Below are 57,671 nucleotides of genomic sequence, written 5' to 3' on the forward strand. Positions count from 1 at the left end.
ACCAACTTGCCGAAATTCTCGCCGTTGAACAGCTTCATCAACGTCTCTGGGAACGTCTCCAGCCCCTCCACGATATCTTCTTTGCTCTTGAGTTTGCCTTGGGCCATCCAGCCGGCCATTTCCTGCCCGGCAGCGGCGAAGCCTGCGGCGTGGTCCATCACTACGAACCCTTCCATGCGCGCGCGATTGACCAGCAGTGACAAGTAGTTGGCCGGACCTTTCACGGCTTCCTTGTTGTTGTACTGGCTGATGGCGCCACAGATGACCACGCGGGCCTTCAGTGCCAGGCGGCTGAGGACGGCGTCGAGAATATCGCCGCCGACGTTATCGAAATACACGTCCACGCCCTTGGGGCACTCGCGCTTGAGGGCAGCGGGCACGTCTTCGCTTTTGTAGTCGATGGCGGCGTCGAAGCCCAATTCATCTATCAGGAACTTGCACTTGTCGGCGCCGCCGGCAATGCCCACCACGCGGCAACCCTTGAGCTTGGCGATCTGCCCGGCAATGCTGCCCACGGCGCCCGCCGCGCCGGAGATCACCACGGTTTCGCCGGCCTTGGGCGCACCCGTTTCCAGCAGCGCAAAGTAGGCGGTCATGCCGGTCATGCCCAGCGCGGACAGATAGCGCGGCAAAGGCGCCAGTTTCGGATCAACCTTGTAGAAGCCACGTGGCTCGCCCAGGAAATAATCCTGCACGCCAAGGGCGCCGTTGACGTAGTCGCCGACAGAGAATTTCGGGTTGTTTGACGCAATCACCTCTCCCACACCCAGTGCGCGCATTACCTCACCGATGCCGACAGGCGGAATGTAGGACTTGCCTTCATTCATCCAGCCGCGCATGGCTGGGTCGAGGGACAGGTATTCGTTGCGCACCAGCACCTGGCCCTCCTGGGGCGTGCCCACCGGGACTTCCTGATAAGTGAAGGTGTCCCGGGTGGCTGCGCCGACCGGGCGCTTGGCGAGCAGGAACTGGCGGTTGGTCTGGGCGGTCATGGCAGCGACTCTTCTGGAAATGAACCTGAAGTGATAGACCTTCAACGGGTAGGGAGCAAGGTTCACCGAGAGCGCGAATGCCGGTCGATAGGTGGTGTTGATAGTTGACCTATGTCTCTTATCACTGCGATCCATGCAGCGCCAACCGGCGGTTTGATAGTGCTGACGCGTCCAAGGCGACGTTGGCTAGACTCGACCCACGGCTATTTTCTCCCACAGGACATCTTCTATGAGCATGACGTTTTCCGGCCAGGTCGCCCTGGTGACCGGCGCCGCTGCCGGTATTGGCCGCGCCACCGCGTTGGCGTTCGCCGCCGAAGGCTTGAAGGTCGTGGTTGCCGACTTGGACGCGGTGGGCGGCGAAGGCACCGTCGCCCTGATCCACCAGGCGGGTGGCGAAGCGCTGTTTGTGCGTTGCAACGTCACGCTGGAGGCGCAAGTGCAGCAATTGATGGCCCAGACCATCGCCGCCTATGGTCGCCTGGACTATGCATTTAATAACGCCGGGATCGAGATCGAAAAGGGCAAGCTGGCCGATGGCAGCCTGGATGAGTTCGACGCAATCATGGGCGTTAACGTCAAAGGCGTGTGGTTGTGCATGAAGCACCAGTTGCCGCTGTTGTTGGCCCAGGGCGGCGGCGCCATTGTCAACACCGCCTCGGTCGCGGGCCTGGGGGCTGCGCCGAAGATGAGCATTTATGCGGCCTCCAAACATGCGGTGATCGGCCTGACCAAATCGGCGGCCATCGAGTATGCGAAGAAGAAAATCCGCGTCAACGCAGTCTGCCCGGCGGTGATCGATACCGATATGTTCCGGCGCGCCTATGAGGCCGACCCACGCAAGGCTGAATTTGCCGCCGCCATGCACCCGGTCGGGCGCATCGGCAAGGTCGAGGAAATCGCCAGCGCGGTCCTATACCTGTGCAGTGATGGCGCCGCATTTACCACAGGCCAAGCTTTGGCGGTGGACGGTGGTGCGACCGCTATCTAGGACCTCACGCCGCCCTTCATTCGAAAAGGTTTGGGGGGGTGTGGGGCGTTTCCATAGCTGGCACCGTGCCCTGTCAGAATGTGTATCAATAGGTAAATAATTCAATAAAATCAATACTTTAATAAGACTTGGCGCGCGGTCGAAATGCGCTTCTGTGCTTAACTGTTCTGGGTTGAATATCAGTCAGTTGAAGTGAGTGGCGCATGGATTTAGGGATCGATCGACAAGCCCTTGTACCGGTGGTGCAGCAAATTATCAGCGCTGTGGCGCAATGGATTCGCATGAGTGGGGTGAGCCCCGGCACACGCTTACCGTCCGTTCGACAGGTGGCCCTCGATAACCTGCTCAGCCAATCCAGCGTGATCGAGGCGTTCGAGCGGATGGTCGCCCAGGGATTGCTGGTTTCCAAGCACGGTTCGGGTTTCAGCGTGGCCCAGCCGTCAACGTTGTATGAGGGCCAGTGGTATGAAGGCGCGGAGCGGGAGTGGGGCGCCTTCGTCGATAGTCCGCTGGGCGAGTTGAAGCTGGGCTGCGGTTGGTTGCCCGATGCCTGGCGTGAAAGCGATGACATCAGTTACGCGATTCGTGAAGTCACTCGAACCGACACCGCCGGCCTGTTCAATTACAGCACGCCATTGGGGTTGCCGGCGCTGCGCGAGCAAGTGTTCAAGCGTCTGAGTCGAATCCACATTGCCGCCCACCAGGACCGTATCCTCATCACAGCGGGCGCGAGCCATGCCCAGGACCTGCTGATACGCACGTTGCTCAAGGCCGGCGACTGCGTGGTGGTCGAAACACCCGGGTACGGCAACCTCTATTGGCAATTAGGCTTCCACGGCGTGCAATTGCTGCAAGTGCCGCGAACGCCTGGTGGCCCTGACATTCCGGCGCTGGAAGCGCTGCTGCAGCAGCATCGGCCCAAGTGCCTATTCGTCAACAGCCTGTATCACAATCCCACCGGCTCCAGCTTGAGTCGTACCGTGGGCGAGCGTTTGCTGGCGCTGGCGCAGCGCGACAACTTCCTGATCATCGAAGAGGATGTCCTCGGCGACCTGCAGCACCCCAGTTGTACGCGCCTTTCGGCGTTACCCCATGATGATCGGGTGATCTACGTCGCCAGCTTTTCCAAGACCTTGAGCAGTGCCTTGCGCGTGGGTTACCTGAGTGCCAGCGCCGCGATCATCGCGCAGTTGGCCAGCCTCAAGACCCTGACCGGTTTTGGCACCTCACGCTTCGCCGAATCGGTGGTGGCCACGCTGCTGGCTAATGGCACTTATCGCAAATGGGTACAGCGCTTGCGCAAGCGGCTGAATACGCAAATGACGGCTACGCTGCAGGTGCTGGAGGACGAGGAGTGGGAGGTGTTCGCCGCACCTGCTGGCGGCATGTTTTTGTGGGCGCGACCAAGGGCAGGCGATCCATCGCGGTTGCAGGCATGTGCCCGCAGGCTCGGGGTTTTGTTGTCGTCGGGAGCGCTATTCAGTCCAACCAGCGAGCCCAGTGAGTGGTTGCGCATCAACGTGGCCTATGCCGATGATCAACGGGCCTTGGCGTTGTTCCGCGCCATGGGGCCCGCCAGATCGACCTCGACCATTCTGAAAACGACGGGCGTGTAGCTTTTTGCCATTATTGTGGCGCCAACGACTTGTGTTCAGTGCCTTGTGGTTGCGAATCTCGCCTGTGTAAACCGGGCTTGATGGCAACCGCCATTGCAAGAGGATTCAAGTGCAATGATTTCGGCCGTGCAACGACAATTCGCCAACCTCGGTATGGCGAAAAAACTGGGCTTGGGTTTCACCCTGGTATTGCTGCTGACGGCCTTGGTCGCGGCGATCGGTGTGTGGTCCCTGCAAACCGTTGGCCAGCGTTTCGAAGGGCTCAAGGCCATGTCGTCGCTTAACAGCGGCTTGCTCAAGGTGCGCCTGATCGAGCAGGACTACGCGTTGCATGCCGACCCCAAGGCCGTTGACGCCCTGCACGAAAGCGTCGATGCCCTGGCGGCTCTCGCGACCAGTCTCAAGTCCCAGTCGGCGGCCAACGTGCCGGTGATGACCGATGTCGAACAGGCCTTGGAGGCCTACCGCAAGGCGTTCGATGAGTTTGTCGAATTGACCCAGACCAAAGACCTGGCGTTGGAAATGGCCAGTTGGTCGGTGTCCAGTGTGGCCAATAACCTCGACGTGTTGCAGGCCGGGCTGGCGGACGACGGTGCCTATGGCTTGAAGGAAAGCCAGGGCAAGGAAGGCGCTGAGTTTATCGAGCAGGCGGGGCAGGTCAGCCAGGTGTCGCGCCTGATGCTGCAAGCAATGAATGAAGCCCATGTGCGGCTCGACCAGAGCCGCAAGGCCGATCAAGACGACGCAGAGCAGGGCAAGATCGAGCAGGCTGACCAGGCTCTTGCCCAGGTCGAGCAACTGAAGACCTCAGTCAAGGACTCCGGCTACCAGACCGTGCTCAATGAAGTTTCCGGGCATATCGCCGCGTTCAGTGAAAAACTCGGCGAGTACACCGGGCTGCTGGCCCAGGAAAAGGTGGTCTACAAGCAGCTGCATGATAGGGCGGAACAGGTCGTCAGCCGGGTCAACCAGGCCTACGACGCCGAAGACCAGTCGATGCAGGCGCAGTTGAAGAAAAGCGCAATGCTGATCATCGGCTCTTCGGCCTTGGCGTTGTTGGTGGGTTTGATTGCGGCCTGGGTGATCACCCGCTTGATCGTCGCGCCGCTGCGCAGCGTGATTGCCGTGGCCCAGCAGATTGCCGCCGGCGATTTGAGCGGGCGCATGGAGGTCAGCCGTCGTGATGAAATCGGCCAGTTGATGCAGGCGATGCAACAGATGGGTAATGGCCTGAGCCAAATGGTCAGAGGCCTGCAAGCCGGTATCGAGCAACTGGCCAGTTCGGCGCATTCATTGTCCAGTGTCACCGAGCAGACCAACGTCGAGGTCAGCAGCCAGAAAGAAGAAACCGAACAGGTCGCCACGGCGATGAACCAGATGACTGCCACCGTGCACGACGTGGCTCGCAACGCCGAAGAGGCCGCGCAAGCCGCACAGACGGCAGATGATAAAGTCGACAGCGGCCAACAGGTGGTGCGCCAGAGTTTGCAGCGCATTGAATTGCTGGCCACATCCAGCACCTCTGCCAGCGCCAGCATCGAGAGCCTGAGCGCTGAAATTCAAAATATCGGCACCGTGTTGAGTGTGATCAAAAGCGTGGCCGAACAGACCAACCTGCTGGCCCTTAACGCCGCCATCGAAGCCGCCCGCGCCGGCGAGCAGGGCCGAGGTTTTGCGGTGGTCGCCGATGAAGTACGGGCCTTGGCCAAGCGTACCCAGCAATCCACCGAGGAGATCGAACGACTGGTCAGCACCTTGCGCAGCGCTGCGCAATCATCTGTGCAGCAGATCCAGCAAAGCGGGGAGTTGGTGAAGCTGGCGGTAAGCGATGCCCTGGAAACCGAAAGTGCCTTGGGCAGCATCGCAGTGGCAGTGTCGCTGATCCAGCAGATGAACCAGCAGATTGCCGCGGCGGCCGAGGAGCAAAGTTCGGTGGCCGAAGAGATCAATCGCAGCGTCACCAGCATCCGCGCCAGTGCCGATCAGTCGGCGCTGAGCATGCAAGGCAACGCCGCGTCGAGCATTCAACTGGCGCAGTTAGGCGCGGAACTCAAGGGCATGGTGGGGCACTTCCGCCTGTGATCGCCGCGCGTTGGCAACGACCACAGGGGAGGGTGGTCAGGCGTTGTTGGCGAGGAAGGTCAGCAGGGCTTCGTTGACGAAGTCCGGGTTTTCCCTGGCGCTGATATGGCCGGCTTCGGGAATCAGGATCAGGCTGCAACCGATCAGGCCCGCCATCTCCTTGGACTCGGCGGGAGGGCGCGGTTTGTCCTGCTCGCCGCACATCAGCAACGTGGTGTCGGCGTCCAGTCGCGGCAGTTGCTTCAGTACGTTTTCGCGACTGAAGATCAATCGACCCAAGGGCACGATGCTCTGCAACAGACGTTCTTTCGAGTAACCCTGCAGTTGCCGGCGGAAATCCTGGTACAGCGCTGATTCGCGGTCGATACCCGGACGGAAGAAGATCGGCGCGACCACATCCAGCAACGGCTCGGGGATGGCACCGGCGTCTTCAATCATCTTGAACAGCGAGAAGTAATACTGGCGCGTGGCCTCGGGCTCGGCGCCCAGGTAGGTGTCCATCAGCACCAAGCTGTTGATCCGCTCGGGCGCCAGCAGTGCCAGGCGTGCGCCCCACATCCCGCCGACCGAGAGCCCCACCAGGTTGATCGCTGGGATATCCAGCTGGTCGAGCAGGGCCAGGGCTTGGCGCGCGAGGTCGTCCAGGGAATGGGTTTGCGCGGGCAATGCACCGGATTCACCATGGCCCCACAGCTCGGGCACGATCACACGGTATTGTTGCGACAGCGCTTCGATCTGCGGCGCCCACATGTCGGCGTCCCACAGGTAGCTTGAGCCCAGCAGTACGACCGGGCCGGTGCCCTGGTCCAAGTAGTGCAGCGGTTGTCCATCAATGACGGCGACAGGCATAACAGGCCTCTGACTTCACGGAGTAAGGGGCACTTTTTTACGCTAGTCGGGGGCGGGGGGATAGATGCAAAGTGATGGCATCTTGTGAAGCGGTAGGTTGTTTGTACAGACCTGGTCTTGTAGTGAGCGGGCTTGCCCCGCACTGGGCTGCGTAGCAGCCCCAATAAAAACCCCTCGTTCTGGCAGACAGATCGGGGGGTTAGGTTTTAGGGCCGCTGCGCAGCCCAGCGCGGAGCAAGCCCGCTCACCACAGGCCCGCCCAACTACCGCGCAATCAGTCGTAGATGACTTTCTTCTTCCACTCGGCGTCGGCATCCACCACTTTGAGGCCTTCGGTCAGTTCGTTGACCTCGTCTTCGGCGGGCTTGCTGTTGGTCAGCACCGTGGAGTTGGCGCGGGCAAGCTGGGCTTCCAGTTGTTGCAGCTGTGCGCTGTAGATCACTGGCTCCGGCTGTTTACGCAGGTATTGCACGCCACGCTCGAACGCCAGGCGTGCCTGGCCCGGCTGGCCTTGTTGCAAGGCGTGCTGGCCGAGGTTGTTGAAGAACTCGATGTGCAGCAACACCAGGATATGGCGGATTTCCCGGATCCAGTGCTTGGCCTCGTTGGCCGGCAGGAAACCGTCCTGGGCGGCGCGTGTGACCTGGCCGTGCAGGGCTTCGAGCAGGAAGCGCACATCCTTTGCCTTGGCTTCGGTCTGGATCGGCGCGGGCGGATTGTTCACCGGGATCGATTCGCCTTGGGCCACCAGCGTATTCAGCTCGGCGATGCGAGCCTTGAGCGGTGCGCTGCCTTTGTTGAGGTTCAACAGGCGCTGGTTGACGTTGAGTTCCAGGCGGGTCATCAACAGTTTGAGCGCCGGGGTCATCAACTGGCCGGGGAAGGTCTCGGTGATTTCACCGCAGCGACGCAGGCGATCGTTAAGCTCGATCTCGGTGCGCTTCTTTTCCAGCTTGTTGTTTTCCACCACGTGGTTCATGTAGCCAATGGCGATCAGTATTACGATCCCGGCTATTACCAGCAGGGTGATCATGAGTGGTGTCACCGGTGTGACCTCTTTATAGGGTTTACAGTGGAGTGTAGTGACTGGGCCATCCGGCGGATAGGACTGATCGACCAGTTGCCCGGGTAGTTTGCTTCTATATATAGATAGGCGCTCCCTGCATGGATGCACATTGCCATCATTTGCTGGAGCGAACTATAGCGTCTTGTCGGGCGCCAGAATATAGGCGTCAAAGCCCGGACACGCACAATTCGCCTTCAGGCCCTGAAAGCAGGTCGAAGTCATTGATTTTAATAAATTTATCCTTGGGGGTTGACGACCTTTCAATCCATCCATAGAATGCGCGCCACTTAACGCGTAAAGCACACAGCGAAACGCAGCTAAGTAGTGAATGTTGTACGTGTGTCCCCTTCGTCTAGTGGCCTAGGACACCGCCCTTTCACGGCGGTAACAGGGGTTCGAGTCCCCTAGGGGACGCCAATATGCGGGAATAGCTCAGTTGGTAGAGCACGACCTTGCCAAGGTCGGGGTCGCGAGTTCGAGTCTCGTTTCCCGCTCCAAGTTTAAGCAGTGTGGCTCTCGGGCGGCACTGAGTGAAACCAGGGCATGATCTTCGGATCTAACCTCTGGACACTGAAATACACACCATGTGTTTCAGTTGTGTGTCCCCTTCGTCTAGTGGCCTAGGACACCGCCCTTTCACGGCGGTAACAGGGGTTCGAGTCCCCTAGGGGACGCCATTTGCGGGAATAGCTCAGTTGGTAGAGCACGACCTTGCCAAGGTCGGGGTCGCGAGTTCGAGTCTCGTTTCCCGCTCCAATTTAAGCAGTGTGGCCTTCGGGCGGCACTGAGTGAAACCAGGGCATGATCTTCGGATCTAACCTCTGGACACTGAAACACACACCATGTGCTTCAGTTGTGTGTCCCCTTCGTCTAGTGGCCTAGGACACCGCCCTTTCACGGCGGTAACAGGGGTTCGAGTCCCCTAGGGGACGCCATTTGCGGGAATAGCTCAGTTGGTAGAGCACGACCTTGCCAAGGTCGGGGTCGCGAGTTCGAGTCTCGTTTCCCGCTCCAAATATCGATCTACAGAGTTCCATGGAAGTCTGTAGGTTATTGAAAATAGACGCTTAGGCGTCTTTTTTCGTTCCAGTGCGATCAGCCGAGAACCATCGGTATCTCGACGTTTTCAGTCCAGAAATGAGTCCATGAAATCCGAATGGTCGCGATAGCGTTTGTCGCTGGAGAGGAGCGTTTGCGGGTACGGGCATCTTTCCCTGAATCCTATTCAGGAACTCGTACTATGGCACCTTCCACGCGCAGCGGTTCGCCAGTTCAAGGCGACCGGCAAACACTAAACCCTCGGTGATATGGGTCGACAGCTCGGCATTTCCCCCACGCATATATAGCGTCCCACGGACACTTGATCCTCCTAGACTGGTTTTTTCACCGCCCCGTCTCAAGGAGAAGCCGATGTCCGAGAACAATCCACTTTTGCAGCGGTATGACTTACCACCATTCTCTGCCATACGAGCAGAGCATTTGATACCGGCTGTCCAGGCGATCATTGCTGAAAGTCGTGTCATGACCACAGAGATCATTGCCAGTCAGAAATCCTTCCCAACATGGGACGATCTCGTGCTCGCCGTAGATGAGTTGGAAGCACGCCTGGACGGCACCCTCACTATCCTCCAGCTACTGGGTTCCACCCGCATAGCGCCAGTCTGGCAGGAAGCAATTACGCGCTGTCAGGAGCTGGCAGAGCAGTACAAGAGTGAGCAGGCACAGAACAGCGAGCTGTATCAGCTGTATCGGCGGCTCGCCGATAGCCCGATTGCTGCGCTGTTCAATGAAGAGCGTAAACGTGCACTGCATAAAATCTTGCGCAAGTACCACTTGGCCGGCCTTGATCTGTCGTCCGAGCAGCAGTTGCAACTGACAAGCCTGAACATGGAAATCAGCAAGTTTCAGTTCGAGTTTCTGGCACGGCTGGAGGATTCGAACACGGCATGGAGCAAGCACATCGAAGACAGATCGTTGTTGATCGGTTTGCCGAACGCTGTGCTGGCACGCATGGAGGTCGCGGCTCAAGCAGCAGGTTTGACGGGTTGGTTGCTGACCCTTTCAACTCAATCCTATCGCGACATTGTGAACTATGCGGACAACCGGGACCTGCGTCGGGAAATGATGGCTGCTTACTACAGCCGTGCTTCTGGCACAGGTCCTGATGACCTGATTACCAACAACGAACGGGTGTTGACGGTACTGCTTGATGATCGCCATAAAAAAGCGCAGCTCTTGGGTTATTCCAACTTTGCCCAACTGGCGGTGGCGGATCAGATGGCGGACACGACCGAGCAGGTCGTCGACTTTTTACATCACCAGATCGAGTTGTCGCGAAGCCTGTTTGCCCAAGATGCGGAGCAGGTTGAGAGCTTCGCTGCACAGCATGGAATTACGGATGTGAAGCCTTGGGACATTCATTATTTCGCTGAAAAAATTCGCCAGGACGTGGCAGGCATTTCCCAAGAGGCATTTCGCAACTACTTCCCCTTGGAGACGGTGTTGCAACGATTGTGCGCCTTCACAAAAACGCTGTTCGGTGTTGATCTGATCGAACACGCGGCTGCCGATACCTGGCATGAGGATGTGCGGGTATTTGAACTCAGAGAGTATGCGGAGCCGATCGGATATTTGTTCATTAACCCCTATCGCCGACAAGAAGCAGCGGGATTTGGTGATGCTTCAGGTTTACGTAACCGGCGGATCACCGCCGAAGGCAGGCCACGAAGCCCCTTGGTGGTGCTGAACAGCCGGTTGCAGCCCCCCACCGAGACCCAACCCTGCTTGCTTGATCATTTGCAACTAAGGGTCTTGTTGCACGAGTTTGGCCATTGTCTGCAGCACTGTTAACCGCCGCACCGTATCGGGCGATATCAGGCATCGGTCAATTGAGCCATGACTCTTCGGAGTTCGTCAGCCAGGTTCTGGAACAGTTTTGCTTCAAACAGTCGTTCCTGATTTGGCTATCAGGGCATTTCCAGACTGGACAACCCCTGCCTGACGATATCGCCTATAGGGTGAAGCGATTTGTCCATACTCAAACCAGTTGGGAAACGGCCTCTCTCTTGCTCGCCGGGCTCGTCGACTTCGAGTTGCACCGGACTTACGGCGACGGTCGAACACCTCATGATGTCTTCACCAGTGTCAATGCAGAAGTCGGGCTCTTGCAGTGGCCTGGTGATACCCGTCCAGTCAACAGTTTCGAACCGTTGGGGAGTGACTATGGGGCCAGAACTTATTCCTACAAGTGGTCGGGTGTACTCGCCAGGCAGGCGTTTGAACGTTTTGAGCGCGAGGGGCTGTTCAACCCTACTACCGGCAAGGCATTCCGTGATGCGTTCATCACCCAGGGTGATACCCGACCACTGATGACGTCACTTGAGCTTTTTCTCGGTCGCTCATAGAACGAGTCCAGTCTGTCCCATCAATTGGACGTGTCGAGTCAATTTGGCATTTACCACTGCTGCCATTCTCCGAGACCTATTATGTTATATCGGCATTTCATCCCCTTTTTATTACTTGCTTTGTATTGTGTTACCGGTCAAATCCATGCCAGAGATTTGACTGAAGGAATGACTGATCAAACCTCATCCGTGGCATTGCTTAACCACGACCAGCGTTACTCGCTATGGTCTGGCATCGGTCATTTGAAAAACGCCATCGGCCAAACCTGCAATGCGATATTACTGGATACCCGAAACCGTCAGGATAATGCCGTCGGCCCAGCCTATGTGCTGACCAGTGGGCACTGCGTGTTCTTTAGCTACGGCACGGCATATATCAACCAAACCATTGAAGCGAGTATCACCTTCAGATACTTCCACGATACACCTGCACAGCACCGGACTTTCCGGGTTAAAACTGCCCATTGGAGCAGCATGGTCGGCACCGATTTGGCGGTTCTTGAACTTGATACGCCGCTGACCACACTCATCTCAGAGGGAATCATGCCACTCAAGCTCGCGACTCATCGCCATTCAGGCGAGCGTGAAGTGATCAATGTGGGATCCCCGATTGGGTTTCGACAGAACGGGCTGCGCATGAGCGTCTGCAAAGAAACGGGGGTAGACAGTTTTGTCGAACATCCTGGCGTATTTCCTGGTGCGATAAAAAACCGTTGTCGAGATCTTCAGTCCGGAAGTTCCGGAAGCCCGATGTTGGATCGCAGTACCAATGAAGTGACAGGCATTGTCAGCAAAGTAGCAGCGGTCATTAAAAACGACGTCCTTAACAACTGCCAAAACAACTCGGCGTGCGAAGCGGCCAAGTTCAACTACAGCTATCCAGCCAATGACCTGCATCATTGTTTTGTTGATGGTCAATTCTTGAACAATACGGTGGATTGTCAGCTGAAAGCCGTCGAGATCATCATTGAAGAACCGTGGAAACTGAATCCTTATGTGCATAAGCAGCAGGACGTGCTTGGACGAAACGTCCGGCCCACCTGGAATATCAGATTCTCGCTCCAAAATGCTTACTATCGATTCAAGGCAGTACATGACGTTAAGGAATGTAGGTTTCCCAACGATTATCACAGCGCGATAGCGTCAACCGATGGCTATATCAATCAAGAGATCGGGCCGGCGCTAGGGGCTCATGTGTTGTGCATTGTAGGGATAGATAGCCAGAACGAAGCCCTGACGCCTGCCTTGCTCCACAATGTATTCACGCACTCCGTGTTCTTGACCGCTCCAGCGCCGACACCTCGGATCAACCTGAGTTACAGCATCGATTGGGACAACCAACACACAGATTTCACGCACCACTACTTCTATATGGACGCTTCGAATGGCGCTTCTTGCCAAGACATCGACGATGTCCGTTATGCACTTTCCACCGGCAGTTCTACCTATCGGGTATCTCAGCTACCCATCACGTTGTGCAGCTATGCACGCAACCTTGCGGGCCAACCATCCGCCGTACGTACGGATGTGATCGAAAGATCAATGTTTTTCCCGCCCATACAAGCGAAGAAGCCATCGCCACGACTGTAATAAGGCCTCATCATGGAAGATAACCCTCCCTATTTTTTCACCGAAACACTTGCAGTAAGAGAACAACTGACGGAGCGCCAGCGCGCGCGAGCGTTCACCCTTGAGGATCTCGACTGGCTCGACGCGGTGTATTCCGCCACCCACGCTGCGCGCATGGCGCACGAACCACCCATGCAAGTTGAAAGCCTTCATTTGACCACGCCCGGAAAACCGTCAATCGAACTCGCCGGTGCGTTCATGATGAGACCTGCGCCCGGTGGTGGCGCGTTCCTCTACACACCGTGCCGGGGCCTGGAAAGATTCGATAGCGTTGCCAGCGTAAAATCGACAATGAGTACCTGGTTGGAGGTATCCGAACAACGAGAAGCGTTGTTTCGTTACCTGTCTCTCTCTCAGCGAGCGGCGTTGAGCACCAACGAAACACTCACGCTCACCACTGTATCCGTAGCCGGCGCCGTTTTTGAAGAACAACAGCGCGCACTCCAAAATAACCTGCGCAACAATGCTCAGGGCATGCTTGAGGAGCTGTACTCAGCGCCAAGTTTGACGTCAATGCTGGAACAGGCGATCAATACGGCTCTGGCTGCACACTTTCCGGGCTTGAATCAACGCGATACACGCGTGAGCTGCCACATAGCCGAGACATCCCAAACCACAACTCGCTCATTGAGCGAAACCGTGCTTGCCTACTTCGTCGACAACAGTTGGCCTGCAGGCGAAACCCGGCAATACAGTAACCTTGGCAGAGCCCCCGACCCTCAGCAGTCAAACCGTGCGGCGGACGATCAGTTGCATTGGGAGAGGTCTGTACAAACGCTGGCCCAAGGGTTGATGGAGCAAATAAAAACCCAGCTTTCACTATTTTGGCAGGCGGCGAGCCGAGCAGGGCCCTCGCGCCTGGATTACTTTGCGGCGGCCATGAGCGACAGGTTCCGGGTCAGCCTGCTTGATCAGCAGCAACAGGCGAATATTTCCACGGACCAAAGTCTTGAAATCCAGACACGCCTGCTGACCTCCGATGCACTCTCTTCTGACAGTGCCAGCGCCCTGCGCGTCGAAAAAGTACTGTTGGGCGAATCAGATGTCTCCTTTGTTGAACTGGCCGGCGCCCTCATGATCCGTCCAATAGAAAGCGAGACAGATGCACAGGCCATTCTTTATACCCCCAGTGAAGGCGTACTGGCGGACCCTGATGTGGAAGAGTTGAAAACCCGTCTTCAGGAGAGAGTGAACTCACCGAAGCAGCCTGACGACTGGAAGAACTACCTGTCTCGACCGCAACGTTATTTCGATATCAGCTTCAGTACCTCAACGGTCATTACGAGCCCTCTCACAGGAGCGGTGTTCCCGGGCCTGATGCGTACGGTCATCGAAAAACAGGCTCAGAACCTGGAGTATGGCCTGGAAATGTACCGTCAGAGCAAAGGCACCATGGACATCGACGCGCTGATTGACCATCTGCTTGATGTTCGCGCGATGATTGATCCAGCGTTACGGGGATTGGATGCCAAAGGACGTTGGAGCACTCAGTTGGCGGCGTCCTGGTACCCCTCTGCTGACCTTCCGCAAGAAGGGCAGTCAGCCCTGCAAACGGTTCGCACGGAACTGCGAGAACTCGAAAGTCTGCATACCGAACTGGAGGGCAGACTGGCAACTCGCCCGACTCTCTACCGTTCCGCCATCGCACAACTCAATTCTGAACTCTCCAGCACAGAAGAAGCCTTTCGCGATGCCGCGAATATTTTTATAAATACCTACAGCAGTCCTCCCGGTGATACCGAACGTCGTACACCGGTATCGTCGGTCAATATGGTCGACCATTTTCTGGCACGGTTCTGCGGGGAGTCGGAGGTCCTCACGCCTTCGCCCAACAGCGGATTCTTTTCAGTAGCCTCCGAGGGTGTTGCTAAAAAGGTGCCCGATCTGGAATTACCCGCCTTCAACACAATCATCGAAACCTCGCTGAAAGGCTTTAAAGGCCACCTGCGTCTGGTGGACCAACGGGTTCCCGACCTGCGGCTTCTGCTCGAGAAGGCGATGACCATTGGATTGAAGGCGGAAGCAAAGCTCAGGGTCCTGGACAATTCACTACGGCCCAGCGACCGGGCAATCATCCTGACGGTCCTTGACAGTTACAAACGTGATACGCGACGTAGCATGAACGCTTTCCGACCCGATGCCTTGTCACTGACGCTGACGACTGCCGAGCGGGACGTCAGCGCCGCATTGAGCAACTGTTTTGTGCTAACCGAACGAGGGGGGCAAGATCCCGAATATTCCGGCAAAACCATTCTTTGGAGCCCAGCGCTGGGGTTGGAGGTTTTCAGTTCATTGGCCGCCCTCAGAACCACGTTGAACCAGCGCTTGCTTGAGCCCGAAGAACGCATTGCACTGCTGGAAAACCTCCCTCGGTCCGAACGCCTCCTGCATCAGGTCTATACCGTTGGGTCTTTCGAGTTGATCGAAGACGGCTTGGTCGCATACCTGCACCGGCACTACGAGCAGCAAAGAAAAGCCGAGATCACTCACCTGCTTAGCCCGAAGCTACCCGCCCAATACCTGCAGGACATTTGGCAGGTCCAAATAACGCAGACACTCGCGCCGACTAACGTGGAGCGCTCTACGGCCATCGCCCAGGCACTGATCCTGCGGCACTCATTACCTGAATGGGTGGCCAACGCTCCCGTAGCGGACCAGCAACTACAGGTTGAACTGCTGGAGCAGTATCGAAACAGCGTGGAAGCGGACAAAGACTACCTTCATGGTATCGACTCACTGGCCGATTTCACGCGCAACAAACTGTCAACGTTGTTACGCACGCTCGACAACCAGAGCCGCGTCACCCCCGATCAGATTGAAGTCACCGTCCCTGCACACAGGAGCGCTGTCGAGAAGTCGTTGACCCTGGTCGATTATGCGACGAGCCATCGAGATGAATGGGGAACTGAGGCACCGCGCTTTACTTCGACGGGGTCAGCGTTGCTCTCCAGCCAGCTGGACGCAAAAACCCTTACCACACACATCCAGGCGCTGAACATCAGTGGCACCTATCAAGACTATCTACGAGGGCTCTTCACGGCTGCTAATCCCGACCTGCTTGAGCGTCAACAGCGGTTCGCCCGGCAATTACCCTGGCAACTGATGCAACATGCACATGCCCAATTCCTGGCAAAGCAAATGACTGCAACAGCGTTCGGTTATATCCAGCAGATCATGGACATGCCGGATTCGATTGCCCGTGCTGCCGTTACAGGTGCCAATGCCACTATCCGCCCGCTTGAACTGCTGACCTCCATAGGCGCCACAGCGGTCAAAGCCGTGGGCATTTACGTGATCAGCCCTGCATCAGGTCAGGGGCCTCACGTTCTCTATGCGCCTTACAGTCAAGGTCACTGCCTTAAGGAATATGCCGACGAAGCGAGTTTACTGACAGAACTCTGGTCACTTGGCCCGCTACAAAGTTGGGTGCTCAGGTTGCTTCCTCAGGCAGCACAATCGGCAATCACGACGTTTTTCAACCCGAACAATGCCTCCAGAAGCTCGTTGCAACTGGCCTCAAATCCCATCGTCGGGTGCTTGTTCAAACAGCTATTTGCAGACAACTTCGAGCTGTTGTTGAAATTGTTGGGATGCCATTCCATCTCCAACGCCGTTGCCTATTGGAACCTGGCGAAGAGCGTTTTCTCCAGCGGTATATACCAAGGCATTCCGTTTCTGGCCGCAAAGCTGGAATACCCGTTGCTCGTCTGGCAGAGCTACAAACTGTTCAAGGCTTCTGCCGACGCGTTGCAAGATCATCATTGGCGCACGGCAATCTCGCAGTTCGTGAGTGGCGTTGCGCAAATGGCATTGCTTCGCCGGTCAATGCCAGAAATTTCAGAGCAGACGTTACCTGTGCAACCTGATGCCATTACGTCCGAAGCCGTTGCAACATGGCCCGCCATCGACATCACCGCGCCTGAAAGAACCCGGTTGCAACCCCATGAGGTAACCGATCTCGCGCTACAGGAGATGACCAGCGTTGGCGATCTTGGGCTCTACCAATCAGCTCAGAAACGCCACTATGCGCCCGTCGAAGGCAAAGTCTTTCAAGTCAAACAACAGGGTGAGCACTGGCGTATTTTCAGTTCCCTGGGAGATGGACCGCTGATACGAAAAAACACCCGCCAACAATGGATGCTCAGTAGCCAAGTTCCGTTACTGCATGCTCGACGAGCACTCGCTAAACTGAGCAATCAATTTTATTCATGCCCGCTAGCTCGTGAAGGTATGAACATCGAAGCATCCGGTATGGAAGCCATCCGAACCCTCTATCCCAAACGGGGTTTGATGATCACTGAAGCATTGGCCATGGCGACCTACTATACAAAAAACGCGCAGGAGAACTTACGTCTGGTTGCCGCTACCCTACAAGCCTCCACTCCCACGCTCGCAGTTATCAAGGAGACCTTCGATTTACAAGTCGTAGAAATGAAACATATCGAGAAAATACAGTCAGTGGTTGACAAGGTATTCAACGCTCTCACAGCCCCTTCACTCAATACCTTGAACTCAGAACGCTTCGTCGTTGGGGTTTCGCGCGGCACCCCGCCCCCTGGTAATACGGCTGTCATGGCGTTTGTCGTGGTGCCTGACGCAGACCAGGTCATTTATTTAACCCAGGAGTTTTTCAAGCCTACGTTGGAGTACAAGCCGTTTCTAACCAAGCCGTTTTATGTCAACGTCCATGCCCGTGCTATCGCCCTCATCCATGAACTCTCTCATCATGTGTGCGCAACGGAGGACATTGCCCGCCTGGATGCCTCTCATCCATTTCTCGATCTTATCAGGAATGACACTCCGGATAACCGGGCCTTCAAAGCACGCCTGAAACAGCGCCAGACTGAACGCCTGTGTCTCTTTACGCCGTTCACGGAACTGTTCCAGATCGTGAAGAATGTAGATCCACAAGACAGCCTTTTACAGCATATTTTGTCGGTTACCGGGGGAGATGCACTCGACGATGCTCGGCGAATATTTCGCAGTGACCCTCTCAAGAGGATGGATACGATTTTGAGCAACGCTGACTCCGTGGCGCTGCTGATCAGTCGACTTGGACGTCAGCTTGACCTCTCTCCCAGCGCAGGGGAGTCCGTCTACAGCGTAGATGATGCTTCTATGAAGAAAGGACCCGTGCGGCGAACCGCATCGTAGTCTTGAAGGTCCTATCGTTCGTCACGGGGCGGGTCCGGCAATGCCCTCCTGCCCAGGCAGGAAAAACCGTGCAAACAGCTCGGACTGAGACTTGATGCTCAGCTTGTTGTAAAGGTTGCGACGGTGAACTTTGATGGTCTCGGTCGACAGGTTCAGCTTGCCGGCGATCTCTTTGTTGGAAAAACCGCTCAACAGCAGCCGGAGCACATCTTTTTCGCGCGCTGTGATTTGTGCGCCAAGTTGCATGATCGCCTCAGACCACGGTGGCGGCTCGGCTTGGCTTTTTTCCGCATCACCCTCAAAGCACATGCGTTGATGCATCAAAGCCATCACCCAGGGCTTGATCATGTCCAGCGTCGTGATCTGCTGCGGGCTGTATCGCACGTTGCTGCCAAATGACATGCACAGCGTCCTGTCAGCGTCGAGCTGTACGTTGTATTGCACCTCGTCCACGCTGACGTACTGGGCGAAATACTGGTGGTAATACTCGGTGGTCAGAAAGTGCTCCGGCGCGATGTCGGACAGATGGAAAAAACCACTCTGCGGGTTCTCCCGGTTGGCGATGTAAAACGGGTCCAGCAGGTACAGCCCTTTTACATAGCGCTGGGTCAGCGCGTCCACTTCGTCTGCATCGGCGACTTCGGTCAGGCTGATGACCCGCACCTGTTGGTCGCTGAAGATCAGCACAACCCAATTGTCGATCTGGACATATTCCTTTACCACGCGAACCAGCGAACTCCAGAACGCCGGGCGGTTCAGCTGCATGATCAGCGTTCCGGCGGACCGATGCCAGGCCAGGTTGTGAAGGTCGAGCGACATTTACTACCCCTTTAGGGTTAGGTATTCATGGGGCTGGGCTAAGTACTTCTGGGTATTTACTAATCGGGCGTGCCGAGTATATTCACCCTCCAGTGGATGCAGGCCATGATGGCCTGTCGTTTTGACAAGGATAGCGAGATGAGTCAACCCCAGTTGCGCGCCATTTTTATGGCTGCGCTGGTGTCTGTGTGTGCCAGTGCGCCGGTCTCGGCGGCCGAACCCCGGGTCAATCTGTATAACTGGTTCGGGCTGATCGCGCCGGAGACGCCCAAGGAATTTGAACAGAAAACCGGTACCCGGATGCACCTGGATGCCTTCGACAGTGCCGAGATCATGCAGAGCAAGGTCATGGCCGGGCGCACCGGGTATGACGTTGTCGTCGCCACCTCGAATGTCTTGCCCAGCCTGATCCAGGCCGGTGTGCTTGCGCCGCTGGACCGTTCCCAACTGAGTAATTTCTCGCACATCGATCCCGAAATGCTGGCGCTGCTGTCCGCCAACGATCCGGGTAACCGGTATGCCGTGCCGTATTTGTGGGGCACCACCGGCATTGGTTATGACGTGGATAAGGTCAAGGCCGCCCTGGGTGACAATGCCCCGGTGGACAGCTGGGACCTGATCTTCAAGGAAGAGAACATCAGCAAGCTCAAGTCGTGTGGCGTGGCGATGCTCGACTCGCCGAGCGAAATCATTTCGATCGCCTTGCATTACCTCGGGCTGCCGAGCAACAGCCAGAACCCTGAGGATTACCAGAAAGCCCAGGCGCTGCTGTTGAAGATCCGTCCTTACGTCCTCTACTTCGACTCTTCCAGGACCGACGCTGATTTTGCCGACGGCAATATTTGCGTGGTGGTGGGTTGGGCGAGCGGAGCGCTGACGGCGCAAGCCATCAATGAGAAAAACAACACCGGCCGCAAGATTGCCTACAGCCTGCCGCGTGAAGGCGGGCTGGTGTGGTCGGAAAACTTTGTGCTGCTCAAGGATGCGCCGCATGCCAAGCAGGGGCTGGCGTTCATCAACTACATGCTCGACCCGCAAGTGATTGCCAAGAGTTCCAACCACACGCTGTACCCCAACGCCAACAAGGATGCCACCGAGTTGGTCGAGCAGAAGTTGCGCGACAACCCCTGGATTTACCCGTCCAAAGAGACGATCGCCACCTTGGTTCCCCTGGAACCGTTGCCCTTGAAATTGGAGCGAATCCGCACGCGGGTGTGGACCAAGGTGAAGAGCGGGACCTGATCGGGTGAATGAATAGGCGGTCCGGGCTGCAGCAGACGTGTCAGTGAAGGAGAACCATCATGGGCCAAGCCGAATATCAGCGCGACGTGAAGTCGGACGATGACAAGGCGTACAAGGACATCGAGGAACAGATCGGCCACTGTACGCCCGAACAAGCCTGGGCCATGTATTACGTCTCCACGGGCATGGTACGTGAGTACATTACGCGGGCGGTGATGGAGCATATCGGCCGGGGCAACCGGGCGCTGCTGCTGGAGTTCCCGGAGCTTGCCCGGACCGAGGAGCGATCACGCTTCCTGCTGCCGCTCTAACCGAATGCCGATCAGTGATGATCGGCATTTTTATGTGCGTGCGGGCTTGCCGCTTGGGCCAGGCGTAATGTGGCCTCGCGGATCTCTTCCTGGTTCAGCGAGGCGAAACCCAGGCGCAGCGCATTTTCTGCTTGGTCCATCGGTGAGAACTGCCGGCCGCTGCGTACGACCAACCCGTGGTCTAGGGCCGCGCTTACTATCTGGTCAACATCGATTGCATCGTCGAAACGCACCCACAGCGCCAGGCCGCCTTCGGGCTCGCGCACTTGGATCCGATCACCGAACGCCGCCTGCAGGCAGTCTTGCAAGGTCTCACGGCGGGCGCGGTATTCCTTTGATACCCGGCGCAGGTGCTTCTTGAGTTCGCCATCGTTGATCAAGTCGGCAAGCATCTTCTGCGCGACTGCGTCGGCATCGCCCAGCATCAGTGCGGCATTGCTATGCAGGGCTTCGACCACCTGCGTGGGAGCCACCACATAACTGCAGCGAAACGTCGAGCCGAGGACCTTGGACAACGAACCGACATAGATCACATGTCGCTGCGCGCGATCGCTGGCCAGGGGCAGGTAGGGGCGCCCGCTGAAGTGAAATTCGTGGTCGTAATCTTCTTCGATGATGCAGAAATCATGCAGCGCCGCCAATGCCAGCAACTGTTGCCGCCGCGCCGCGTGCAGGCTCACGGTGGTGGGGAACTGGTGGTGTGGCGTGAGGTAGATCATCCGCACCTTGTGTTCGCGACACAGGCGATCGATCTGGTCCGTGCGACAGCCTTCTTCGTCGATGTCCACCGTGACCAGTTGCGCACCCAACCTGCGGAAAATTTCCCATGCTGGCGGGTAACTCAGGCGCTCCACCAGCACCACGTCGCCGGGTTTGAGCAACAGGCTGGCGGTCAGGTACAGCGACATCTGGGTGCCTTGGGTCAGGCAGATGTTTTCGGCGTTGACCGTCAACCCACGATTGTTGCGCAGCATCTCGGCCAGCGCGCAGCGCAGATGATAGCCGGTGCCCTCGCTGCCGTAGCGCAGGGTGTTGGACGCAAAGCTGTTACGCAGGGCATTACGGTAGTAGCGGTGCAGCACGGCTTGGGGCAGCAGGCGGTGGTCGCTGGTGCCGTTGTCGAAAAACAGCGCGTCATGCCGATGATTCAGCGCTGTCACCTGAGCGTTCTGGGCGAAATAGGGCGCGGTTGTCTGCGCCAGGATGGGCGGCGCGAAGGGCGCCTGCGCGCGGCTCGGCAGTTGCTTGGCCGTCAACTGCGCATTGACGAAGGTCCCGCGTCGCGGCTCGCTGACCAGCCAGCCTTTGGTCATGGCCTCTTCGTAGGCCAGGATAACGGTCTTGCGGTTGACGTCGAGCAACTGCGCCATCTCCCGGGTGCCCGGCAGCAAGGTGCCGGGTGGCAATCGACCTTCAACGATCGCGGTCACCAGGCCTTCGGCGATCTTGCGGTAAGACGCCTGGCTTGCACTGTCGTCCAGCTTGAGCAGCGGGCGCCATTTTCGCATCTGGACCATCTAAAGTATCCAAAACTGGAGGTTTTAATGGGCCTAGTCTAGCGCAACAATCACGGCTCACTCACCCCGAGGTTGTTATGAATACACGTCATGTCATCGAACTGTCCCCCTCGGGGAAAACCTTTGAGGCCGGTGACGAACTCTTGCTGGATGCGATGCTCGCCAACGGCCTGTCGGTGCCGTTTTCTTGCCGACGCGGAGCCTGTGGCTCCTGCAAGGTGGTGGTCGCAGAAGGGGTGTACCGGGCCAAGCAGCTGGCGCCGGATGCCCCCTTACCCTGCTATCCGTTGGCAGTCAATGAAATGCTGTTGTGCCAGAGCCACGCCTGCGGCGACATGCGCCTGGAAATCCCCGGTTGGTCGCTGGATACACCCGCGCTGGTGGTCGAGGCGCAGGTCGTGAGCAAACGCGCACTGAGCCCCGACATCATTGAGCTGGTGCTGATGCCGGACAGGCCGCTGGCAGCGCGGGCGGGCCAGTACCTCAAGTTCCGCCTGGTCGACGGCGACTCGCGGTGTTTCTCGATCGCCAACCTGCCGGCCGAAGACGATGGGCGCCTGGTATTCCAGATTCGCCGGGTGAGCGGCGGGCTGTTTTCCGAGACCCTGCTGGGCGGCCTGGAGGCCGGCGATCTGGTGCAACTGGAAGGACCGTTTGGCGCCTGTACCTGGCAGGACAATGACAATGCGCCCGTCGTCTTGTTCGCCACGGGCACCGGCTACGCGGGTATCAAGCCCATCCTCCTGACGGCGTTCACGCGCGATGTGGATGTGACCTTGTACTGGGGCGGCGGGCAGCCAGCAGATTTCTATGACCGCGCGTTCCTGGATCAATCGGTCATTGATCACCCACGTTTTCACTGGCACCCGGTGTTGGCTTCCCAAGGGCGAGTGCAGGAAGTTGCCTTGAGCCATGGGCATGACTGGGAAGCTGCCCAGGTGTATGCCTGCGGTAATGGCGCAATGATCAGCCAGGTGCGCACGGAGTGTCTGGACGCCGGCTTGCCCGGCCATCGATTCGTCGCGGAGGCCTTTGTGCCCAGTGGCCGGTCGAGTGCCGGCACGACACCCAAGGCGCTGCACCCGATCTGGGAGAAAGTCGGCCCACGTTATTCACTGGACGGCATGCTGGCCGCGCGCGATCAGTCAATCCGTGCCTTGGCGGCGATTGCCAGCCGACTGCAGGTGGGCATGACCACCGGCGAAGCCCTCGACATGGCTGCCGACCAACTGCAAGCCATGGGCGCTTCCCACACCTGGCACCCGACCTATATCCGCTTTGGCGACGACACCGTACGCCCACCGCGCGAAGGCATTGACCGCCAGCGCAGGCTGCGCGCCACCGATATCGTCGTGGTTGATTTGGGCCCGGTGTGGGACGGTTATGAAGGTGACTACGGCGATACCTTTGTGTTCGGTGACGCGCCGCTGCACCTGGCGTGCAGGACCGCACTGCATGAGGTGTTCGACGAAACCCGCGACGCCTGGCTGAAGGGGCTTACCGGTCGTGAACTCTATGACTTCGCCGAGCAGAGCGCCGTGGCAAAAGGCTGGAGGCTGGCGCGTAATCTCGCGGGCCATCGCCTCGCGGATTTCCCCCATGCGCTGTTCGAGAACAAGGAGCTGGCTGATCTAGAGATCCCGCCGAGTGAAATGGCCTGGGTCCTGGAAATCCAGCTGTGCCATCCCACGGAACCGGTCGGTGGTTTTTTCGAGGATATGTTGATGCTGCAGGCCTGAAGAGCCCGCCGTTGCGGCGGGCTGCTTTTTATCAGAGCTTCGGCAGTTGGCCGATACGGCCCATCATTTCGGTGACGATCTGCAGGTCCAGCAGGAACTGGTCAACTGTCTTGAACTCGTTGTCGGTGTGCCCTGTGTACTTCACTTCCGGACGCGCCAGGCCGAATTGCACGCCGTTGGGCAGTTCATGCACGGAGGTTGCGCCGGCCGAGGTGCCGAACTTGTGCTCCATACCCAGATTTTCACTGGCCACGGCCAGTAGGGCTTTCACCCATTCACCTTCCGGGTTGCGGTACATCGGCTCGGCCACCGAGTAGGTGAAGCCCACCTTGACCTTGGTTTTCTTGTCCCAGGCGCTCAATTTTTCGGCGATCTCGGCTTTGAGTTTTTCCGGTGACTTGCCCTTCGGCACGCGCAGGTTCACGGCCAGTTTGAAGGCCTTGTCATCCAGGCCGACAAAGGTCAACGAAGTAGTCAGCGGCCCCATGAAATCATCCGAGAAGCCCACACCCAACTTGCCGCCCAGGTAATCCAGGCCCCAGTTGTCGGACGCATAACGTGCAGCATCCGTGATGTGGTTGTGCTTGAGGGCGATCTTGCCATCGACGCTGTGGATCAGCTCCAGCATGCGCGCCACCGGGTTGACCCCGGACTCCGGCTCGGACGAGTGAGCGGACACGCCGGTGACGGTCAGCTTGACGTCTTTGCCGTCGACCTTGGCGGCCACTTCAAAATCGCCACCGTTGTTCTTGGCGTATTCAGTACCGGCCTGTTGCAGGCTGGCAGCCAACTCGGCAGGCTTGTCGCTCACGAACGTCGCCACCGAGGCTGACGGAATCTGGTTGGTCGCCATGCCGCCGGTCATCGAAATGATTTCCGCGCCTTTGCCTTCACCCTTGCGGCGCGGGAAGGTGGCCATCACCGTGCCGTAACCTTTCTCGGCGATCACCACCGGATAGCCGCCATCCAGCGCCAGGTTGTATTGCGGTGTCGGGTTCTTTTCGAAGTAATACGGAATTGCGTCGCCGGAGGTTTCTTCGGTGGTGTCCACCAGCAGCTTGAAATTGCGTGCCAGCGGCAGTTTCTCTTCCTTGATCACTTTCATGGCATACATCGCCACTACGATGCCGTTCTTGTCATCCTCGGTGCCACGGCCGTACATGCGGTCACCGATCAGCGTGACCTTGAACGGGTCGAGCTTGGTGCCGTCTTTCAACACCCAGTTTTCCGGTGTCACTGGCACCACGTCGGCGTGGGCGTGGATACCAACCACTTCATCACCGCTGCCTTCCAGGGAAATTTCGTACACACGGTTGTCGATATTGCGGAAGGTCAGGTTAAAGGCCTTGGCCAGTGCCTCGATCTTGCCGGCGATCTTGATGAATTCCGGGTTCTTGTACTGCGGCAGGCCGTCCACGTTAAAGGTCGGGATTTCCACCAGTTCGCGCAGGGTTTCGGTGGCGGCCTTGCCGTACTTCACTCGGGTGTAGATACCGAGCAGGCGATTGATCTCGTTCTGCTGATCCGCGCTCAAGGTTTTGTTATCAAGAAACGCACTGATCGCCGGGCCGACATCGCTGGTCTTGCCCAGGTCGCCCTTGGCCAGGGCGCCGAGGAAACCACGGAAATCGGTGACGGACGTTTCGTTGAAATGCTTCAGAATCGCTGTGCTTTGGTCCGGAGTGACGTTGGCGAAAGCGGGGCTGGAGATGGCCGAAAGGCTCGCCGCGAACAGGGTGGCAGCCGCCAATTGCTTGAGTGGAAAGTGCATGAAGGGACGCATTCCTTTGCAGGTAGTGAGTAGGACGTTTCTGATCAATCTGTCAGAAACATTTCCACACACTACCACTACTCAGGTGCCTCTGGTCAATGCTGGCCAGGGTGGGGCTCGGGGTACTCCTCGGTCACGTTCAAGGCTCTAGCGTAGGGTCCGTCCCACAATTGCTCATGCAATGCCCCGACACGCTTGGCCATCGCTTCGCTGCGCATCACCACCTCCAGATTGCGCGAATTATCCAGATACCCGCCCAGCCAGTTGCTGGTGCCGATCCAGGCAACCTGTCCGTCGATCTCCATGGTCTTGCTGTGGATTACCCGCGCATACGGGATAAAACCTTGCTTGGCCTCGGGGAGGGTGACGATTTTGATCTGGACGTTAGGCAGCACCGCCAAGCTTTTGAGGTAGGGCAGTTCCAGCTTGTCGGTATTCCAGTTGGACACCATCAGCTTGATCGACACCCCACGTGCCGCCGCCGCACGGACGGCATTGTCGATCACCGCGTAGTACGGGCGGGTCTTGTCCGGGCCGTAGGACAGTGGTGAGTAGTCCAGCAGTTGCACGCGCACTTCGTGTTTCGCTTCGCTCAGTAAACGCGGCAGTTCCAGCTGTGAATCGCCTACGCCCGGTGGGTTGTAGCGTTGCGGGCTGGCCACCAGGTAGTTACCGGTGCGCGGTGGTGCGTTGCTCACGGCAGGCAGCGGTACCGGTTGGTTGTCGGCCAAGGCCTGCTGGGCTTTCCAGTCCTGTTCGAAGATTGCCTGCACCTGGCTCACCACGGTTGGGTCGGTGATACGCAGCCCGGTTTCGTGGATATGTTCCAGCGAGCGCCAATCGAAATTCTGGCTGCCGACAAACGCCTGCTTGCCATCCACCACCAGGTATTTGGCGTGGATGATCCCACCGCTCACGCGTGCGTAGGGCAGCACACGAAAGGTCAGGTTGGGGATTGCGCGCAGGCGTTCCAGGGTGGACGCTTCCGACAACTTGATGCCTTTTTCTTCCAGCAAAAAGCGAATCTTCACACCGCGTTTGCCGGCGGCTTCCAGGCGTTCGATCACACGGTCCATCACGGAGCCTGGATGATCGGCGGCGTAGAACTGGCCAATGTCGATACGGTTTTTTGCGCCGTCAAACAGCTCGCTCCACACTGGGCCGGGTTGGCGCAAGTCGTCGGTGCCGAGGGCGGTGTCCAGCGGCACGGTATGCACCAATTCAAAACCCGGAATCGAAAAGTCCGCCTGGGCCAGCGGACTCATGAGCAAGCCTGCCAGGCCAGCGATACGCAATTTCAAGGAAACGGACATGACACTCTCTTCAACTGATGTGGTGAGCGGGGCAAGCCCGCTCACTACGGGGTTACGCCGTGCGGCTGTGCAGCGGCGTCGGCACCAGGTGCGGTACTTCACTCTGCACGCGGGCGCCGGTGGCGGCGCGGATCAGCAGGATTTTCAGCTGATCGTTGATGCGTTCCAGGCTGTCCTGGAAGAAGTTATGGAACACCACGCAGAACAGCGCGATGGCGATGCCCAGGCCGGTGGCGAACAAGGCCGTGCCGATACCACCGGAAATCTGCCCTGGGTCGGACACGCCCGCCGTCGCCAGCGCCTTGAAGGTGTCAATGATGCCGAGGATGGTGCCCAGCAAGCCCAACAGCGGCGCGGCAGTGGTGATGGTTTCGATGATCCACAGGCTGCGGGCCAGTGGTGCACGGGTGGTCAGGTACTGGGTTTCGATGACGTCATCCAGGTCCTTGCGCGAACCTTGTGAGGCTTTCTGCGCCAGCACCGGCAACACCATGCTCAGCGGCAGGCTGTCACGGCGGGTCAGACTTTCCGGCAAGTCGCGTTCGCTGTGCACATTGGCGCCCAGTACCTCGGTCAGCGCGCGGGCTTGGCGGCGTACATACGCGAAATAAATCCCGCGCTCGATGGTGATAAAGATCGCGATGGCCATCGCGGCATACATCACATAAAAGGTGATGTCGTGGAGCAGGTTCATGTCCATGTTCAGTTACCTCGCAATTAGAAGTTGGCTTCCAGGGAGACCGTCACGGTGCGTTCCAGGCCCACGATGTAGGCCGGGTCGCCGTCGCGGAAACCGCTGTAGCTGGCCGCGTTGGTCTTGGTGGTGTACACGCCGTCCAGGTACTTCTTGTCGAACAGGTTGTCGACGTTCAGGCGCAGGGTCGCGTCCTTGACCACCTTCTTGTCCACCGGCAGGTAGATACCCGCGCCGGCGTTGAACACGGTGCGGCCGGAGATGGCTTCGTCGTTGGTCAGGTCGCCGTAGAGCTTGCTGGTGTACTTGCCGCCGAAGGTGCCGTAGAAGCGGCCGTCGTCGTAGCCGATGTTGGCGGCTAGCATGTTTTTCGGCACGTTGGCGAACTGCTTGCCGCTGGTGGGCAACAGGATGGCTTTGCCGGCGTTGTACACGGTCAGGTCGTCTTGCTGCTCGGCCTTGGTGTAGGTGTAGGAGGTGTAGTAGTTGAAGTGATTCGGCAGCAGACCGCTCCACTCCAGCTCCAGGCCGCTGTTGTTGACGGAGCCGGCGTTGATGTCGGCGAAGTCGCCGTTGATGTCGCGCGACGACACCTGGCGATCCTTGAACTGCATGTAGAACAAGGTGGCGGCGACGGTCATGTCTTCATCGGTGTAGCGCCAGCCCAACTCGTGGTTCCAGCTGGTTTCCGGCTTGGAGTCGATGGAGCCGACGCCCTTGTCGTACAGCACATAGTTCTGCGGGATGCGCATGTTGCGCGACAGGCTGTAGAACAGCTGATCGCGTTCATCCAACTGGTATTTCAGGCCGGCGTTGGGCAGCAGTTTGTTGTAGGTCTGGTTACGTTTTTCCGGCTGCTCGGTGAGGCTGCCGTGGTTGGTGCCGTCACGCTTGACGTTCATGTAGGCCAGGCCGGCGATCAGGGTCCAGTCCGAGTTGATGTACCAGGTGTCCTGGGCCCAGACCTTTTGCGCCGGAGTGATGGTGAAGCGGTCGCGACCCTGGATGGTGTTGCCATTGGCATCAACCACGGCCTCGTTGGAGTCCGGCCAGGTGTCGACCGGCTTGCCACTGGCCTTGAGCGGAATGAACGGCTGGGTCTGGCTTTGACGTGCGCGCTCGTACCAGTAGCCGACTTGCAGGCTGTGATCTCCCAGGTCCCAGTTGAGTTTGGTGGTGATGCCCGGACGCCAGGTCTGGGTGCGCGAAGGGCGGTAGTACACACCGTTGTTCGGGGTGCCGTCGGCGTTGTATTGGGCACCGGTCGGCAGGTTGCCCAGGTCGAACACGCCGCCTTGGTTGGAGCCGCGGTTCAGCGCATAGCTGGACGAGCCCACGCCGCTGCCGTTACCCCAGTAGTAATACGGGATCACCGACAGCGCGAGGTTGTCCGCCAGTTTGAACTGGGTGTTGAGCACGGCGGTGAATGTCTGGAACGGGTTCTGCGCCAAGGCGTAGTAGCTGTTGTACTTGCCGTTGCTGCCCACGGTAGGCGTGGCCGGGTAGGGGTCGTACTTGCGGCCGTTCTGCTGGTACTGGGCCTTGGTCAGTTGGCTGTAGCTGTTGTTGTCCTGCTCGTGGTACTTGAGGATCAGGTTGGCGGTGTTGCCATCGCCGGCGTCGAAGAAGCTGTTCCACTCGACTTTGTCCGCGCGCACGGCGCCCGAACCGCGCCACATCTGGCCTTCGGTGTGGGACGCCGACAACCAGTTGCTCAGGCCATTGATCTCGCCGGTGTTGAGGCGGGCAAAGGTCTTGCGCGTGGCGTTGCTGCCCATCACCTGTTTGACGAACGCCCCGGTTTCCTTGGTCGGGCGAATGGTCACGATGCCGATGTTGCCGCCACTGGAACCGATGTGCGGGCCGTCGGCCTCCGAAGAGCCTTGGGTGACGAAGATCTGCTCGATGTTTTCCGGGTCGCCCAGCAGGTTGGAGTACAGCGCGTAGTTGCCGGAGTCGTTGATCGGCATGCCGTCCACCGACATCCCCACCTGGTCGGAGTTGAGCCCGCGCATGGTGAAGCGAAAGCCGGACAGGCCGGTGTTGTCTTCGCTGGAGATGTTCAAGCCCGGCGTGTACTTGAGCTTGTCCACGGCGTTGCCGGTGGCGGTCTGTTTATCCAGCGCTTCCTTGGTCACGGTGGAGCGGCCCTTGATGCTTTCTTCCTGAACCATGTAGCCGCCACCTGCCGTGGCCTTGCCCTGAACCCCAATCGTCCCGACGTCGCTGTTGCTGGTGTCGGCCATGACCATTCCATGGCCCATGCTTGCGGCAACGAGTGCCAGATGAATCCGTGTGAACCTCATCTCTGTCGTCCTGGTGTCGGGTGCTTATTGCACGCTGTAGTTGAAGGTGGCGGTGAAGCGCTGCTCATTGCGGCCCCCGAAGGCTTGCTCGGGGAACGGCTTGACTTGCTTGATACGACGCAAGCTGTTGGTGGCGGCCCGGTTGAGCAACATGCTCGACGCCTGGGTCTGCAAACCGGAGTCGAGAACCCGACCCTGGCGGTCTACCAACAACCAGACCACCACTTCGCCGGTGGGGCGTTCGAGGGAGGCCTGGCGTCCGGTGGGGTACTGCTTGTAAGTGTCCAACTCGTTGCGCAAACCCTTGAGGTAACCGCCTTCCAGGGCTTGGCCGTCGACTTTGGGTGGCGCAGGCGGCGCGGGTGTCGGCGCGGCCTGGGCCACGGGCGCCGGTGCCGGTTTGGCGGCGACTGGTGGTGGTGTCGGGGCGGGCGTTGGCTTGGCGACCACTGGCTTGGGCACAGGTTTTGGCTTGGGCTCAGGCTTGGGTTTCGGCAAGGGTTTAGGTGGCGGCGGTGGCGGGGCCGGTTCGGCCTCTTCATCCTCGATCACCGGCGGTGGCGGCTCTTGTTCCACCACCGGCTCGGGGATCACTTCCGGCTCTGGCTCGACCAGCGCCAACTCGACCGCCGACTCGTCATACACCGGCTCGACCTTCAAGGTCTGGGACTGGATACCCAGTGCAATCAGCACCAGGGCGATCAGGGCCGGGACACTGCCCAGCAGCTGACGCGCACGAAACAAGACGTACATGATCAGGACTTACGCGTGGCAATGGACACGGAGGTAAAGCCACCCAGACGCAGGGTGTCCATCACCTCCACCAGACGCGAAACCTCCACGCCTTTGTCGCTGTTCACGATGATGGTCGACTTGGTGTCAGGCTTTTCGGCCGCCTTCAGCGCCGGCACCAGCGCATCGACTGTGAGGTCCTTGCCATCCAGTTGCAGTTGGCCTTCCAGGCCCAGGGTGAGGATGAATTTGTTCTGTGGTTTGAGCTGCTGTGAACTGCTGGCGCTGGGCAGTTGCGTCTTCATGCCGAGGGCCGGAATCACGTTCAGGCTCACGAGTACGAAAAACACCAGGAGGAACATCATCACGTCGATCATCGGGATCAGTTCGATGTGCGCCTTGCGTTTTTTCGGTTCGTCCCAGGTTCTCATTCCGTTACCCCGTTATTGAATTAGGGGCGACACGCTAACAACCAAAAATGACCGATTGGTTAACTTTAATTGACGTTTTGAGGGCTCTAGGACAAGTCTTTCAGGCAATTCTCAAGACATTTTTGTGACGTAACAGAATTGACATGCAGCAGGGGCATTCTCAGAAACTTTACATCGAGGGCCCCTGGAAATGAGCCGTGAACTGCCACAGATATCCACCCCGCGACTGTTAATGCGCGCACTGGAAAACCATCAGGCCGAGACGTTGTGCACGCTCGCCAACGGCCCGAAAATCGCCGACAACACGGCGAGTATTCCATCGCCCTACACCCTCGAAACAGCGCAGGATTTTATCGAGGGCATGCAGGCAAAATTTCGCTCTGATGGGTTGTTGAGTCTTGGGGTGCATGTACGCGACACCGGTGAATTGATCGGTATCGCCAGCCTGCGCATCAATGCGAAACATCACTATGGGCATCTCGGCGGCTGGGCGGCGGCGAACGCGCGCAACCTGGGTTATGCGACCGAAGCGGCCACCGCGCTGATGGACTACGGGTTTGCCGAACTGGGCCTGCATCGCGTGGGCAGCCAGTGTTTTAGTCGCAACAAAGAGTCGGCGCGAGTCATGGAGAAAATCGGCCTGCAGTACGAAGGCTGCATGCGCGGGGCATTTCTCAAGAACGGCGTGCATGAAGACATGCTGGTGTTCGCCACCGTGCGTGAGGAGTGGGAGTTTCGGCCGTGAGTGGCGAGGTCGATCATGGCCGACGCCGGGTGCTTGCCGGGCTGGCTGTCGCCACCACGTTTTCGATCCTCAGTCCGTTTGCGCGCAGTGCCGGCGTGGATTATCCGTTCACCCTCGGCGTGGCTTCCGGTGACCCGTTGCCCGATGGGTTTGTGATCTGGACGCGCCTGGCGCCGTTGTTCAATGCCGAGGATGGCCGGGGTGGCTTGAGCCGTTCCGTACCCGTGCGTTGGCGGGTCGCCAGCGATGCCGCGATGACCCGCGTGGTGCGCCAAGGCGAAGCCATGGCCAGCGAGCGCTGGGGGCATTCGGTGCATGTAGAAGTCGCGGGGCTCGAGGCGGGCAGACCGTACTGGTATCAGTTCGAAGGGCTGGGTACGCAAAGCCCAGTGGGGCAGTCGCGCACGGCGCCGGCGGTGCATGCCATGGCGTCGGCGCGTCTGGGGTTTGTCTCGTGTTCCCATTGGGAGCGCGGCTATTTCAGTGCCTATCGCCATTTGGCAGAGGAACAGCCCGACCTGGTGTTCTTTCTCGGCGACTACATCTACGACAGTTCCTACGCGGCGGATTCGGGCAAGATCATCCGCCCCCATGGCAGCGGCAATGCGGTGAGCCTGAGCGACTATCGCAACCGCTATGCCTTGTACAAAACCGATCCGGATCTACAGGCCCTGCACGCCGCTGCACCGAGCGTGGCGACCTGGGACGATCACGAAGTACAGAACGACTACGCCAACCGCTGGTCCCAGGACCCGAAGATACCGGTCGGGCAATTCCTGCAGCAGCGTGCGGCAGCCTACCAGGCTTACTACGAGCATATGCCGCTGCGTGCCAGCAGCTTGCCGAAGGGGCCGGACATGCGCATTTATCGGCGCCTGGACTACGGCCGACTGGCCCGTTTCCACGTGCTGGACGGTCGGCAATACCGTTCCGAACAACCGTGCATTCCGGCCAATGGCAGCCACCAGGGGCATATCGCCGATAACCTCTGCCACGACTTGCGCGACCCTGGCCGCACCATGCTTGGTTGGCAGCAAGAAGCCTGGCTGGACCAGGGGTTTGCCCAGTCGAAGGCGCAGTGGAACATCATCGCCCAGGACCTGCTGGTCGCGCCGCTGACCCAGCGTGATCTGACCAACCACAAGCCGGGGCGTTGGACCGACGGGTGGGATGGCTATATGGCCAACCGTTCGCGGATGCTGGCGTCCATCGAGCGTAACCGGGTCAGCAACCCGGTGTTCTGGGGCGGTGATATCCATTCGTTCTGGGTGACGGATTTGCATGCCGATGGCAATAACCCGGACTCGCGGGTGGTGGCCACGGAATTCGTCGGCACGTCGGTGACGTCTGACGGACCGCCCTTTGATGCGTTCAGCAAGCTGTTGCCGCTCAACCCGCATGTGAAGTTTTTCGATAGCCGTCAGCGGGGATATGTGTCGGTGGAGGTGGAGGAGGGCAAGATGCTCACGAACCTGCGGGTGATTACCGACCCCCGCGACCCGATGGCCACGGTATCGACCCTCAAGTCGTTTGTGGTGGAACCGGGGCGGACGGGGGCGAGTGAGGTTTAATCGAGTTCGTAGCGCACGGACAGCGCGCCCTTTTTCTCTGACAAGGTCAGGATGGTCACCTGGCCCAACTCGCTCAGTGCCTGTACATGAGTACCGCCGCAGGCGTACGCGGGCAATTCACCAAAGCCGACTTCGCGGGTGCCGTCTTCCAGGTTCATGTGCCGTGGGTAATCCGCAGCGATCCATTGGTTGACCTGTTGCTGGATCGCCTCGGCGTCCATGGCTTGCGCCGCTTCGCCACGGATGAAGGTGATCTTGCCTTCGCCGGGCCAGTGATGGGCCTTGATCGGCATCCAACCCAAGGTCTCGCCCACGTTGCCGATCAAGTGCCCGGCGGAATGCAGCCGGGTGTTCAACATACGGCGCTGTTCATCGACCCTTGCGGTGATCGGACCCGGTTCCAATGGCCGGTCGACGTAATGCACCACGCGGTCTGCTGCCTGGGTGACGCGCAGCACAGTGGCTTCACCGAGCCAGCCGGTATCGAAAGGTTGCCCACCGCCCTGTGGGTGAAAAATCGTCGACTGCAGGATCACTGCAAATTGCTCCTCATGGGGTGTGCAGCTCAACACTTCCAGCTCGGCAGTCAGGTGATCGTGGGTAAAAAACAGGCGCTCGGTCATCATCTACATCCGCATCAGGGTTCTGCGAGCAGTATAAATAGTGCGTAGATGGGTGATAATCCGCTCAATTATCAATGGACCTGTGCACCATGAGCATCAATCTTCCTTTGCCGCTGCTGGGCGAAATGGCGATTTTCGTCAAAGTGGTGGAAACCGGCAATTTCTCCGAAGCCGCCCGGCAACTGGGGGCTTCGCCTTCCTCGGTGAGCCGTAGCATCTCGCGCCTGGAGAAGGCCCTGGCGACGCGCTTGCTGCAACGCACCACACGCAAATTGCGCTTGAGCGAAGGCGGGGAAGAGGTACTCAAGCGTTGCCAGGAGATGGTCAGCGCGGCGCGTTCGGTGATGGAGATCAGCGGCCAGTTCACCCATGAAGCCGAGGGGCTGGTGCGGGTCAGCGTACCCAAGGCGGTGGGGCGGTTTGTGGTGCATCCGCATATGCCGGAATTCCTGCGGCGTTACCCCAAGGTGGATGTGCAGTTGATCCTGGAGGATCGCCAAGTGGACATGATCGATGACAATGTCGACCTGAGTATCCGCATCACTGACAGCCCGCCGCCGGGGTTGGTGGGCCGGCAGTTACTGCCCATCGAGCATCTGTTGTGTGCGACGCCGCAGTACTTGGCCGAACACGGGACGCCGGAGCATCCCCATGATCTGCTGGCGCACAGTTGCATCTACCTCGGGGAGACACCCGGAGACTCGCGCTGGAAATTCCGCCAGGCCGGCAAGGCGGTGACGGTGGCGGTGCGTGGGCGTTATGCCGCGAACCACACCGGGGTTCGGCTGGATGCGGTGTTGCAGCATGTGGGGGTTGGCAGCTTGCCGTATTTTACGGCGCGCCATGCGTTGGAGGAGGGGCGGTTGGTGCAGGTGTTGCCGGCGTGGGACTTCATTGCGTCCTACCATGGCGAGGCGTGGTTGCTGCATTCGCCCACGCGGTATTTGCCGCCGAAGTTGCGGGTGTTTATTGATTATCTGGTGGCGTGCATGGCGAAGGAGCCGACGTTGCGCAAACGGTAGGAATGCGGTCGAAACCGTAGGAGCCGGCTTGCCGACGATTGGCCCTTGAACCCAGTGCAGGACTCAAGGCCGCCATCGCCGGCAAGCCGGCTCCTACAAGGGAATCAGTGCTTGCTCTGGTCAACCGGCATGGCCAGCAGCTGCTTTTCCTGGTTCCAGTCGAACGGTTCGTCGTTCTGTTCGGCTTCGAAGCGACGCTCTTCCAGGGCCTGGTACAGGTCCAGTTCTTCGTCGGGCATGAAGTGCAGGCAGTCACCGCCAAAGAACCACAGCAGGTCGCGCGGCACCAGGTGGGCGATTTGCGGGTAGCGCAGGATGACCTGGCTCATCAGGTCCTGGCCCAGGTACTGGCTTTCGATCGGGTCGATCGGCAGCAGGGCGCGCAATTCGTCGAAACGCTCCAGGAACAGAGAATGGCTTTCCTCGGGCACCTGTTCGGCTTCGCCGACGGCAACCAGGATGCTGCGCAGATGGTCGAGCAAGACGAGATGATCGGCAACGACGTTGGACACGAGATAAGTCCTCTAAAGCAAAAACGGGCGCGAGAGTATATGCCTCTCGCGCCCGTTTTTATATGACCGCTCGACTTAGCGGACCTTACCCTCAGCCTGGGTCAGCTCTTCCTTGCTGAAATCATCCACGTCGATCACCTTGCGCCGTGCCGCTTCGGCATCACGCAGGGTTTGTGCTTCGGCCGGTTGCAACACGCCTGCGTGCAGTGCCGCATCGATGGCGTGCTCGCCGGCGGTCGGTTTGACCTGGCCGCTCTTGAGCGCGGTGTGCAGTTTTTTCTGCAAGGGATGGCTGGCGCCAAGCAGGTCGTAGGCATGTTGCAGGGCGCCTACCGGATCTTCCGCCGATTGCGGGCGGTAGCAGCCGGCCAGCAACTCTTCCAGGGTCGGGTCACCCTTGGCGCGGCCGATCACCGCCGCCACTTCGGCATCCAGCGCATCTGACGGACCGGTATGACGACGGCCGAACGGGAACACGATCACCCGCAGCAGGCAGCCCAGCACCTTGTTCGGGAAGTTGCTCAGCAGTTCATCCAGCGCACGCTCCGATTCACCAAGGCTTTCTTCCATGGCCCAGGCGAACAGCGGTTCCAGGTGGTCCGGCGAATCCAGGTCGTGGTAACGCTTGAGGGCGGCCGACGCCAGGTACATATGGCTCAGCACATCACCCAAGCGTGCCGAGAGGCGTTCGCGCCGCTTTAGCTCGCCACCCAGCAGCATCATGCTCAGGTCGGCCAGCAGCGCGAACGCAGCAGCCTGGCGGTTGAGTGCGCGGAAGTAACCCTGGCTCAAACGGTTGCCCGGTGCCTTCTCGAAATGCCCTACACCGAGGTTCAGCACCAAGGTGCTGGCGGCGTTGCTCACGGCGAAACCGATATGTTGCATCAGCAGCCCGTCAAACTCCTTCAACGCCTGGTCATGGTCTTCGCGACCGGCCAGGGCCATTTCCTTGAGTACGAACGGATGGCAACGAATCGCGCCCTGGCCGAAGATCATCAGGTTGCGCGACAGGATGTTCGCGCCTTCTACAGTGATGAAGATCGGCGCACCTTGCCAATTGCGCCCCAAGTAGTTGTTCGGGCCCATGATGATGCCCTTGCCGCCGTGCACGTCCATGGCGTGGCTGATGCACTCGCGGCCACGCTCGGTGAGGTGGTACTTGAGAATGGCCGACAGTACCGAGGGTTTTTCCCCCAGGTCCACGGCGTTGGCGGTGAGCATGCGTGCGCTGTCCATCAGCCAGGCGTTGCCGCCGATACGCGCCAAGGCTTCCTGGATACCTTCGAATGCCGACAGCGGCACGTTGAACTGTTCGCGCACCTGGGCGTATTGGCCGGTCACCAGGCTGGTGAACTTGGCCGCGCCAGTGCCCACCGCAGGCAGGGAGATCGAACGGCCCACGGAGAGGCAGTTCATCAGCATCATCCAGCCCTTGCCGAGCATTTCCTGGCCGCCGATCAGGAACTCAAGCGGGATGAACACATCCTTGCCGGAGTTGGGGCCGTTCATGAACGCGGCGCCCAGGGGCAGGTGGCGACGGCCGATTTCTACGCCGGGGGTGTCGGTAGGGATCAGTGCCAGGCTTATGCCCAGGTCTTCCTCTTCACCCAGCAGATGGTCCGGGTCATGTGCCTTGAAGGCCAAGCCGAGCAGGGTCGCGACCGGGCCGAGGGTGATGTAGCGTTTTTCCCAGTTCAGGCGCAGGCCAAGGGTTTCCTTGCCTTCCCATTCACCTTTGCAGATCACGCCGGTGTCGGGCATAGCGCCCGCATCCGAGCCGGCCAGTGGGCCCGTCAATGCGAAGCACGGGATGTCATCGCCACGGGCCAGGCGCGGCAGGTAGTGATTGCGCTGTTCTTCGGTGCCGTAGTGCAGCAGCAGTTCGGCCGGGCCGAGGGAATTGGGCACCATCACGGTCGAGGCCAGGTCACCGCTGCGAGTGGCGAGTTTCATCGCGACCTGGGAGTGGGCATAGGCGGAGAAGCCCTTGCCGCCATATTCCTTGGGAATGATCAGGGCGAAGAAGCCGTGGGTCTTGATGTGTTCCCAGGCGGCGGGCGGCAGGTCCATGGCCTGTCCGATTTCCCAGTCGCTGACCATGGCACAGAGTTCTTCAGTGGGGCCGTCGATAAACGCTTGTTCTTCTTCGGTCAGTTGCGCTTTGGGATAAGCCAGCAACTTGTCCCAGTCCGGGCGACCGCTGAACAGTTCGCCGTCCCACCAGACGGTACCGGCGTCGATCGCGTCGCGCTCGGTCTCGGACATCGGCGGCAGGACTTTCTGGAACCAACTGAACAGTGGCTTGGTGAAGTATTGGCGGCGCAGGTCGGGCAGCAGCAGGGGCGCGGCTACCACGGCGATCAGCACCCAGAAGACCAGCAGCAGCCAACCCGGTGCGTGGCTCCAAGCGCCCATCGCCAGCAGGTAGACGGCGACCACGCCCAAGGCGGGCAGGGGCGCGACGCGGCGGTGTGCGAGGTAGGCAATGCCGACCACCAGCACCAGTATCCACAACAACAGCATATTCAATCCTCCGTGAAACCAGGGGCGAAACCACCAGGGAGCTTAGTCGGCATCCGAACAAGCGGGGTGATCAGGGTGTAACGAGATTTGGCCGATTCGTCGTTATCTCCCCGGCAGGCCTGTGGTTAGACTCCAGGCTTCCTTCGGAGATAAAGCTCATGGATACCTACCTGAGTCCCAGCCGCTTCATCGATAGTGACCACCCTGCGGTGGTGGAGTTCGCCGAAAAACACCGTGGAACCCGTGCGAACTTAAGTGACCAGGCAGTCAGCCTCTACTACGCCGTGCGTGAGGCGATTCGCTATAACCCCTACACCTTCAGCCGCGACCCAGACACATTAAGTGCCAGCTTCGCCTTGGCCAGCGGCGAAAGCTATTGCGTGCCCAAGGCCACCTTGCTCGCCGCCTGTGCGCGCCACTGCGGCATTCCGGCGCGCATCGGCCTGGCGGATGTACGCAATCATTTGTCGACGCCGCGCCTGATCACCTTGCTCAAGAGTGACGTATTCGCCATGCACGGCTATACCGAGCTTTACCTCAACGATCGCTGGGTCAAGGCCACGCCTGCGTTCAATCAGCAGTTGTGCGATGTATTCGATGTGCCGCCGCTGGACTTCGATGGCATCCACGACAGCGTTTTCCACGCGTTCAATCGCCAAGGCCAACGTTCGATGGAATATGTGGTCGACCACGGGCAATTTTCTGACGTGCCCGAGGCGTTTTTCTTCGCGCATATTCAGCAGTGTTACCCCCACTTGTTCAGCGAGGACATGCCGACCCTGCTGGGCGATATGCAGAGCGATTTAAGCCGCGCGTGAACCGGCGTATGCTGCTGCGTTCATCAAGCCATGTTCATCAACAATAAGGCGCGGTCATGCTGAAAATCTGGGGTCGTAAAAATTCATCAAACGTCAGGAAGGCACTGTGGTGCGCCGAGGAACTCGGCCTGGACTATGAGGCAATTGATGCGGGCGGGGCTTTTGGTGTGGTCGATACGCCGCAATATCGGGCATTGAACCCCAACGGCCGGGTGCCGATGATCGAAGACGGCGATTTCGTGCTGTGGGAGTCCAATACCATCGTGCGCTACCTCTGCGCCAAGCAGGCGTCCAACTGGTATCCGACAGAGGTGAAAGCCCGGGCCAACGCGGAAAAGTGGATGGACTGGACCACGTCGACCTTCGCCGAACCGTTCAAGATTGTGTTCTGGGGCGTGCTGCGCACCCCGGCGGAAAAACAGAACTGGGAAGACATCCATGCCGGTCGCCAGGCCTGTATCGATGTGCTCAAAACCGTTGATGAGGCGCTGGCTACACAGCCGTATCTGTCGGGCAACGAGATCGGCATGGGTGATATTCCCCTGGGCAGCTTTATCTACGCCTGGTTCGAAATGCCCATCGAACGGCCTGCGATGCCCAATCTAGAGGCCTGGTATGCGCGCCTGCAACAACGTCCGGCCTACCGCAAAGCGGTCATGACTGCGTTGACTTAATACCCACTATTAATACGGGTGACTGTACTTGTGCGGCGCGGGCAAGCACCATGCTTGTCATGCGCCGCCGTTGAACTACCTGGGCTGCGCCCCCATCTACTCTTTCTATTCCCTTCTTTGGTGCGTAATCCGATATGAGTTCCGCTCTGTCCATCCGGCAGCTAACCAAAACCTACGGCAACGGTTTCCAGGCCCTGAGTGGTATCGATCTGGACGTCGCCGAAGGTGACTTCTTCGCCTTGCTCGGCCCTAACGGCGCCGGCAAATCCACCACCATCGGTATCCTCTCGACCCTGGTCAACAAGACCAGTGGCACGGTGAATATCTTCGGCCATGACCTGGACAAATCCCCGGCGGCGCTCAAGCGTTCCATCGGCGTGGTGCCCCAGGAGTTCAACTTTAACCAGTTTGAAAAGACCTTCGACATCGTCGTGACCCAGGCCGGCTACTACGGCATCCCGGCGAAAGTCGCCAAGGAGCGCGCCGAGCAGTACCTGACCCAGCTGGGCCTGTGGGACAAACGCGACGTGCCTTCGCGTTCGCTGTCCGGCGGCATGAAACGCCGCCTGATGATCGCCCGCGCACTGGTGCATGAGCCGCGCCTGCTGATCCTCGACGAGCCCACTGCCGGCGTGGACATCGAACTGCGTCGCTCGATGTGGACCTTTCTCACCGAGCTGAACGAGAAGGGCATCACCATCATCCTCACCACCCATTACCTGGAAGAGGCTGAGCAGCTGTGCCGCAACATCGGCATCATCGACCACGGCACCATCGTCGAGAACACCAGCATGCGTAACCTGCTGGGTCAGTTGCATGTGGAAACCTTTTTGCTCGACCTGAAAAACAATCTATCGGCGCCGCCGCAACTGCTCGGCTACCCGAGCCGCCTGGTGGACAGCCATACCCTGGAAGTGCAGGTGGACAAGGCCATGGGCATCACCGCGCTGTTCACCCAGTTGGCGGCCCAGCAAATTGAAGTGCTGAGCCTGCGTAACAAAACCAATCGCCTTGAGGAGTTGTTCGTGTCCCTGGTGGAGAAAAATCTGGCGAAGGTGGCGGTATGAGTTCCGAACTGCAACCTAACCTCGTCGCGCTGCAAACCATCGTTTATCGCGAAGTGAAACGCTTTACCCGGATCTGGCCGCAGACCCTGCTGCCGCCGGCGATCACCATGGTCCTGTACTTCGTGATCTTCGGTAACCTGATCGGCCGGCAGATCGGTGACATGGGTGGCTTCACCTACATGGAGTACATCGTGCCGGGCTTGATCATGATGTCGGTGATCACCAACTCCTACGGCAACGTGGTCTCCAGTTTCTTCGGCAGCAAGTTCCAGCGCTCGATCGAAGAATTGATGGTGTCGCCGGTGTCGCCCCACACCATCCTGATCGGCTACACCCTGGGCGGTGTGCTGCGTGGCTTGATGGTGGGCGTGATCGTGACCCTGCTGTCGCTGTTCTTCACCCACCTGCAGGTGCATCACCTGGGAGTCACCATTCTGGTGGTGGTGCTGACGGCGACGATCTTCTCGCTGCTGGGCTTCATCAACGCCGTATTTGCGCGCAACTTCGATGATATTTCGATCATCCCGACCTTCGTGCTGACGCCGCTGACCTACCTGGGCGGGGTGTTCTACTCCATCACGCTGCTGCCGCCGTTCTGGCAGACTGTGTCGCTGGCCAACCCGGTATTGCACATGGTCAACGCGTTTCGCTACGGCATCCTGGGGGTGTCGGATATCAAGATCAGCGTGGCGATCACCTTTATGATCGTCGCCACGGTGGTGTTGTATATCGGCTGTGCGCGGTTGTTGGTGAGCGGGCGTGGGATGCGTACCTGAGCAGCGATCCGCAATGAAAAAACGGCCTCGGATGAGGCCGTTTTTTTTTGCACCGCTGTGGGAGCTGGCTTGCCTGCGAAGGCGGTCTGACAGCCGACCTGGATGTTGGATCTGATCGGGTACATATCCGTTATTTGGGTAACGGCTGGTATTGGTTCCGCCCTTACGGCGGGTCACTTTGGAAAAGCCCCAAAGTAACCAAAGGGCTCTTGCCCCAACACTCGGCACCTCGCCTAGGCTCGGTGTGCCCGTAATCCGACAGGTATTTGGGGGGCCGCCGCCACGCGCCATCCATGGCGCGGGGCGGCTAAACCGGCATCCCTGCCGGTTTACCCCCCCAAATCCCTGTCGAATTCCGGCCAGCGTGTTTGACGGGGCGCCTAGGATCAAGATCAAAAGCAAGAGCACGGCGGCCTGACAGCCGGCCTGAGTGGTTGGATCAAAGGCAGGTAGGTGTAGGAGCTGGCTTGCCGGCGATGCAGGCGGCTCGGTATAGCAGGTACACCCAGCGTTATGCCATCGCCGGCAAGCCGGCTCCTACAGGGGAGGTTCAGGCGTTGAGTGCCAGTTCGATCAGGGCGTGCAGTTCTTGCACTGTCAGCGGGGCGTTCGAAAATAGAATGCGAAACACCGTTGGCGCTGCGATCAGGTTGATCAGGTGGTCCACGCTCGGCGGCGTGCTTTGCGGGTAGCGATCGACAATCGCCTGCAACTGCCCACTCAGGATGCTCACGCAGTATCCCGGCGTGATCGTGCACTGCAGGTCGCGCATCATGTTGCGGCCCGGCTCCGAACTCATTTCATCCAAGTATTGCTCGGCCCAAGCCTGCAGGTCGCCGCGCAGGCTGCCGGTGTTGGCGGGTTCGCTGTCGGGGCGCATGCGCGCCAGGGCCACGTCCGCGAGCAGCACGGAGAGGTCGCCCCAGCGCCGGTAGATAGTCGAGGGCGTGACGCCTGCGCGTGTGGCAATCATGGGCACGGTGACGCTGGAGCGCTCGTGGGCTTCCAGCAGTTCACGCACCGCCGAATGGACGGATTCTTGTACCCGGGCACTGCGGCCCCCCGGGCGAAGGCCTTCTTTTATCGCCATGTTTGTGACCTTAACACAAAGAATTTGCTTTAAGCGCTGGCGGGTAGCACACTCTGCAAAAGCAAAATATTAGCTTTAGCGGAGCGTGTGCATGTCCAGTCCTGTTTCCCATCGTTCCAGCCTGGTGTTTCTCGCGATCACCTTGCTGACCTTCCTGGCCGCTTCGAGTGCGCCGACGCCGTTGTACCACCTGTATCAGGAAGGCCTGCATTTTTCGGCAGGCATGCTGACGCTGATCTTCGGTGTCTACGCCCTCAGCCTGCTGGCGGCGCTGTTGACCGTCGGCTCTTTGTCGGACCACCTGGGGCGCAAGCCGGTGATTTTTGCTGCGCTGCTCCTGGATATGCTGGCGATGCTGCTGTTTATCAATGAAGGCAGCGTGGCCTGGCTGATTGCCGCCCGCACGTTGCAAGGGTTTGCCACTGGCATGGCCACCGCCGTATTAGGCGCGGCACTGCTCGACACCGACCGCCAACAGGGCCCGCTGGTCAACAGCGTGGCGCCGCTCTTGGGCATGGCTTGCGGGGCGATGGGCAGCAGTCTGCTGGTGGAATTCGCGCCCCTCCCGACCCAGTTGATCTACTGGACGTTGCTGGCCTTGATGCTGTTGCAGGCCCTCTACGTATGGCGCCTGCCGGAAACGGTGAGCCGCATCCCCGGCGCACTGGCGTCGCTGCGCCCAACATTGCATGTACCGCCCCAGGCGCGCCGGGCGTTGTGGCTGTCATTGCCGGTGGATGTGGCGGTGTGGGCGATGGGTGGCTTCTACTTGTCACTGGCCCCGTCGCTGGTGCGGGCCGCCACCGGGTCTACCTCCAACCTGATCGGTGGCGGCCTGGTGGCCGTGCTGACCCTGAGCGGCGCGTTGATGATCTTTACCTTGCGTAATCGTCCGGCCGACAAGGTGCTGCGTCTCGGCGCCGGCTTGCTGGCCATCGGTGTAACGCTGATCCTCACGGCGGTGCACAGCGCCAGCCTGCCCCTGTTCTTCATCGCCACGCTGATCGCCGGCAGTGGCTTTGGCGCGGGCTTTCTTGGCGCCTTGCGCAGTGTGGTGCCGTTGGCCTTGCCCCACGAGCGCGCGGGGCTGATGTCGGCGTTCTATGTGCTGAGCTACCTGGCGTTCTGCTTGCCTTCGTTACTGGCGGGCAACCTGATTCGCAGCTTTGGCCTGATCGCCACCACCGACGGCTACGGCGCGGTCCTCATCCTGCTGGCTGTCGGTGCGCTCATTGCCTTGCTGTTGCAGGATTCGGCGCGCGTGCGGGCGACGACAGGCGGCTGATGGGTAATAATCAGTGCCCGTATCCGCCTGATCGAGATTCGCGCATGAAGATCATCCGCAGCAAGGACTTCACCGGCAGCCGTGCCTGGGAGGCGCTGGACATCGCCAACATGAATGGCATCACCACGCGCCTGCACTGGACCGACCAGCCCTATCGCTGGCATATCAACGACGGCGAAGAAGTGTTTGTGGTGCTCGATGGCCGGGTGCAGATGCACTACCGCGACAATGGTTTCGAACAGGTGGCGGAGCTGGGCGTCGGGGACATCTTTTACGCCAGCGTCGGCACCGAGCACGTGGCCCACCCGCAAGGGCCGGCGCGGATTCTGGTGATCGAGTGCGAAGGCAGCGTCTGACGATATATAGGTAAAGTAGATAATAGATAGAGATATTACCCGTTATATAGATATTCGATTCGGTTCTACCATGGTCTCACCCTCATGCGAGGAAGAGGATTGCCATCATGACCTGCTCGAATAGCATCAGTTACAAACCCTTCAGTCACCTGACCCATCCACGGGAAGTGATCCGCCAGTTCACGCCGAACTGGTTTGCCGCCACCATGGGCACTGGTGTGCTCGCACTGGCCCTGGCGCAGTTGCCAGTCAACCTGCCTGGCCTGCACGCCATCGCCGAGGCGTTGTGGTTGTTCACTGTTGGCCTATTTGTGTTGTTCAGCGTGTTGTACGCGGCCCGCTGGGTGATGTTTTTCCACGAGGCGCGGCGTATTTTCGGTCACTCCACCGTCTCGATGTTTTTCGGCACCATCCCCATGGGGCTCGCGACGATTCTCAACGGCTTGCTGTTATTTGGCCTGCCGCGCTGGGGCGCCGGTGTGATACCGCTGGCTGAAACCCTGTGGTGGTTGGACGTGGGCATGGCCCTGGCCTGCGGCGTGCTTATCCCCTTCATGATGTTCACCCGCCAGGAACACAGCATCGACCAGATGACCGCCGTCTGGCTGCTGCCTGTGGTTGCCGCTGAAGTTGCCGCGGCCAGTGGTGGGCTGCTCGCGCCGCACCTGGCAGACGCGCATTCGCAACTGGTGATGCTGGTGACCAGCTATGTGCTGTGGGCGTTTTCGTTGCCGGTGGCGTTCAGCATCCTGACCATCCTGATGCTGCGCATGGCCCTGCACAAACTGCCCCACGCCAATATGGCCGCGTCGAGTTGGCTGGCCCTGGGTCCCATCGGCACCGGTGCGCTGGGCATGTTGCTGCTGGGGGGCGATGCGCCGGCGATCTTTGCGGCCAATGGCTTGCCGGGTGTCGGTGAGATCGCCAACGGCCTCGGCCTGGTAGCGGGCATTACGTTGTGGGGCTTCGGCCTGTGGTGGATGCTGATTGCGGTGCTGATCACCCTGCGTTACCTGCGCGCCGGTATCCCGTTCAACCTCGGTTGGTGGGGTTTCACCTTCCCGCTGGGCGTGTATGCCCTGGCGACGCTGAAGCTGGCGAGCCTGCTGCACCTGGGGTTCTTCAGCGTTTTTGGCAGCGTGCTGGTGGTGGCATTGGCGCTGATGTGGCTGATCGTGGCCAAGCGCACCGTGCAGGGTGCCTATAAAGGTGAGCTTTTTGTTTCGCCTTGCATTGCAGGACTAGCGAATAAGTAAGCCGGATTAGGTAAAGTCGTGGCCTGACAGCTTTTACAAAAAAACAGGCCACGCAGGAACACGGACGATGAGCCACCCCTCGCAATTCACCTTGCTGCGCACACGGCGTTTCCTGCCGTTTTTCATCACCCAGTTGCTGGGCGCTTTCAACGACAACATCTTCAAGCAATCGCTGATCCTGGCCATTCTCTACAAGCTCACTATCGACGGTGACCGCTCGATCTGGGTCAACCTCTGCGCATTGCTGTTTATCCTGCCGTTCTTCCTGTTCTCGGCCCTGGCCGGGCAGTTTGGCGAGAAATTCAACAAGGACGCGTTGATCCGCGCGATCAAGATCGGCGAGATCGTGATCATGGCCGTGGGCGCGACGGGCTTCCTCACCAACCACCTGGAGCTGATGCTGCTCGCGCTGTTTGCCATGGGCACTCACTCGGCGCTGTTCGGCCCGGTGAAGTACTCGATCATGCCCCAGGCATTGCATGACGATGAGCTGGTCGGCGGCAACGGCCTGGTGGAAATGGGCACGTTCCTGGCGATCCTGGCCGGCACCATCGGCGCCGGGATCATGATGTCGTCCACCCATTACGCCCCCGTGGTGTCCGTGGCGATTGTCGGCGTAGCGGTGCTGGGTTACCTGGCCAGCCGCAGCATTCCGCGCGCGGCCGCGTCGACCCCGGAACTGCGCTTGAACTGGAATATCTTCAGCGAGTCCTGGGCCACCCTGCGCTTGGGCCTGGGGCAGACGCCGGCCGTTTCGCGCTCCATCGTCGGCAACTCGTGGTTCTGGTTTGTCGGTGCCATCTACCTGACGCAGATCCCGGCCTACGCCAAGGAGTGGTTGTACGGCGACGAGACCGTGGTGACACTGATCCTCACGGTGTTCTCGGTGGGTATCGCACTGGGTTCGATGCTCTGCGAAAAGCTCTCCGGGCGTAAGGTCGAAATCGGCCTGGTGCCGTTCGGTTCATTCGGCCTGACGGTGTTCGGCCTGCTGCTGTGGTGGCACTCCGGCGGCTTCCCGCAGAACGTGCAGGCCAACGATTGGCTTGCCGTGCTCAGCTACGGCCAGGCGTGGTGGGTGCTGTTCGATATCCTCGGCCTGGGTGTATTCGGCGGCTTCTACATCGTGCCGCTGTATGCACTGATCCAGTCGCGTACCGCCGAGAACGAACGCGCGCGCGTGATCGCCGCGAACAACATTCTCAACGCGCTGTTCATGGTGGTCTCGGCCATCGTGTCGATCCTGCTGCTGAGCGTGGCCAAGCTGTCGATCCCGGAACTGTTCCTGGTGGTGTCGCTGCTCAACATCGCGGTCAACACCTACATCTTCAAGATCGTCCCCGAGTTCACCATGCGTTTCATGATCTGGCTGCTCAGCCATTCCATGTACCGCGTGGAGCATCGCAACCTGCAGGCGATCCCGGATGAAGGCGCGGCGTTGTTGGTGTGCAACCATGTGTCGTTTGTGGATGCACTGTTGATTGGCGGCGCGGTGCGTCGGCCGATTCGCTTTGTCACGTACTACAAGATCTACCGTTTGCCGGTGCTGAACTTTATCTTTCGTACCGCCGGGGCGATTCCGATTGCTGGGCGTCATGAAGATATCCAGATCTACGAAAAGGCCTTCACACGGATTGCGCAGTACCTGAAGGACGGCGAGTTGGTGTGCATTTTCCCCGAAGGCAAGCTGACCGCCGATGGCGAGATGAATGAGTTTCGTGGTGGCGTGACGCGGATTCTGGAAGAGACGGCGGTGCCGGTGATTCCGATGGCGTTGCAGGGGTTGTGGGGGAGTTTCTTCAGTCGGGATCCGAAGAAGGGCTTCTTCCATCGCATCTGGTCGCGGGTGGTGTTGGTGGCGGGTGAGCCGGTGGCGGTCGAGTTGGCGACGCCGGCGCAGTTGCAGGAGAAAGTTACTCAGCTGCGCGGCACGGTCCTGTAGGAGCGCGGCTTGCCGGCGACGGCTATCTTCAGGCCGCCATCGCCCGCAAGCGGGCTCCTACAAGGGTTATGTGGAGATTTTCAGGCCAATAAGCCCACAAATGATCAACGCCACGCTGGCCAACCGGAACAACGCCATGGATTCCCCAAACAGGATAATCCCAGCGATCACAGTGCCCACTGCACCCACGCCGGTCCAGATGGCATAGGCGGTGCCCAGAGGCAGTTCCTTCATGGCGAGCCCCAGCAGGCCAAGGCTGATGGCCATGGCGGCAATCGTCAGGGCGGTGGGGAGTGGCTTGCTGAAACCGTCGGTGTACTTCAGGCCGACGGCCCAGCCGACTTCAAACAGACCCGCGAAAAACAGAATGATCCAGGACATGATGACCTCCTAACACTAGGTGGGGTCGTCCCCGGAGTAGTCGCTTGAGCGCGTCGCGGGGTCGTCCCCGCGAAGCGCGTTAGAGTGCCGAAAAGTGCTCGGCTGATCAAGTTTGCGGGGTGTTCTCCAGGGCGCGACGGTCTTCCTTTTCGCTCATGCGGCGGAAGTAAGTCGACAGCAATGCACCGGAGATATTGTGCCAGACACTGAACAAGGCACTCGGCACCGCCGCCAGCGGCGAAAAGTGCGCACTGGCCAGCGCGGCGCCCAGCCCGGAGTTCTGCATGCCCACCTCCAGCGCCAGCGACTTGCGCTGCGCCAACGGCAACTTGAACACGCGGCCGGTGAAGTAACCCAGCAGGTAACCAAAGCTGTTATGCAGCATCACCACTGCCATGATCAACAGGCCCGACTCGGCAATCTTCGCCTGGCTCGCCGCCACCACCGCCGCGACGATGATCACGATGCTCACCACCGACACCAGTGGCAGCACATCGACCGCATGCCGAACCCGGTCGCCGAGCACGCGTTGCGCCAGCACGCCGAGCACGATCGGCAGCAACACCACTTGCAGGATCGACCAGAACAGCTCCATGAACGACACCGGCAGCCAGGCCGAGGCCAGCAGCCAGATCAATGCTGGCGTGAGCAGCGGGGCGAGGAGGGTGGTGACGGCGGCGATGGCCACCGACAACGCCAGGTCGCCACGGGCCAGCCAGGTCATCACGTTGGACGAGGTGCCGCTTGGGCAGCAACCGACCAAGATCACGCCGACGGCGATTTCCGGGGGGAGATGGAAGGCCTGGCACAGCAACCACGCCACGCCCGGCATGATCACGAAATGCGCAACCACGCCCAATGCCACACGCCAGGGGTGGCGGGCGACTTCGGCGAAGTCATCGAGTTTGAGGGTCAGCCCCATGCCGAACATCACCAGGCCCAGCAGCGGGACAATGGCGCTTTTAAGGCCAATGAACCAGCCGGGTTCGAGGAAGGCGACGACGGCGAAAATCAACACCCAGTAGGCGAAGGTATTGCCGACGAAGCGGCTCAAGGCGGCGAGTGCGCGCATGGGGATGTCCTTTTTTGTTGGATTCGATCAAATGTGGGAGGGGGCTTGCCCCCGATTGCAGTCTGTCAGTCATAGGTGTTTTTAACTGACAGAATGCTATCGGGGGCAAGCCCCCTCCCACATTTTGAATTTCACACGGTTTAGATACCCTGCGGAGTCTCTTCACCGCCCAATGCTTCAACCAGCGCCGGCAAGAAATCGCCGAACGTCAGCATCATCAGGGTAAAGCTCGCATCCAGTTGGCCCAGGGCCTCGTCGCCGCCGTCCTGTTCCGCCTGGTCTTGCAGCAGGTCTTCGAACTTCAGGCGCTTGACGGTCATTTTGTCGTCGAGCATGAAGGACAGCTTGTCCTGCCAGGCCAGGGACAATTGGGTCACGACTTTGCCGGTGGTCAGGTGCAGTTGGATCTCTTCGCCGGTCAGGTCCTGGCGCTTGCAGCGCACGATGCCGCCGTCTTCGTGGGTGTCGCGCAGTTCGCATTCGTCGAGGACGAAGAAGTCATCGGCCGGCTTCTGGGTGGTGACCCAGTCGGTCATGATTGCGGTTGGCGCGGTTTTCACCGTGAGCGGGCGAACGGGCAGGGTGCCGATCACTTCACGCAGGGTCGACAGCAGGTCTTCAGCGCGTTTCGGGCTTGCCGAGTTGACCAGGATCAGGCCCTGTTTCGGCGCGATGGCGGCGAAGGTGGAGGAGCGACGGATAAAGGCGCGTGGCAGGAAGGCCTGGATGATTTCATCCTTGATCTGATCGCGTTCCTTTTTATAGACCTTGCGCATCTGCTCGGCCTCGATTTCTTCGACTTTCTCTTTCAGTGCGTCACGCACCACGCTGCCCGGCAGGATGCGTTCTTCCTTGCGCGCAGCGATCAGCAGGAAATCACCGCTGACGTGAACCAGGGGAGCGTCTTCACCTTTACCAAAAGGCGCGACGAAACCATAAGTGGTCAATTCCTGGCTCGCGCAAGGGCGCGCCAGTTTGGTGGCCATGGCCGCTTCCAACGCCTCGGCATCAACAGGCAGATCTTGGGTCAGGCGATAGATAAGCAGGTTCTTGAACCACATGGGGTGAGTCTCTCCTTTATACAAAGGGGGGCATTATTCTCTTGATAACGTCCCAGGCCAACCCTGCCTAAGCCATTGGAAGCTATCAAAAAAAAGATTTCAGAAAGTGCTTGCCAGACTTAAGGTCGCTCCGTAGAATGCGCGCCACACCGAAACGAAGGGTGATTAGCTCAGCTGGGAGAGCGTCTGCCTTACAAGCAGAATGTCGGCGGTTCGATCCCGTCATCACCCACCATTCGCTTCATGTGTTACGCGCAGCGGTAGTTCAGTCGGTTAGAATACCGGCCTGTCACGCCGGGGGTCGCGGGTTCGAGTCCCGTCCGCTGCGCCATATTCGGTAACCTGGAACACTGAACGCCAGGTCACCACAGGAAGCCCGCTCAATGAGCGGGCTTTTTGCTGTCTGGGGTTTGTAAAACCAAAAAAACGCCGCCGATCATTTCCGATGATCGGCGGCGTTTTTTATGGGGCAATCAGAAATCCCAGCGAGTGGTGACCATGAAGTTGCGCGGCTCACCGTAAGCGGCCGAGTTATAGAAGCCGATGTTGGTGTAGTAGTGCTTGTCGAAGATATTGTTGACGTTCAGCGTCGCCGACAGGTTTTTGCTGACCTGATACTTGGTCATCAGATCCACCAGCCAATAAGCATCCTGGGAAAACTCTTCATACCCACCCTTCGGTGAGTTGTAGATGTCCTGCCAACCCACGCTTTGCCAACGCACACCACCGCCGATGGTCAGTTTGTCCAGGTTGCCCTTGAGTTTGTAGGTGGTGAACAGCTTGACCTGGTCTTCGGGTTCGAAGGTGGAGATCTTCACGTCCTTGTCGTCGCGCACCACCTTATGGGTGTAGCCCGCCTGGAGTTGCCAGCCGGGGGCAATCTCGCCGGACATCTCCAGTTCATAACCCTTGGTGACGGCCTTGCTACTTTTATAGGCGTAGTTGTTCGGGATCGGTGTCTGGTTGTTGTATTCGTCGTCGGAGAGTGCGCGATTGGACTCGCGGATTTCAAAGTACGCCGCGCTGGCGTTCACCCGTCCGTCGAGGAAGTCGGCTTTCACGCCCAGTTCCCAGTTCTGGCCTTCATCCGGTTCCAGCAACTTGTTGTCGCGATCGCGGTTGTAGTTTTCCTGCGGCATGAAGATATCGGTGTAGCTGGCGTAGACCGCGTACGTGTCGTTGAGGTCGTAGACGGCGCCGATGTACGGGACGAAACGCCCGGACTCACGGTAGTTGGGGTTGTAGCCCGTGACCTGATAATTGACCACGCGACCGCCCAGCAGCAGCTTGAGGTCATCGGCGAGGTTCAGTCGCGTGGTCACGTAGGCGCCGGTCTGGCGCACGGTGTCATCGGTAAGCGATTGCGCCTTGCCCCAGTCCGGTATCGTGGCGTGGCCATGCCAGTTATTGAAGTCGACGATATTGGGGGAGAGGTTCCAGTAGCCTTTGCCTTTCCATTCCGATGCGCTGATCGAGCCGCCCAGCACCAGTTCATGCTCGCGACCGCCGAGGCTGAATGGGCCGCTGACGTACAGGTCGGCGGAATCGCTGACGGTTTCCCCGGTGTACTTGCCCGAGGTGAGTTGCGCGGTGCCATCCGGCTGCGGTTGGTCGCCCTGGATTGAGCCCATTAGCGCGTGATAGCCGTTGATCTTGTGATCCAGTTGCAGCTTGGTGACCCAACCATTGCCCAAGTCGTGTTCGAGCATGGCGAATACGGTGCGGGTGTATTGCTCCCAACTGCTCCAGTCCGCGGCGTTGTTGAACGAGCGCTTGACGCTGTTGCGGTCGCCCTTGGAGTTGATCAGCGGGAAACTGCCCGACCACGATGAGCCCTTCGGCAAGGTGTCCTGGTAATCGCCGCCTACGGTCAGCAGCGTATCGGGTGACAGGTCGAACTCCATGATGCCGTAGTACGTCGGGCTCTTGCGCGAGTAGTGGTCCATGAACGAATGCTTGTCCTGATAGGCCGCCACGGCGCGGCCACGCACGTTGCCGCTTTCGGTCATGGGGCCGCTGACATCCAGCTCGCTGCGGTAGTTGTCCCACGAACCGGCGCCGAGGGTCGCGTGGCCCTGGAAGTCTGCGGTGGGTTTCTTGCGCACCAGGTTGATCGTCGCGCCCAGTGAGCCTGCACCTGTGAGCAGGCCGGTGGCGCCCTTGAGCACTTCGACACGGTCATAGATCGCCATGTCGCTCAAGGTGTTGCCCGCAGAGTAAGCGACGTTGCGTGCGGTCGAGGGGATGCCGTCGTATTGGAAGTTATTGATGGAAAAGCCCCGGGCGTAGTAGTTGGTACGCTCGGTGTCGAAGGCCGAAACGGTGATGCCGGGGGTATGGCGCATCACGTCGTCGACGTTGTTCAGGCCGAAGTCATCCATGTGCTGACGGGTGACCACGCTCACGGACTGCGGGGTTTCCTTGGGCGTCAGCACCAGGCGTGTGGAGGTCGCGATGGTGCCGGGCGTGTAGGAACCGGTGCCTTCGGTGACGTTGCCCAGCTGGTTGGCGGTGACGGCAGTCGGGCTCAGTTCCATGGTGCCATTGCCAGCGATGGGGGCGGGTTGCAGGGCGTATCCCTGAACGCCTTGCACGGCGCGGTAGCCGCTGCCTTCCAGCAACCTGTCAAACCCGTCCTGAATCCCGTAATTGCCTTTCAAGCCTGGGCCTTTGAGGCCCTCCAGTTCGTGGGACTGGAACACGATGGCCACACCGGCCTGCTGGGCGAAGCGGTTGAGCGAACTGCCCAGCGGTCCGGCGGGGATGTCATAGGACTGGGCGGCGACACTGACGGCGTCCGCCTGGGCCAGGCCGATGTTCAAGGTGCCGGCAGTGAACAGGGCCAAGGAAAGCGGTGCACTTTTCAGTAGCCGAAAGCGTCCGCGTGGGTAGGAAGGGGTGTGCATGGTGAAGGCAGTCCTTTATGTGTCGAATTACCTTCCTTGACGGGCAGCCTCGGAAAAACCGGAAGCAAATGCGAATAATTATTTATTGGGTGCTGGCTCGGGGCCAACCACGATCAGCCATGGAGTGTAGGACTGCACCCGGATCGGCAGCGTTTGCGCGAGTAATTGCAAAGCCTGGTCGCTGTCGTCCAGGGGGATCACGGCAGACACGCGCAGGCTTTGCAGCGCGGCGCGATCAAACTGCACGCGGCCGCTGCGGTGCCGGGCGATTTCGTCGAGCACGTCGGGCAAGGGTTGGTTCTCCACCACCAATTGATGGCGTCGCCAGGCTTCGTTGATGCTGCTCGGCTCAACAGTGCCGGCCAGGCGCACTTGGTTCGCGTGCATCAGGGCTCGCGACCCTGCATCGACTTCCAGTGTCTGCTGGCCGTTCGCGCTTTGTGCCGCCACGCGCGACTGGAGCATGCTCAGCACCGTGACATCACCTTCGCGCTTGACCACGAACCGCGTGCCCAGCGCACGCAGCGTTCCTTGCGGGGTCTGCACGACAAACGGCCGGGTGCTGTCGTGGGCGACTTCCACCAGGATTTCGCCTTGCAACAGCTCGATACGGCGCTGCTGGCTATCAAAATGCAGGTTCGCTGCGCTGATGCCATTGAGCGTCAGTGTCGAACCGTCCGCCAGTTGCAGGGTTTGCCATTGGCTAGGGCCATTTCGTACATCGGCCATCCACTGCCGCGGATAGGGGCTGATCAACAAGGCCGCTGCTGGGATCGCCACGCTGCACGCCAATACCAGCGCGCGCAGGGCGTGCTTGCTGCGACGGGTTTTCGGCTGAGCAAAGGCCGCATTCAATGCAGCGCGGGCAGGGGCTTTTTTACCGCGCAAGGCCTGCATGCGCGAAACCATAGTTTCCATGCGTGCGGCGGCTGCGGCGTGATGCGGGCCTTGTTGCTTCCAGCGCTCGAACGCCTGCTGCTGGGCCTCGTCCCATTCGCCGTCGTGCAGGCGCAGCATCCATTCGGCGGCTTGTTCTTCGACGTCCGACATGCTCGATCAAGTGTCCATGCTGTGGCTGCAATGCATAAGCGCCTGGATCAGGTACTTGCGCACGGTGCGTTCCGACAACTTGAGCTGCCGGGCGATCTGTTGCTGGGTCATGTCTTCGAGGTAATACAACACGAAGGCCTGGCGCGAGTATTCGTGCATGCCTTCCAGGATAAAGGCGATCTGTTCGAGGGCTTCGAGGGTGGTGTGGATTTGCTCCGGGGATTGGAACCCTTCGAGCGTGTCCACCGTCAGCGCCAATTCCTGCAGGTAAGCCTGTTCAATCTGCTTGCGCCGCGCCTGGTCAATGAGCAAGCGCCGGGCGGTGGTGCTCAGGTACGCGCGGGGTTCGCGAATGCCGGCGACGGATTCACGCGCGTTCAAGATGCGTGCAAACGTGTCCTGCGCCAGGTCGGCGGCATTCTGTCGACAGCCCAGCTTGCGTCTTAGCCAAGTGAGCAGCCAACCATGATGCTCGCTGTAGAGCTGGGTAATTTCCCGTTGGAAGGGCGGTTCACCCGCAGACATAGGCGTGGCTCAGGTGTTATTGAGAATGGTTTTTAATTGTGCGGCCAAGGGGCGGGTAAACGCAATAGACTCGCGTTTGAAGGCGTAGAAGCCCGTTTTTGCTGGGTTTTGTCGTGCCTGAGAAAATATTTCAAATAAATTGCATTTAAATCAAGACATTGCGGATTTTTGGTGTATGATGCCGCCCACACCGAAACGAAGGGTGATTAGCTCAGCTGGGAGAGCGTCTGCCTTACAAGCAGAATGTCGGCGGTTCGATCCCGTCATCACCCACCATTCGCTTCATGTGTTACGCGCAGCGGTAGTTCAGTCGGTTAGAATACCGGCCTGTCACGCCGGGGGTCGCGGGTTCGAGTCCCGTCCGCTGCGCCATATTCGGTAACCTGGAACACTGAACGCCAGGTCGCCACAAGAAGCCCGCTCATTGAGCGGGCTTTTTTTCGTCTGCGATTTCTTCTTCTTATGCCCTGCCAGTGTGCACTGCTTATTCGTCCTGAACTGTACGGGTGCGCCATGACGTGAGGGAATACCCCCATGCTCATTGGTTGATTGCGCCGTCGGACGCTTAAACGTTTATCTATAGCCACGCGAAGACTTCCAGGCGAGTGACCGGCAGCAGGATGCTGCGGGGGCTCGCTCTCCAACATAAAAATAGTCTGCAAGGGGAATGGCTCTCTATGAAATATCCACTGCGTCCGTTGGTGTTCTGGCCAACGTTCCTGATCCTGCTGGCGGCGGTGATCGCCAGCTACGTCGACCTGAATGCGTTCCTTGCAGTCAGTAAACAGCTCAACAACCTGATCCTGAAAAACTTCTCATGGCTGTTCAGTGCAGGCTCGTTTGCCATGGTGGTGCTGACCGCTGTCGTGTACTTCTCTGCACTGGGCAAGGTGCGTATCGGCGGTGAAGATGCCCAGCCTCTGCTGAGCAAATGGCGCTGGTTCATGGTGGCGCTGTGCACCACCCTGGCGGTGGGCGTGCTGTTCTGGACCACCGCCGAACCGCTTTACCACCTGTACGGCCCACCCACCAGCCTGCCGATCGAGGCGGGCAGTTCGGCGGCGAAGAGCTTTGCCATGTCGACGATGTTCCTGCACTGGACCATCACGCCTTACGCCATCTACCTGGTGCCCTCGTTGGTGTTTGCGTTGGTGTTCTACAACCGTCGCAGCAATTTCTCCATCGGTGCCATGCTTGAACCGTTGCTGGGCGAAGCGCGGGTCCGGCGCTATGCCGGGCTGATCGACACCCTGGCGATGTTCGCCCTGGTGGCCGGCATGGCCTCGTCCCTGGGCACCGGCGCGTTGACCCTGGCCGGCGGCCTGGCCCAGTACATCGGCGGTGAAACCACGCCGCTTCGCCTGGCCATCATCATTGCGATCATCGTCATCACCTTTGTCGCGTCGGCCGCCAGCGGTCTACAGAAAGGCATTGTGATGCTGTCCTCGTTCAACACCTGGATCATGCTGGCCCTGGGGCTGTTTGTGCTGTTGTGCGGGCCGACCCTGTACATGTTCAGCCTCGGCGTCGAGTCCTTGGGCGTGTACCTCGACACCTTCTTCAGCCGCAGCCTGTTCACCGGCGCCGCCAGTGGCGACACCTGGCCGCACAGTTGGACGGTGTTCTACTGGTCGGTGTGGTTTGCCTGGGCGCCGGTCAGCGCGTTGTTCCTCGGCAAGATCGGCCGTGGCTACACGGTGCGTGAATTCATTCATATCAACATGCTCTACCCGGCGTTGTTCACAGCGGTGTGGATCTGCATCTTCTCCGGCACCAGCCTGTACTTCGATGCGCTGGGCGACGGCAGCCTCAACCGTGTGCTGAACGAGCAGGGCGTGGAACACGTGCTGTACCAGATGTTCCAGCAACTGCCGGCCAGCGGCGTGATGATCGCGTTCCTGCTGTTCGTCGCGTTCATCTCTTTTGTCACTGCCGCGGACTCCAGCACCGACGTTATCGCCAACCTGTGCAGCAAAGGCGTGACGGCCGATTCTGACCTGGACGGCAACCCGCTGCTGAAGATTGTCTGGGGCCTGATCATCGGCTCGGTATCGTGGGTGATGGTCGCGTTTGTCGGCATCGACGGGGTGAAGATGCTCTCCAACCTCGGCGGTCTGCCGGGCATGATCCTGGTGTTGCTGGCCAGTACTTCGCTGATCTTCTGGTTGAAAAATCCCGCATTGCTGGATGTGAAACGCCTTCAGCGGACCCCCGAGACGGAACTGCGCGGCGCTAGCCCGGTGCCGGATTTCGCCCGCTGATCGATTGAATCGCTGTAGGAGTTACTGATGGAAATCGTCACTGAATTTGCTTACACCGTGCGCGAAATCGAGCACTGCCTGATCCCCTTGAAGGACGGCACTCAACTGGCCGCCCGCATCTGGTTGCCGGAAGTCGCCGGTGTGCAGACCTTCCCGGCAATCCTGGAATACCTGCCGTACCGCAAGCGCGATGGCACCGCCGTACGCGATGCGCTGACTCACCCGTGGATGGCGGGGCAGGGCTACGTGTGTGTGCGGGTGGACATGCGTGGCAACGGCGAATCCCAGGGCCTGATGGCCGATGAATACCTGCTGCAGGAACAGGAAGACGCCCTCGAAGTGATCGACTGGCTGTGCCGGCAACCCTGGTGCGACGGCAATGTCGGCATGATGGGGATTTCCTGGGGCGGCTTTAACGGCCTGCAAGTCGCGGCACGCCAGCCCGAGGCGTTGAAAGCAATCATCACCTTGTGCTCCACCGATGACCGCTTTGCCGACGACATCCATTACAAGGGTGGCAACCTGTTGATGGAGAATTTCGGCTGGGCCGCGACCATGCTCAATTTCAGCGCAGCGGTGCCGGATCCTTTGCTGGTGGGCGACGACTGGAAAGACCTCTGGCACCAACGCCTGGAAGCTATGCCGCTGCTGGCCGAAACCTGGCTGCAACACCAGACCCGCGATGACTATTGGCGCCACGGCTCGGTGTGCGAGGACTATTCGAAGATCAAGGCGGCCGTGTATGCCGTGGGCGGCTGGGGCGATGCCTACCGCAACACGGTTTCGCGCCTGATGGAAAATCTGCCGGGCCCGAAGAAAGCCATGATCGGCCCGTGGATCCACAAGTACCCGCATTTTGCCGTGCCCAACCCGGCCATCGGCTTCCTGCAAGAGGCCAAACGCTGGTGGGATCACTGGCTCAAGGGCATCGATAACGGGGTAATGGATGACGCAGCCTGCACCTTTTACCTACAGGATATTCTGCCGCCGAAGGGCAGTTATGCCGAGCGGCCAGGGATCTGGGTGCAGACCTCGGGTTGGCCGGATCCGCAGGTGCAATGGACGGATTTCAGCCTGGGCGATCAAGGCCTGAGCGCGGGCTCACAGCCCTTGGCGGCGCCGCGCAGCCTCTGTTCGCCGCTGACCACCGGCCTGCACCAGGGCGAGTACTGCGCCATCTGGTTTGGCCCCGATGGCCCAACGGATCAACGTCGCGATGACGCCCATTCGTTGTGCTTCGACTCCCTGCCGCTGACCGAGCCGCTGGCGTTGCTCGGCGATGCACGTCTTACGTTACGCCTGGCAAGCGACACTTCCTGTGGTCAATTGGTCGCCCGGCTGAATGCGATAGCGCCGGACGGGCAAGTCACCCAGATCAGCTACGGTGTGCTTAATCTCACACTGCGTGAGGATTTTTCCCAGGTAACGCCGGTAGTCCCCGGTGAACCCATGGACGTGCAGTTAAACCTCGACCACATCGGCATGCGCCTGCCCGCC

42 protein-coding genes, 10 tRNA genes and 2 pseudogenes (2 of these 54 cut by a window edge) are annotated in these 57,671 nt (G+C 59.4%); 33 read left to right on the plus strand and 21 right to left on the minus strand.

Going from position 1 to position 57,671, the window contains the following annotated elements; translation table 11 throughout:
- Positions 1-992: the 5' portion of an NADP-dependent oxidoreductase gene (locus U367_RS0103725; RefSeq protein WP_028615738.1), read on the minus strand. The gene continues 16 nt to the left of window position 1, outside the view; only the first 992 of its 1,008 coding nucleotides appear in the window; the start codon lies at positions 990-992; its stop codon lies beyond the left edge, outside the window.
- Between the two features lie 229 nt (positions 993-1,221).
- On the opposite strand from U367_RS0103725, the gene U367_RS0103730 reads away from it, so the two are divergent.
- The 4 genes and pseudogenes from U367_RS0103730 (at position 1,222) to U367_RS1000000132675 (ending at position 5,681) form a co-directional block, all read left to right on the plus strand.
- Entirely contained in the window at positions 1,222-1,983 is a 762-nt protein-coding gene (locus U367_RS0103730) for an SDR family oxidoreductase (RefSeq protein ID WP_028615739.1), read from the plus strand.
- Between the two features lie 203 nt (positions 1,984-2,186).
- Complete coding sequence (locus tag U367_RS0103735; RefSeq protein ID WP_028615740.1) at positions 2,187-3,599, plus strand: aminotransferase-like domain-containing protein; 1,413 nt, start codon at positions 2,187-2,189, stop codon at positions 3,597-3,599.
- 1,023 nt (positions 3,600-4,622) lie between these two features.
- Positions 4,623-4,823, plus strand: a pseudogene (locus tag U367_RS1000000132670) (HAMP domain-containing protein); the annotation flags it as partial.
- A gap of 15 nt (positions 4,824-4,838) precedes the next feature.
- Positions 4,839-5,681, plus strand: a complete 843-nt coding sequence (locus U367_RS1000000132675; protein ID WP_372514802.1) for a methyl-accepting chemotaxis protein — start codon at positions 4,839-4,841, stop codon at positions 5,679-5,681.
- Positions 5,682-5,717: 36 nt separating this feature from the next.
- Here U367_RS1000000132675 and U367_RS0103745 read toward each other — a convergent pair whose 3' ends face one another.
- Both U367_RS0103745 and U367_RS0103750 read right to left on the minus strand, forming a co-directional pair.
- Positions 5,718-6,530 (minus strand): alpha/beta fold hydrolase, encoded by an 813-nt coding sequence (locus U367_RS0103745; RefSeq protein ID WP_028615742.1) that lies wholly within the window; start codon positions 6,528-6,530, stop codon positions 5,718-5,720.
- 274 nt (positions 6,531-6,804) lie between these two features.
- Complete coding sequence (locus U367_RS0103750; RefSeq protein ID WP_028615743.1) at positions 6,805-7,575, minus strand: hypothetical protein; 771 nt, start codon at positions 7,573-7,575, stop codon at positions 6,805-6,807.
- A gap of 362 nt (positions 7,576-7,937) precedes the next feature.
- Between U367_RS0103750 and U367_RS0103755 the strand changes: the two genes are divergently transcribed.
- The 9 genes and pseudogenes from U367_RS0103755 to U367_RS0103795 all read left to right on the plus strand — a co-directional run bounded on the left by U367_RS0103755 (position 7,938) and on the right by U367_RS0103795 (position 17,783).
- A tRNA-Glu gene (locus U367_RS0103755) sits at positions 7,938-8,013 on the plus strand.
- 4 nt (positions 8,014-8,017) lie between these two features.
- Positions 8,018-8,093, plus strand: a tRNA-Gly gene (locus U367_RS0103760).
- A 104-nt stretch (positions 8,094-8,197) separates the two neighbouring features.
- A tRNA-Glu gene (locus U367_RS0103765) sits at positions 8,198-8,273 on the plus strand.
- A gap of 3 nt (positions 8,274-8,276) precedes the next feature.
- A tRNA-Gly gene (locus U367_RS0103770) sits at positions 8,277-8,352 on the plus strand.
- A gap of 103 nt (positions 8,353-8,455) precedes the next feature.
- Positions 8,456-8,531: transfer RNA gene (locus U367_RS0103775), tRNA-Glu, on the plus strand.
- Between the two features lie 3 nt (positions 8,532-8,534).
- A tRNA-Gly gene (locus tag U367_RS0103780) sits at positions 8,535-8,610 on the plus strand.
- Between the two features lie 507 nt (positions 8,611-9,117).
- Positions 9,118-11,000, plus strand: a pseudogene (locus U367_RS01000000129835) (M3 family metallopeptidase).
- A 168-nt stretch (positions 11,001-11,168) separates the two neighbouring features.
- Positions 11,169-12,590 carry a trypsin-like serine peptidase gene (locus tag U367_RS0103790; protein ID WP_236639965.1) on the plus strand — a complete coding sequence of 474 codons (1,422 nt, stop codon included), beginning with the start codon at positions 11,169-11,171 and terminating at the stop codon, positions 12,588-12,590.
- Positions 12,591-12,602: 12 nt separating this feature from the next.
- Positions 12,603-17,783, plus strand: a complete 5,181-nt coding sequence (locus U367_RS0103795) for a DUF6543 domain-containing protein (protein ID WP_028615745.1) — start codon at positions 12,603-12,605, stop codon at positions 17,781-17,783.
- A gap of 21 nt (positions 17,784-17,804) precedes the next feature.
- On the opposite strand, the gene U367_RS0103800 is transcribed toward U367_RS0103795, so the two are convergent.
- Positions 17,805-18,602: a response regulator transcription factor gene (locus tag U367_RS0103800; RefSeq protein ID WP_028615746.1), complete on the minus strand. Its 798-nt coding sequence runs from the start codon at positions 18,600-18,602 to the stop codon at positions 17,805-17,807.
- A gap of 138 nt (positions 18,603-18,740) precedes the next feature.
- On the opposite strand from U367_RS0103800, the gene U367_RS0103805 reads away from it, so the two are divergent.
- Together U367_RS0103805 and U367_RS0103810 are read left to right on the plus strand one after the other, a co-directional pair.
- A complete protein-coding gene (locus tag U367_RS0103805) occupies positions 18,741-19,844 on the plus strand; it encodes a polyamine ABC transporter substrate-binding protein (RefSeq protein WP_028615747.1) in 1,104 nt (367 codons plus the stop codon).
- A gap of 59 nt (positions 19,845-19,903) precedes the next feature.
- Positions 19,904-20,155 carry a hypothetical protein gene (locus U367_RS0103810; RefSeq protein WP_016979527.1) on the plus strand — a complete coding sequence of 84 codons (252 nt, stop codon included), beginning with the start codon at positions 19,904-19,906 and terminating at the stop codon, positions 20,153-20,155.
- An 11-nt stretch (positions 20,156-20,166) separates the two neighbouring features.
- Here U367_RS0103810 and pdxR read toward each other — a convergent pair whose 3' ends face one another.
- Positions 20,167-21,672: a MocR-like pyridoxine biosynthesis transcription factor PdxR gene (gene pdxR, locus U367_RS0103815; protein WP_028615748.1), complete on the minus strand. Its 1,506-nt coding sequence runs from the start codon at positions 21,670-21,672 to the stop codon at positions 20,167-20,169.
- 77 nt (positions 21,673-21,749) lie between these two features.
- Between pdxR and U367_RS0103820 the strand changes: the two genes are divergently transcribed.
- A complete protein-coding gene (locus tag U367_RS0103820; RefSeq protein ID WP_028615749.1) occupies positions 21,750-23,411 on the plus strand; it encodes a M24 family metallopeptidase in 1,662 nt (553 codons plus the stop codon).
- A gap of 31 nt (positions 23,412-23,442) precedes the next feature.
- Here the strand turns inward: U367_RS0103820 and U367_RS0103825 are convergent, their stop codons facing one another.
- The 6 genes from U367_RS0103825 to U367_RS0103850 all read right to left on the minus strand — a co-directional run bounded on the left by U367_RS0103825 (position 23,443) and on the right by U367_RS0103850 (position 30,658).
- A complete protein-coding gene (locus U367_RS0103825; protein ID WP_028615750.1) occupies positions 23,443-25,182 on the minus strand; it encodes a dipeptidase in 1,740 nt (579 codons plus the stop codon).
- Between the two features lie 95 nt (positions 25,183-25,277).
- Complete coding sequence (locus U367_RS0103830; protein WP_028615751.1) at positions 25,278-26,495, minus strand: phospholipase D-like domain-containing protein; 1,218 nt, start codon at positions 26,493-26,495, stop codon at positions 25,278-25,280.
- 52 nt (positions 26,496-26,547) lie between these two features.
- Positions 26,548-27,195, minus strand: a complete 648-nt coding sequence (locus tag U367_RS0103835; RefSeq protein WP_028615752.1) for a MotA/TolQ/ExbB proton channel family protein — start codon at positions 27,193-27,195, stop codon at positions 26,548-26,550.
- 17 nt (positions 27,196-27,212) lie between these two features.
- The gene (locus tag U367_RS0103840; RefSeq protein ID WP_028615753.1) at positions 27,213-29,495 is read right to left on the minus strand and encodes a TonB-dependent receptor; all 2,283 of its coding nucleotides are present in this window, start codon (positions 29,493-29,495) and stop codon (positions 27,213-27,215) included.
- Between the two features lie 24 nt (positions 29,496-29,519).
- Entirely contained in the window at positions 29,520-30,248 is a 729-nt protein-coding gene (locus tag U367_RS0103845; RefSeq protein WP_028615754.1) for an energy transducer TonB family protein, read from the minus strand.
- 2 nt (positions 30,249-30,250) lie between these two features.
- Positions 30,251-30,658, minus strand: coding sequence for an ExbD/TolR family protein (locus U367_RS0103850; protein WP_005786670.1), 408 nt, complete (start codon positions 30,656-30,658; stop codon positions 30,251-30,253).
- A 190-nt stretch (positions 30,659-30,848) separates the two neighbouring features.
- On the opposite strand from U367_RS0103850, the gene U367_RS0103855 reads away from it, so the two are divergent.
- Positions 30,849-31,403 (plus strand): GNAT family N-acetyltransferase, encoded by a 555-nt coding sequence (locus U367_RS0103855; RefSeq protein WP_028615755.1) that lies wholly within the window; start codon positions 30,849-30,851, stop codon positions 31,401-31,403.
- Positions 31,400-32,974, plus strand: coding sequence for an alkaline phosphatase D family protein (locus U367_RS0103860; RefSeq protein ID WP_028615756.1), 1,575 nt, complete (start codon positions 31,400-31,402; stop codon positions 32,972-32,974). The genes U367_RS0103855 and U367_RS0103860 overlap by 4 nt, the downstream gene beginning before the upstream one ends.
- On the opposite strand, the gene U367_RS0103865 is transcribed toward U367_RS0103860, so the two are convergent.
- Positions 32,971-33,597, minus strand: coding sequence for a serine-tRNA(Ala) deacylase AlaX (locus U367_RS0103865; protein WP_028615757.1), 627 nt, complete (start codon positions 33,595-33,597; stop codon positions 32,971-32,973). The genes U367_RS0103860 and U367_RS0103865 overlap by 4 nt on opposite strands.
- A gap of 89 nt (positions 33,598-33,686) precedes the next feature.
- Between U367_RS0103865 and U367_RS0103870 the strand changes: the two genes are divergently transcribed.
- Positions 33,687-34,619 carry a LysR family transcriptional regulator gene (locus U367_RS0103870; protein WP_028615758.1) on the plus strand — a complete coding sequence of 311 codons (933 nt, stop codon included), beginning with the start codon at positions 33,687-33,689 and terminating at the stop codon, positions 34,617-34,619.
- A 104-nt stretch (positions 34,620-34,723) separates the two neighbouring features.
- Here U367_RS0103870 and U367_RS0103875 read toward each other — a convergent pair whose 3' ends face one another.
- Positions 34,724-35,131: a PA2817 family protein gene (locus U367_RS0103875; RefSeq protein WP_016979513.1), complete on the minus strand. Its 408-nt coding sequence runs from the start codon at positions 35,129-35,131 to the stop codon at positions 34,724-34,726.
- 75 nt (positions 35,132-35,206) lie between these two features.
- Positions 35,207-37,654 carry an acyl-CoA dehydrogenase gene (locus U367_RS0103880; RefSeq protein ID WP_028615759.1) on the minus strand — a complete coding sequence of 816 codons (2,448 nt, stop codon included), beginning with the start codon at positions 37,652-37,654 and terminating at the stop codon, positions 35,207-35,209.
- Between the two features lie 158 nt (positions 37,655-37,812).
- On the opposite strand from U367_RS0103880, the gene U367_RS0103885 reads away from it, so the two are divergent.
- The 4 genes from U367_RS0103885 (at position 37,813) to U367_RS0103900 (ending at position 40,989) form a co-directional block, all read left to right on the plus strand.
- The gene (locus U367_RS0103885; protein ID WP_028615760.1) at positions 37,813-38,472 is read left to right on the plus strand and encodes a transglutaminase-like domain-containing protein; all 660 of its coding nucleotides are present in this window, start codon (positions 37,813-37,815) and stop codon (positions 38,470-38,472) included.
- Between the two features lie 56 nt (positions 38,473-38,528).
- Positions 38,529-39,146 (plus strand): glutathione S-transferase family protein, encoded by a 618-nt coding sequence (locus tag U367_RS0103890; RefSeq protein ID WP_028615761.1) that lies wholly within the window; start codon positions 38,529-38,531, stop codon positions 39,144-39,146.
- 134 nt (positions 39,147-39,280) lie between these two features.
- On the plus strand, positions 39,281-40,213 hold the full coding sequence (locus tag U367_RS0103895; protein ID WP_028615762.1) for an ABC transporter ATP-binding protein: 933 nt from the start codon (positions 39,281-39,283) through the stop codon (positions 40,211-40,213).
- Positions 40,210-40,989, plus strand: a complete 780-nt coding sequence (locus tag U367_RS0103900; RefSeq protein ID WP_005786689.1) for an ABC transporter permease — start codon at positions 40,210-40,212, stop codon at positions 40,987-40,989. The genes U367_RS0103895 and U367_RS0103900 overlap by 4 nt, the downstream gene beginning before the upstream one ends.
- A gap of 550 nt (positions 40,990-41,539) precedes the next feature.
- On the opposite strand, the gene U367_RS0103905 is transcribed toward U367_RS0103900, so the two are convergent.
- Positions 41,540-42,079: a TetR/AcrR family transcriptional regulator gene (locus U367_RS0103905; RefSeq protein WP_028615763.1), complete on the minus strand. Its 540-nt coding sequence runs from the start codon at positions 42,077-42,079 to the stop codon at positions 41,540-41,542.
- Positions 42,080-42,170: 91 nt separating this feature from the next.
- On the opposite strand from U367_RS0103905, the gene U367_RS0103910 reads away from it, so the two are divergent.
- From U367_RS0103910 to U367_RS0103925, 4 genes are all read left to right on the plus strand, one after another.
- Positions 42,171-43,364, plus strand: a complete 1,194-nt coding sequence (locus tag U367_RS0103910) for an MFS transporter (RefSeq protein ID WP_028615764.1) — start codon at positions 42,171-42,173, stop codon at positions 43,362-43,364.
- 44 nt (positions 43,365-43,408) lie between these two features.
- On the plus strand, positions 43,409-43,720 hold the full coding sequence (locus U367_RS0103915) for a cupin domain-containing protein (RefSeq protein ID WP_028615765.1): 312 nt from the start codon (positions 43,409-43,411) through the stop codon (positions 43,718-43,720).
- Between the two features lie 107 nt (positions 43,721-43,827).
- Positions 43,828-44,976 (plus strand): TDT family transporter, encoded by a 1,149-nt coding sequence (locus tag U367_RS0103920; protein ID WP_028615766.1) that lies wholly within the window; start codon positions 43,828-43,830, stop codon positions 44,974-44,976.
- A gap of 67 nt (positions 44,977-45,043) precedes the next feature.
- Positions 45,044-46,918, plus strand: a complete 1,875-nt coding sequence (locus U367_RS0103925; protein ID WP_028615767.1) for an MFS transporter — start codon at positions 45,044-45,046, stop codon at positions 46,916-46,918.
- 66 nt (positions 46,919-46,984) lie between these two features.
- On the opposite strand, the gene sugE is transcribed toward U367_RS0103925, so the two are convergent.
- The 3 genes from sugE to rdgC all read right to left on the minus strand — a co-directional run bounded on the left by sugE (position 46,985) and on the right by rdgC (position 49,432).
- Positions 46,985-47,299, minus strand: a complete 315-nt coding sequence (sugE, locus tag U367_RS0103930) for a quaternary ammonium compound efflux SMR transporter SugE (protein ID WP_003237114.1) — start codon at positions 47,297-47,299, stop codon at positions 46,985-46,987.
- A gap of 106 nt (positions 47,300-47,405) precedes the next feature.
- Positions 47,406-48,371 (minus strand): bile acid:sodium symporter family protein, encoded by a 966-nt coding sequence (locus U367_RS0103935; protein ID WP_012723140.1) that lies wholly within the window; start codon positions 48,369-48,371, stop codon positions 47,406-47,408.
- A 140-nt stretch (positions 48,372-48,511) separates the two neighbouring features.
- Complete coding sequence (rdgC, locus tag U367_RS0103940) at positions 48,512-49,432, minus strand: recombination-associated protein RdgC (protein ID WP_005786703.1); 921 nt, start codon at positions 49,430-49,432, stop codon at positions 48,512-48,514.
- Between the two features lie 159 nt (positions 49,433-49,591).
- On the opposite strand from rdgC, the gene U367_RS0103945 reads away from it, so the two are divergent.
- Positions 49,592-49,667, plus strand: a tRNA-Val gene (locus U367_RS0103945).
- Between the two features lie 19 nt (positions 49,668-49,686).
- Positions 49,687-49,763, plus strand: a tRNA-Asp gene (locus U367_RS0103950).
- Positions 49,764-49,905: 142 nt separating this feature from the next.
- On the opposite strand, the gene U367_RS0103955 is transcribed toward U367_RS0103950, so the two are convergent.
- The 3 genes from U367_RS0103955 to U367_RS0103965 all read right to left on the minus strand — a co-directional run bounded on the left by U367_RS0103955 (position 49,906) and on the right by U367_RS0103965 (position 53,913).
- Complete coding sequence (locus tag U367_RS0103955; protein ID WP_028615768.1) at positions 49,906-52,338, minus strand: TonB-dependent siderophore receptor; 2,433 nt, start codon at positions 52,336-52,338, stop codon at positions 49,906-49,908.
- A 78-nt stretch (positions 52,339-52,416) separates the two neighbouring features.
- The gene (locus U367_RS0103960) at positions 52,417-53,388 is read right to left on the minus strand and encodes a FecR family protein (RefSeq protein WP_028615769.1); all 972 of its coding nucleotides are present in this window, start codon (positions 53,386-53,388) and stop codon (positions 52,417-52,419) included.
- A 6-nt stretch (positions 53,389-53,394) separates the two neighbouring features.
- The gene (locus tag U367_RS0103965; protein WP_028615770.1) at positions 53,395-53,913 is read right to left on the minus strand and encodes a sigma-70 family RNA polymerase sigma factor; all 519 of its coding nucleotides are present in this window, start codon (positions 53,911-53,913) and stop codon (positions 53,395-53,397) included.
- 200 nt (positions 53,914-54,113) lie between these two features.
- Between U367_RS0103965 and U367_RS0103970 the strand changes: the two genes are divergently transcribed.
- From U367_RS0103970 to U367_RS0103985, 4 genes are all read left to right on the plus strand, one after another.
- A tRNA-Val gene (locus tag U367_RS0103970) sits at positions 54,114-54,189 on the plus strand.
- Between the two features lie 19 nt (positions 54,190-54,208).
- Positions 54,209-54,285 (plus strand) — tRNA-Asp (locus tag U367_RS0103975).
- Between the two features lie 305 nt (positions 54,286-54,590).
- Complete coding sequence (locus U367_RS0103980) at positions 54,591-56,174, plus strand: BCCT family transporter (RefSeq protein ID WP_028615771.1); 1,584 nt, start codon at positions 54,591-54,593, stop codon at positions 56,172-56,174.
- Positions 56,175-56,201: 27 nt separating this feature from the next.
- On the plus strand, positions 56,202-57,671 hold the 5' portion of the coding sequence (locus U367_RS0103985) for a CocE/NonD family hydrolase (protein WP_028615772.1). The gene runs 540 nt beyond the window's last position; 1,470 of the gene's 2,010 nt are visible here — the first part of the coding sequence; the start codon lies at positions 56,202-56,204; the stop codon falls past the right edge of the window.

Source organism: Pseudomonas canadensis (assembly GCF_000503215.1).
GTDB classification, from domain to species: Bacteria; Pseudomonadota; Gammaproteobacteria; order Pseudomonadales; family Pseudomonadaceae; genus Aquipseudomonas; species Aquipseudomonas canadensis.

Coding starts and splice junctions, on each gene's coding strand:
- U367_RS0103730 (WP_028615739.1), top strand. CDS start 1,222: ATGAGCATGACGTTTTCCGGCCAGGTCGCCCTGGTGACCGGCGCCGCT.
- U367_RS0103735 (WP_028615740.1), top strand. CDS start 2,187: ATGGATTTAGGGATCGATCGACAAGCCCTTGTACCGGTGGTGCAGCAA.
- U367_RS1000000132675 (WP_372514802.1), top strand. CDS start 4,839: ATGGTCAGAGGCCTGCAAGCCGGTATCGAGCAACTGGCCAGTTCGGCG.
- U367_RS0103745 (WP_028615742.1), bottom strand. CDS start 6,530: ATGCCTGTCGCCGTCATTGATGGACAACCGCTGCACTACTTGGACCAG.
- U367_RS0103790 (WP_236639965.1), top strand. CDS start 11,169: ATGACTGATCAAACCTCATCCGTGGCATTGCTTAACCACGACCAGCGT.
- U367_RS0103795 (WP_028615745.1), top strand. CDS start 12,603: ATGGAAGATAACCCTCCCTATTTTTTCACCGAAACACTTGCAGTAAGA.
- U367_RS0103800 (WP_028615746.1), bottom strand. CDS start 18,602: ATGTCGCTCGACCTTCACAACCTGGCCTGGCATCGGTCCGCCGGAACG.
- U367_RS0103805 (WP_028615747.1), top strand. CDS start 18,741: ATGAGTCAACCCCAGTTGCGCGCCATTTTTATGGCTGCGCTGGTGTCT.
- U367_RS0103810 (WP_016979527.1), top strand. CDS start 19,904: ATGGGCCAAGCCGAATATCAGCGCGACGTGAAGTCGGACGATGACAAG.
- pdxR (WP_028615748.1), bottom strand. CDS start 21,672: ATGGTCCAGATGCGAAAATGGCGCCCGCTGCTCAAGCTGGACGACAGT.
- U367_RS0103820 (WP_028615749.1), top strand. CDS start 21,750: ATGAATACACGTCATGTCATCGAACTGTCCCCCTCGGGGAAAACCTTT.
- U367_RS0103825 (WP_028615750.1), bottom strand. CDS start 25,182: ATGCACTTTCCACTCAAGCAATTGGCGGCTGCCACCCTGTTCGCGGCG.
- U367_RS0103830 (WP_028615751.1), bottom strand. CDS start 26,495: ATGTCCGTTTCCTTGAAATTGCGTATCGCTGGCCTGGCAGGCTTGCTC.
- U367_RS0103835 (WP_028615752.1), bottom strand. CDS start 27,195: ATGGACATGAACCTGCTCCACGACATCACCTTTTATGTGATGTATGCC.
- U367_RS0103840 (WP_028615753.1), bottom strand. CDS start 29,495: ATGAGGTTCACACGGATTCATCTGGCACTCGTTGCCGCAAGCATGGGC.
- U367_RS0103845 (WP_028615754.1), bottom strand. CDS start 30,248: ATGTACGTCTTGTTTCGTGCGCGTCAGCTGCTGGGCAGTGTCCCGGCC.
- U367_RS0103850 (WP_005786670.1), bottom strand. CDS start 30,658: ATGAGAACCTGGGACGAACCGAAAAAACGCAAGGCGCACATCGAACTG.
- U367_RS0103855 (WP_028615755.1), top strand. CDS start 30,849: ATGAGCCGTGAACTGCCACAGATATCCACCCCGCGACTGTTAATGCGC.
- U367_RS0103865 (WP_028615757.1), bottom strand. CDS start 33,597: ATGACCGAGCGCCTGTTTTTTACCCACGATCACCTGACTGCCGAGCTG.
- U367_RS0103870 (WP_028615758.1), top strand. CDS start 33,687: ATGAGCATCAATCTTCCTTTGCCGCTGCTGGGCGAAATGGCGATTTTC.
- U367_RS0103880 (WP_028615759.1), bottom strand. CDS start 37,654: ATGCTGTTGTTGTGGATACTGGTGCTGGTGGTCGGCATTGCCTACCTC.
- U367_RS0103885 (WP_028615760.1), top strand. CDS start 37,813: ATGGATACCTACCTGAGTCCCAGCCGCTTCATCGATAGTGACCACCCT.
- U367_RS0103890 (WP_028615761.1), top strand. CDS start 38,529: ATGCTGAAAATCTGGGGTCGTAAAAATTCATCAAACGTCAGGAAGGCA.
- U367_RS0103895 (WP_028615762.1), top strand. CDS start 39,281: ATGAGTTCCGCTCTGTCCATCCGGCAGCTAACCAAAACCTACGGCAAC.
- U367_RS0103900 (WP_005786689.1), top strand. CDS start 40,210: ATGAGTTCCGAACTGCAACCTAACCTCGTCGCGCTGCAAACCATCGTT.
- U367_RS0103905 (WP_028615763.1), bottom strand. CDS start 42,079: ATGGCGATAAAAGAAGGCCTTCGCCCGGGGGGCCGCAGTGCCCGGGTA.
- U367_RS0103910 (WP_028615764.1), top strand. CDS start 42,171: ATGTCCAGTCCTGTTTCCCATCGTTCCAGCCTGGTGTTTCTCGCGATC.
- U367_RS0103915 (WP_028615765.1), top strand. CDS start 43,409: ATGAAGATCATCCGCAGCAAGGACTTCACCGGCAGCCGTGCCTGGGAG.
- U367_RS0103920 (WP_028615766.1), top strand. CDS start 43,828: ATGACCTGCTCGAATAGCATCAGTTACAAACCCTTCAGTCACCTGACC.
- U367_RS0103925 (WP_028615767.1), top strand. CDS start 45,044: ATGAGCCACCCCTCGCAATTCACCTTGCTGCGCACACGGCGTTTCCTG.
- sugE (WP_003237114.1), bottom strand. CDS start 47,299: ATGTCCTGGATCATTCTGTTTTTCGCGGGTCTGTTTGAAGTCGGCTGG.
- U367_RS0103935 (WP_012723140.1), bottom strand. CDS start 48,371: ATGCGCGCACTCGCCGCCTTGAGCCGCTTCGTCGGCAATACCTTCGCC.
- rdgC (WP_005786703.1), bottom strand. CDS start 49,432: ATGTGGTTCAAGAACCTGCTTATCTATCGCCTGACCCAAGATCTGCCT.
- U367_RS0103955 (WP_028615768.1), bottom strand. CDS start 52,338: ATGCACACCCCTTCCTACCCACGCGGACGCTTTCGGCTACTGAAAAGT.
- U367_RS0103960 (WP_028615769.1), bottom strand. CDS start 53,388: ATGTCGGACGTCGAAGAACAAGCCGCCGAATGGATGCTGCGCCTGCAC.
- U367_RS0103965 (WP_028615770.1), bottom strand. CDS start 53,913: ATGTCTGCGGGTGAACCGCCCTTCCAACGGGAAATTACCCAGCTCTAC.
- U367_RS0103980 (WP_028615771.1), top strand. CDS start 54,591: ATGAAATATCCACTGCGTCCGTTGGTGTTCTGGCCAACGTTCCTGATC.